The organism is Blautia argi (assembly GCF_003287895.1).
In the GTDB taxonomy this organism is placed as follows: domain Bacteria; phylum Bacillota; class Clostridia; order Lachnospirales; family Lachnospiraceae; genus Blautia; species Blautia argi.
The window spans coordinates 97672-153605 of the sequence record NZ_CP030280.1 but is presented as its reverse complement, the minus strand read 5'-3'; the positions used below and the strand labels follow the sequence as shown (position 1 = coordinate 153605).

General features: G+C 39.7%; 63 protein-coding genes and 11 pseudogenes (2 of these 74 only partly in view). 21 read left to right on the top strand and 53 right to left on the bottom strand.

Going from position 1 to position 55934, the window contains the following annotated elements; translation table 11 throughout:
* The 6 genes and pseudogenes from DQQ01_RS00880 to DQQ01_RS00860 all read right to left on the bottom strand — a co-directional run.
* Nucleotides 1-250, bottom strand: partial view of a CpsD/CapB family tyrosine-protein kinase gene (locus DQQ01_RS00880; protein WP_199797975.1) — the beginning only. Its footprint begins 440 nt before the window's first position; only the first 250 of its 690 coding nucleotides appear in the window; the start codon lies at nt 248-250; the stop codon falls past the left edge of the window.
* A gap of 2 nt (nt 251-252) precedes the next feature.
* Nucleotides 253-405: a hypothetical protein gene (locus DQQ01_RS16190; RefSeq protein ID WP_242980467.1), complete on the bottom strand. Its 153-nt coding sequence runs from the start codon at nt 403-405 to the stop codon at nt 253-255.
* Nucleotides 398-1003, bottom strand: coding sequence for a YveK family protein (locus DQQ01_RS00875; RefSeq protein ID WP_242980466.1), 606 nt, complete (start codon nt 1001-1003; stop codon nt 398-400). Before DQQ01_RS00875 ends, DQQ01_RS16190 begins: the two co-directional genes overlap by 8 nt.
* Nucleotides 993-1268, bottom strand: coding sequence for a CpsB/CapC family capsule biosynthesis tyrosine phosphatase (locus DQQ01_RS16825; protein ID WP_278278161.1), 276 nt, complete (start codon nt 1266-1268; stop codon nt 993-995). The genes DQQ01_RS00875 and DQQ01_RS16825 overlap by 11 nt, the downstream gene beginning before the upstream one ends.
* The gene (locus tag DQQ01_RS16820) at nt 1258-1740 is read right to left on the bottom strand and encodes a CpsB/CapC family capsule biosynthesis tyrosine phosphatase (protein WP_278278160.1); all 483 of its coding nucleotides are present in this window, start codon (nt 1738-1740) and stop codon (nt 1258-1260) included. Before DQQ01_RS16820 ends, DQQ01_RS16825 begins: the two co-directional genes overlap by 11 nt.
* A gap of 268 nt (nt 1741-2008) precedes the next feature.
* Nucleotides 2009-2395: pseudogene (locus tag DQQ01_RS00860) on the bottom strand (alpha/beta hydrolase); the annotation flags it as partial.
* A 50-nt stretch (nt 2396-2445) separates the two neighbouring features.
* On the opposite strand from DQQ01_RS00860, the gene DQQ01_RS00855 reads away from it, so the two are divergent.
* On the top strand, nt 2446-2898 hold the full coding sequence (locus tag DQQ01_RS00855) for a MerR family transcriptional regulator (protein WP_111917794.1): 453 nt from the start codon (nt 2446-2448) through the stop codon (nt 2896-2898).
* A gap of 342 nt (nt 2899-3240) precedes the next feature.
* Here the strand turns inward: DQQ01_RS00855 and DQQ01_RS00845 are convergent, their stop codons facing one another.
* The 4 genes and pseudogenes from DQQ01_RS00845 to DQQ01_RS00830 all read right to left on the bottom strand — a co-directional run bounded on the left by DQQ01_RS00845 (nt 3241) and on the right by DQQ01_RS00830 (nt 5603).
* Nucleotides 3241-4362: a phosphopentomutase gene (locus tag DQQ01_RS00845; protein ID WP_111917792.1), complete on the bottom strand. Its 1122-nt coding sequence runs from the start codon at nt 4360-4362 to the stop codon at nt 3241-3243.
* Between the two features lie 37 nt (nt 4363-4399).
* A complete protein-coding gene (gene deoD / locus DQQ01_RS00840) occupies nt 4400-5047 on the bottom strand; it encodes a purine-nucleoside phosphorylase (RefSeq protein WP_111917791.1) in 648 nt (215 codons plus the stop codon).
* Between the two features lie 29 nt (nt 5048-5076).
* Nucleotides 5077-5391 (bottom strand): annotated as a pseudogene (locus DQQ01_RS17015) (tyrosine-type recombinase/integrase); the annotation flags it as partial.
* On the bottom strand, nt 5349-5603 hold the full coding sequence (locus DQQ01_RS00830; protein ID WP_162624209.1) for a hypothetical protein: 255 nt from the start codon (nt 5601-5603) through the stop codon (nt 5349-5351). The gene DQQ01_RS00830 and the pseudogene DQQ01_RS17015, both read right to left, overlap by 43 nt.
* Before the next feature lie 96 nt (nt 5604-5699).
* On the opposite strand from DQQ01_RS00830, the gene DQQ01_RS00825 reads away from it, so the two are divergent.
* The 5 genes from DQQ01_RS00825 to DQQ01_RS00805 all read left to right on the top strand — a co-directional run bounded on the left by DQQ01_RS00825 (nt 5700) and on the right by DQQ01_RS00805 (nt 9376).
* Nucleotides 5700-6182, top strand: coding sequence for a hypothetical protein (locus DQQ01_RS00825; RefSeq protein ID WP_111917789.1), 483 nt, complete (start codon nt 5700-5702; stop codon nt 6180-6182).
* A gap of 291 nt (nt 6183-6473) precedes the next feature.
* A complete protein-coding gene (locus tag DQQ01_RS00820; RefSeq protein WP_111917788.1) occupies nt 6474-7820 on the top strand; it encodes an RNA-binding domain-containing protein in 1347 nt (448 codons plus the stop codon).
* A gap of 65 nt (nt 7821-7885) precedes the next feature.
* Complete coding sequence (locus DQQ01_RS00815; protein ID WP_111917787.1) at nt 7886-8203, top strand: hypothetical protein; 318 nt, start codon at nt 7886-7888, stop codon at nt 8201-8203.
* Nucleotides 8199-8966 carry an FAD-dependent thymidylate synthase gene (locus tag DQQ01_RS00810; RefSeq protein WP_278278184.1) on the top strand — a complete coding sequence of 256 codons (768 nt, stop codon included), beginning with the start codon at nt 8199-8201 and terminating at the stop codon, nt 8964-8966. Before DQQ01_RS00815 ends, DQQ01_RS00810 begins: the two co-directional genes overlap by 5 nt.
* Nucleotides 8963-9376 (top strand): dUTP diphosphatase, encoded by a 414-nt coding sequence (locus DQQ01_RS00805; protein ID WP_005361111.1) that lies wholly within the window; start codon nt 8963-8965, stop codon nt 9374-9376. The genes DQQ01_RS00810 and DQQ01_RS00805 overlap by 4 nt, the downstream gene beginning before the upstream one ends.
* Before the next feature lie 119 nt (nt 9377-9495).
* Here the strand turns inward: DQQ01_RS00805 and DQQ01_RS00800 are convergent, their stop codons facing one another.
* A complete protein-coding gene (locus DQQ01_RS00800; RefSeq protein WP_111917786.1) occupies nt 9496-9810 on the bottom strand; it encodes a helix-turn-helix domain-containing protein in 315 nt (104 codons plus the stop codon).
* 149 nt (nt 9811-9959) lie between these two features.
* On the opposite strand from DQQ01_RS00800, the gene DQQ01_RS00795 reads away from it, so the two are divergent.
* The 7 genes and pseudogenes from DQQ01_RS00795 (at nt 9960) to DQQ01_RS00765 (ending at nt 14129) form a co-directional block, all read left to right on the top strand.
* Nucleotides 9960-10469, top strand: a complete 510-nt coding sequence (locus tag DQQ01_RS00795) for an SLOG family protein (protein ID WP_111917785.1) — start codon at nt 9960-9962, stop codon at nt 10467-10469.
* Between the two features lie 65 nt (nt 10470-10534).
* A complete protein-coding gene (locus tag DQQ01_RS16175; protein ID WP_242980463.1) occupies nt 10535-10690 on the top strand; it encodes a DUF3789 domain-containing protein in 156 nt (51 codons plus the stop codon).
* Nucleotides 10687-11706 carry a DUF5688 family protein gene (locus DQQ01_RS00785; protein ID WP_111917784.1) on the top strand — a complete coding sequence of 340 codons (1020 nt, stop codon included), beginning with the start codon at nt 10687-10689 and terminating at the stop codon, nt 11704-11706. Before DQQ01_RS16175 ends, DQQ01_RS00785 begins: the two co-directional genes overlap by 4 nt.
* Nucleotides 11707-11726: 20 nt before the next feature.
* A pseudogene (locus tag DQQ01_RS00780) lies at nt 11727-12023 on the top strand (toprim domain-containing protein); the annotation flags it as partial.
* A 297-nt stretch (nt 12024-12320) separates the two neighbouring features.
* Nucleotides 12321-12542: a hypothetical protein gene (locus DQQ01_RS00775; RefSeq protein ID WP_330407580.1), complete on the top strand. Its 222-nt coding sequence runs from the start codon at nt 12321-12323 to the stop codon at nt 12540-12542.
* On the top strand, nt 12514-12720 hold the full coding sequence (locus tag DQQ01_RS00770; protein ID WP_108980170.1) for a helix-turn-helix domain-containing protein: 207 nt from the start codon (nt 12514-12516) through the stop codon (nt 12718-12720). The genes DQQ01_RS00775 and DQQ01_RS00770 overlap by 29 nt, the downstream gene beginning before the upstream one ends.
* A 20-nt stretch (nt 12721-12740) precedes the next feature.
* Nucleotides 12741-14129 (top strand): site-specific integrase, encoded by a 1389-nt coding sequence (locus DQQ01_RS00765; RefSeq protein ID WP_199797974.1) that lies wholly within the window; start codon nt 12741-12743, stop codon nt 14127-14129.
* Nucleotides 14130-14700: 571 nt separating this feature from the next.
* On the opposite strand, the gene DQQ01_RS00760 is transcribed toward DQQ01_RS00765, so the two are convergent.
* The 9 genes and pseudogenes from DQQ01_RS00760 to DQQ01_RS00715 form a co-directional block, all read right to left on the bottom strand.
* The gene (locus tag DQQ01_RS00760; protein WP_111917783.1) at nt 14701-15675 is read right to left on the bottom strand and encodes a translation initiation factor 2; all 975 of its coding nucleotides are present in this window, start codon (nt 15673-15675) and stop codon (nt 14701-14703) included.
* Nucleotides 15676-15690: 15 nt separating this feature from the next.
* Nucleotides 15691-16129 (bottom strand): annotated as a pseudogene (locus DQQ01_RS00755) (DUF4869 domain-containing protein).
* A 143-nt stretch (nt 16130-16272) separates the two neighbouring features.
* On the bottom strand, nt 16273-16815 hold the full coding sequence (locus DQQ01_RS00750) for a type III toxin-antitoxin system ToxN/AbiQ family toxin (RefSeq protein WP_111920784.1): 543 nt from the start codon (nt 16813-16815) through the stop codon (nt 16273-16275).
* A 418-nt stretch (nt 16816-17233) separates the two neighbouring features.
* Nucleotides 17234-17674: pseudogene (locus DQQ01_RS16170) on the bottom strand (DUF4869 domain-containing protein).
* Nucleotides 17675-17863: 189 nt separating this feature from the next.
* A complete protein-coding gene (locus DQQ01_RS00735; protein WP_330407578.1) occupies nt 17864-18538 on the bottom strand; it encodes a hypothetical protein in 675 nt (224 codons plus the stop codon).
* Nucleotides 18531-19925 carry an AAA family ATPase gene (locus tag DQQ01_RS00730; protein WP_111917779.1) on the bottom strand — a complete coding sequence of 465 codons (1395 nt, stop codon included), beginning with the start codon at nt 19923-19925 and terminating at the stop codon, nt 18531-18533. Before DQQ01_RS00730 ends, DQQ01_RS00735 begins: the two co-directional genes overlap by 8 nt.
* Nucleotides 19926-20129: 204 nt before the next feature.
* Complete coding sequence (locus DQQ01_RS00725; RefSeq protein WP_242980462.1) at nt 20130-21143, bottom strand: tyrosine-type recombinase/integrase; 1014 nt, start codon at nt 21141-21143, stop codon at nt 20130-20132.
* Nucleotides 21144-21241: 98 nt separating this feature from the next.
* Entirely contained in the window at nt 21242-21514 is a 273-nt protein-coding gene (locus DQQ01_RS00720) for a hypothetical protein (RefSeq protein WP_072447333.1), read from the bottom strand.
* 30 nt (nt 21515-21544) lie between these two features.
* Entirely contained in the window at nt 21545-21955 is a 411-nt protein-coding gene (locus DQQ01_RS00715) for a peptide deformylase (protein WP_009247020.1), read from the bottom strand.
* 374 nt (nt 21956-22329) lie between these two features.
* On the opposite strand from DQQ01_RS00715, the gene DQQ01_RS00710 reads away from it, so the two are divergent.
* The 6 genes from DQQ01_RS00710 (at nt 22330) to DQQ01_RS00685 (ending at nt 26123) form a co-directional block, all read left to right on the top strand.
* The gene (locus DQQ01_RS00710) at nt 22330-22719 is read left to right on the top strand and encodes a plasmid mobilization protein (protein ID WP_111917778.1); all 390 of its coding nucleotides are present in this window, start codon (nt 22330-22332) and stop codon (nt 22717-22719) included.
* Complete coding sequence (locus tag DQQ01_RS00705; protein ID WP_111917777.1) at nt 22691-24238, top strand: relaxase/mobilization nuclease domain-containing protein; 1548 nt, start codon at nt 22691-22693, stop codon at nt 24236-24238. The genes DQQ01_RS00710 and DQQ01_RS00705 overlap by 29 nt, the downstream gene beginning before the upstream one ends.
* 27 nt (nt 24239-24265) lie before the next feature.
* A complete protein-coding gene (locus tag DQQ01_RS00700; RefSeq protein WP_111917776.1) occupies nt 24266-24592 on the top strand; it encodes a hypothetical protein in 327 nt (108 codons plus the stop codon).
* A complete protein-coding gene (locus DQQ01_RS00695; protein ID WP_111917775.1) occupies nt 24579-25358 on the top strand; it encodes an FAD-dependent thymidylate synthase in 780 nt (259 codons plus the stop codon). The genes DQQ01_RS00700 and DQQ01_RS00695 overlap by 14 nt, the downstream gene beginning before the upstream one ends.
* On the top strand, nt 25348-25761 hold the full coding sequence (locus tag DQQ01_RS00690; protein WP_111917774.1) for a dUTP diphosphatase: 414 nt from the start codon (nt 25348-25350) through the stop codon (nt 25759-25761). Before DQQ01_RS00695 ends, DQQ01_RS00690 begins: the two co-directional genes overlap by 11 nt.
* An 86-nt stretch (nt 25762-25847) precedes the next feature.
* Nucleotides 25848-26123, top strand: a complete 276-nt coding sequence (locus DQQ01_RS00685; protein WP_111917773.1) for a helix-turn-helix domain-containing protein — start codon at nt 25848-25850, stop codon at nt 26121-26123.
* A gap of 81 nt (nt 26124-26204) precedes the next feature.
* On the opposite strand, the gene DQQ01_RS00680 is transcribed toward DQQ01_RS00685, so the two are convergent.
* From DQQ01_RS00680 to DQQ01_RS00550, 27 genes and pseudogenes are all read right to left on the bottom strand, one after another.
* Nucleotides 26205-26906 (bottom strand): response regulator, encoded by a 702-nt coding sequence (locus DQQ01_RS00680; RefSeq protein WP_111917772.1) that lies wholly within the window; start codon nt 26904-26906, stop codon nt 26205-26207.
* The gene (locus DQQ01_RS00675; protein WP_111917771.1) at nt 26899-29583 is read right to left on the bottom strand and encodes an ATP-binding protein; all 2685 of its coding nucleotides are present in this window, start codon (nt 29581-29583) and stop codon (nt 26899-26901) included. Before DQQ01_RS00675 ends, DQQ01_RS00680 begins: the two co-directional genes overlap by 8 nt.
* A gap of 68 nt (nt 29584-29651) precedes the next feature.
* On the bottom strand, nt 29652-30020 hold the full coding sequence (locus DQQ01_RS00670) for a hypothetical protein (protein WP_242980461.1): 369 nt from the start codon (nt 30018-30020) through the stop codon (nt 29652-29654).
* 78 nt (nt 30021-30098) lie between these two features.
* Nucleotides 30099-30746 carry a potassium channel family protein gene (locus DQQ01_RS00665; protein ID WP_111917769.1) on the bottom strand — a complete coding sequence of 216 codons (648 nt, stop codon included), beginning with the start codon at nt 30744-30746 and terminating at the stop codon, nt 30099-30101.
* 13 nt (nt 30747-30759) lie between these two features.
* A pseudogene (locus DQQ01_RS00660) lies at nt 30760-32092 on the bottom strand (TrkH family potassium uptake protein).
* Nucleotides 32093-32217: 125 nt separating this feature from the next.
* Nucleotides 32218-32715, bottom strand: a complete 498-nt coding sequence (locus tag DQQ01_RS18325) for a GAF domain-containing protein (protein WP_408607854.1) — start codon at nt 32713-32715, stop codon at nt 32218-32220.
* Nucleotides 32618-34228: a DUF4118 domain-containing protein gene (locus DQQ01_RS00655; RefSeq protein ID WP_242980459.1), complete on the bottom strand. Its 1611-nt coding sequence runs from the start codon at nt 34226-34228 to the stop codon at nt 32618-32620. The genes DQQ01_RS18325 and DQQ01_RS00655 overlap by 98 nt, the downstream gene beginning before the upstream one ends.
* Nucleotides 34229-34235: 7 nt before the next feature.
* Nucleotides 34236-34883, bottom strand: coding sequence for a potassium-transporting ATPase subunit KdpC (gene kdpC, locus DQQ01_RS00650; protein WP_059066825.1), 648 nt, complete (start codon nt 34881-34883; stop codon nt 34236-34238).
* A gap of 13 nt (nt 34884-34896) precedes the next feature.
* Complete coding sequence (gene kdpB / locus DQQ01_RS00645) at nt 34897-36951, bottom strand: potassium-transporting ATPase subunit KdpB (RefSeq protein ID WP_111917768.1); 2055 nt, start codon at nt 36949-36951, stop codon at nt 34897-34899.
* Nucleotides 36952-36975: 24 nt separating this feature from the next.
* Complete coding sequence (locus DQQ01_RS00640; protein ID WP_111917767.1) at nt 36976-38724, bottom strand: potassium-transporting ATPase subunit KdpA; 1749 nt, start codon at nt 38722-38724, stop codon at nt 36976-36978.
* Nucleotides 38725-38756: 32 nt separating this feature from the next.
* The gene (gene kdpF / locus DQQ01_RS18320) at nt 38757-38816 is read right to left on the bottom strand and encodes a K(+)-transporting ATPase subunit F (RefSeq protein WP_408607853.1); all 60 of its coding nucleotides are present in this window, start codon (nt 38814-38816) and stop codon (nt 38757-38759) included.
* 670 nt (nt 38817-39486) lie between these two features.
* Nucleotides 39487-39858 (bottom strand): hypothetical protein, encoded by a 372-nt coding sequence (locus DQQ01_RS16160; RefSeq protein ID WP_242980458.1) that lies wholly within the window; start codon nt 39856-39858, stop codon nt 39487-39489.
* A 95-nt stretch (nt 39859-39953) separates the two neighbouring features.
* Nucleotides 39954-40631 (bottom strand): anti-sigma factor domain-containing protein, encoded by a 678-nt coding sequence (locus tag DQQ01_RS16155; protein ID WP_242980457.1) that lies wholly within the window; start codon nt 40629-40631, stop codon nt 39954-39956.
* Nucleotides 40621-41286, bottom strand: coding sequence for a sigma factor (locus DQQ01_RS00615; protein WP_111917766.1), 666 nt, complete (start codon nt 41284-41286; stop codon nt 40621-40623). Before DQQ01_RS00615 ends, DQQ01_RS16155 begins: the two co-directional genes overlap by 11 nt.
* Before the next feature lie 63 nt (nt 41287-41349).
* Nucleotides 41350-42015, bottom strand: a complete 666-nt coding sequence (locus tag DQQ01_RS00610) for a DUF4956 domain-containing protein (protein WP_111917765.1) — start codon at nt 42013-42015, stop codon at nt 41350-41352.
* A 32-nt stretch (nt 42016-42047) separates the two neighbouring features.
* A complete protein-coding gene (locus tag DQQ01_RS00605) occupies nt 42048-42899 on the bottom strand; it encodes a ComEC/Rec2 family competence protein (protein ID WP_162624208.1) in 852 nt (283 codons plus the stop codon).
* Between the two features lie 14 nt (nt 42900-42913).
* On the bottom strand, nt 42914-43579 hold the full coding sequence (locus tag DQQ01_RS00600) for a DUF4956 domain-containing protein (protein WP_242980456.1): 666 nt from the start codon (nt 43577-43579) through the stop codon (nt 42914-42916).
* A gap of 15 nt (nt 43580-43594) precedes the next feature.
* Nucleotides 43595-44316: pseudogene (locus tag DQQ01_RS17005) on the bottom strand (polyphosphate polymerase domain-containing protein).
* A 339-nt stretch (nt 44317-44655) separates the two neighbouring features.
* The gene (locus DQQ01_RS00585; protein ID WP_111917763.1) at nt 44656-45864 is read right to left on the bottom strand and encodes a hypothetical protein; all 1209 of its coding nucleotides are present in this window, start codon (nt 45862-45864) and stop codon (nt 44656-44658) included.
* 180 nt (nt 45865-46044) lie between these two features.
* Nucleotides 46045-46377, bottom strand: a complete 333-nt coding sequence (locus DQQ01_RS16140; protein ID WP_242980453.1) for a streptococcal pilin isopeptide linkage domain-containing protein — start codon at nt 46375-46377, stop codon at nt 46045-46047.
* On the bottom strand, nt 46334-46684 hold the full coding sequence (locus DQQ01_RS16135) for a hypothetical protein (RefSeq protein ID WP_242980452.1): 351 nt from the start codon (nt 46682-46684) through the stop codon (nt 46334-46336). The genes DQQ01_RS16140 and DQQ01_RS16135 overlap by 44 nt, the downstream gene beginning before the upstream one ends.
* Nucleotides 46671-47441: a class B sortase gene (srtB, locus tag DQQ01_RS00575; RefSeq protein ID WP_176833800.1), complete on the bottom strand. Its 771-nt coding sequence runs from the start codon at nt 47439-47441 to the stop codon at nt 46671-46673. Before srtB ends, DQQ01_RS16135 begins: the two co-directional genes overlap by 14 nt.
* Nucleotides 47441-48502 (bottom strand): DUF7601 domain-containing protein, encoded by a 1062-nt coding sequence (locus tag DQQ01_RS00570; RefSeq protein WP_111917761.1) that lies wholly within the window; start codon nt 48500-48502, stop codon nt 47441-47443. The genes srtB and DQQ01_RS00570 overlap by 1 nt, the downstream gene beginning before the upstream one ends.
* Before the next feature lie 22 nt (nt 48503-48524).
* The gene (locus DQQ01_RS15790; protein WP_162624200.1) at nt 48525-48662 is read right to left on the bottom strand and encodes a S26 family signal peptidase; all 138 of its coding nucleotides are present in this window, start codon (nt 48660-48662) and stop codon (nt 48525-48527) included.
* Nucleotides 48663-48758: 96 nt separating this feature from the next.
* Nucleotides 48759-49518, bottom strand: a pseudogene (locus DQQ01_RS00560) (VirB6/TrbL-like conjugal transfer protein, CD1112 family); the annotation flags it as partial.
* Nucleotides 49519-49522: 4 nt separating this feature from the next.
* Nucleotides 49523-49747 (bottom strand): annotated as a pseudogene (locus DQQ01_RS00555) (DeoR family transcriptional regulator); the annotation flags it as partial.
* Nucleotides 49748-49936 (bottom strand): hypothetical protein, encoded by a 189-nt coding sequence (locus tag DQQ01_RS00550; RefSeq protein WP_083283837.1) that lies wholly within the window; start codon nt 49934-49936, stop codon nt 49748-49750.
* A 534-nt stretch (nt 49937-50470) separates the two neighbouring features.
* Here DQQ01_RS00550 and DQQ01_RS00545 point away from each other — a divergent pair.
* Nucleotides 50471-51283 carry a helix-turn-helix domain-containing protein gene (locus tag DQQ01_RS00545; RefSeq protein ID WP_070470257.1) on the top strand — a complete coding sequence of 271 codons (813 nt, stop codon included), beginning with the start codon at nt 50471-50473 and terminating at the stop codon, nt 51281-51283.
* Nucleotides 51284-51327: 44 nt separating this feature from the next.
* Here DQQ01_RS00545 and DQQ01_RS00540 read toward each other — a convergent pair whose 3' ends face one another.
* Nucleotides 51328-52149 carry an RING finger protein gene (locus DQQ01_RS00540; protein WP_070470260.1) on the bottom strand — a complete coding sequence of 274 codons (822 nt, stop codon included), beginning with the start codon at nt 52147-52149 and terminating at the stop codon, nt 51328-51330.
* A gap of 127 nt (nt 52150-52276) precedes the next feature.
* Between DQQ01_RS00540 and DQQ01_RS00535 the strand changes: the two genes are divergently transcribed.
* Nucleotides 52277-52603 (top strand): helix-turn-helix domain-containing protein, encoded by a 327-nt coding sequence (locus DQQ01_RS00535; protein ID WP_070470262.1) that lies wholly within the window; start codon nt 52277-52279, stop codon nt 52601-52603.
* Between the two features lie 126 nt (nt 52604-52729).
* Here DQQ01_RS00535 and DQQ01_RS00530 read toward each other — a convergent pair whose 3' ends face one another.
* The 5 genes and pseudogenes from DQQ01_RS00530 to DQQ01_RS00515 all read right to left on the bottom strand — a co-directional run.
* Nucleotides 52730-53206 (bottom strand): Hsp20/alpha crystallin family protein, encoded by a 477-nt coding sequence (locus DQQ01_RS00530; protein WP_070470264.1) that lies wholly within the window; start codon nt 53204-53206, stop codon nt 52730-52732.
* A gap of 195 nt (nt 53207-53401) precedes the next feature.
* On the bottom strand, nt 53402-54247 hold the full coding sequence (locus tag DQQ01_RS00525; protein ID WP_111917759.1) for a magnesium transporter CorA family protein: 846 nt from the start codon (nt 54245-54247) through the stop codon (nt 53402-53404).
* A 55-nt stretch (nt 54248-54302) separates the two neighbouring features.
* Nucleotides 54303-54560 (bottom strand): helix-turn-helix domain-containing protein, encoded by a 258-nt coding sequence (locus DQQ01_RS00520; protein WP_070470271.1) that lies wholly within the window; start codon nt 54558-54560, stop codon nt 54303-54305.
* Between the two features lie 141 nt (nt 54561-54701).
* A pseudogene (locus DQQ01_RS18480) lies at nt 54702-54800 on the bottom strand (Maff2 family mobile element protein); the annotation flags it as partial.
* A 21-nt stretch (nt 54801-54821) separates the two neighbouring features.
* A pseudogene (locus DQQ01_RS00515) lies at nt 54822-55934 on the bottom strand (recombinase family protein) (it continues 499 nt past the right edge of the window).

Below are 55934 nucleotides of genomic sequence, written 5' to 3'. Positions count from 1 at the left end.
CATATCTCTTTACATAGATAGAACGACGGATATCCGCATCTAACAGCAATACCCTTTTTCCTGCTTTTCCCATTTCTCTGGAAATACTGAAAGTCAAATCACTTTTTCCTTCATTGGGATAACAGCTTGTAAAAATAATCTGTTTTACCTTTTTACTGGAAAACTGTATATTGGTACGCAGGGTTTTCATTGATTCCTCATAGAAGTAATCCGATTTTCTAGGGTCTTTCATGATTATTTTCTGTTCCATGATTAATTCTCCTCCCCGCTTATTGTTTTCTTCTTTTTCCATTTTCCTTTTCCCGGTTTTCCGCCTATGTAATCTTTTCTGTCCGGAATAGATGCCAGGGTAGGAATATCCAGATATCTGGAGATATCGTCCTCTGTCTTAATAGAATCATTCATAACTGCAAAAAAGACATACCAGACCTGCCGCAAGAGCCAGACCTGCCAAAAGTCCCATCATTGCATTTTTCTTTACATTTGGTCCTGTCTTATAGGAAGGAATCTCTCCCTCTTCAATAATCTTCGGAGGAATAACCTCCATTTTTTCTCCGATGTACGCAGAGGAAACTGCTGCCAGTTCATCTGCAATCTTTTTGGCAGTTTCCGGGTTTCCATTAACAACAGAAAGCTCCAAAATTCTTGTATTCGCAGGATTATTTACGGAAATCTGCCCTCTGAGCCCTCCCGGACTCATTTTCAAATCCAGATTTTCAATGACCTGTTCCAAAACAGGCGTACTGGTAATTAAAATCTGATAGTCGCTGGTAAGCTGTGCTCCCAACTGCAAATCTGCCATAGAGGTCAGTGTAGTTTCTTTTGAAATCGTCAGCATTGTGGCCTTTGAAGTATAGGTAGGACTTACAAAAACCATGGTATAAGCACAGCTTAAACAACCCCCCAAAAGACCGACTGCCAGAATAAGAAGGATTCGCCTTTTTAAGGCAAAAAATATTTCCCGTAAATCAATTTCTATTTCTTCGTTTTGATTATTCTCCATCTTTTCTCCTTTTCTCCATATTTCTATATGCCAGGATTTTCTCAGCATTTCCATATGTAATTGCTTTTATGTAAGATAAATCCAGATGTTTTTTCAGCCATGCCTCTGCTCCGGTAACATCTGGTCTTCGTTCTTTTACATTATGCATATCTGTTCCTAAATATTGTATATTTCCCTCCTTTAACATATACCTGCACCACCGTGGGGTTTCATGATACCATTTGCCGCCAATACTTCGATAATTCATCTGAAGTTCAGCGCCCATGTCTATCAATTCTTCCGGTCTTCCCTTTTTTGCGAAGAACCGAATAACGCTCCACATGAGCAAGAATCGGAGAATATTTTGCATAAACCAGGTTTCGGATACTGCTGAAAATAAAAGAATACGGAGCTGCCGGGTGAAATTCCACTAACACATAAGGACTGTCCGCCAGTGTCAGCAATTTCCCCTTGTCCAATAAGTCGATAACCTCTTCTGAATAAAAGATTTCCTGTCCCGGATAGATTCTGATTTGTTCACCCAATGACTGTTGTAACTTTTCCTCTAACTGTCTGCACTGCTGTCGAATCAACACTGCATTGGTATTTCTGAAATTCACAGAATAGTGCGGGGTAGCAATAACCCCTGTCATACCCTGCTTCACAGCCATTTTCAGCATCTGAAGGCTTTCCTTCTCACTGGAGGCGCCGTCGTCCACCCCGGATAATATATGACTGTGAATATCTATGATTCTCATTTTTTCTCCTTTGTTTCCCCACATTTCTTTCTTTTTGAATCTTAAACGTATTTAATATACCATAACACTTTCCCTTTTTCAATAAAAAATACCCCTGTAATTTTAATACATTTGTATTTTTCTGTTACAGCATTGAAGACCGTTATATGCTTTTTCAAAAGCACTATCTTCATCCTCAGCAGCTGTTGCAATCATGCAGATATCCCGGAAAGCATAATCCGTAGAATATAGTGGATTCAACCGATCAAGTAACGTTTTCATTTGTCCGGCCAATCTTTTCTGCATCTACGTTATCCTGTACAGAAAGAAAGTCAACAGATGCCATAAAGTCTTCTGTATTAATATCAGGTGATGCCATATATCTTGGCAAACCACCACTCTCCCCGGTAAAAGAGGGGTCAAATGCGATTGTAAGATATCCTCTTTCTGCCATTATCTGAGCATACAACCCGGAACACTGCTCCTTTACCGCACCGAATGGTCCACTTACTGCAATTGCCGGAAATGGACCTTCTGCATTCTTCGGAATATACATATCTGCTACAAGAGTAATTCCATATCGATTCATAAATGTAATCTTCCTGTGGTCCACCTTTTCGCTCTTTGGAAAAGTATTGTCCCACGTTGTAACAAGCTTAAGCTCTTCTGTCTTCATAATATCAAATACCTCCGTAATTAAAAATTCTTTTGAAAGAAGGTATTTTTATGTACACAATTGGACAAGTATCTGAAATGTTTCATCTCCCGATTTCAACATTAAGATATTACGACAAAGAAGGCTTTTTTCCAAATCTTGAACGCAAAGGCAATATTCGATATTTTAGTAACAACGAACTGGAAGCAATACGTGTGATTGAATGCCTGAAAAAATCAGGTCTTGAAATCAGAGAAATCAAACAATTCTTTGTATGGGTTACAGAAGGTCCTTCTAGTTATACAAAACGAAAAGAATTATTTGAACATCGGAAAGCTGCCGTCAAGGACGAAATAAAACAACTTGAAAAAACTCTTGCTATGCTGGAATTTAAATGCTGGTATTATGACACCACCATTGCTGACGGCAGCGAAGATAAGATTCAGGCCATGACCCCCCAAAATCTTCCAAAGGACATTCAAAAACTTTATAACAAAGCCCACAAATCAGCACCACCCGTCTAACGGGTAGTGCTGATTTGTGTCTATAAGCCTCTGTTACCGGCTACCCCTTAAAGGGGGTTCTTATATTCTTTTACACTTAGTTTGTCTACTATGATATCGTGTTTTTTCCTTTCAGATATCCTATAAACTGAGAAACACTATATTTTGGCGGTATGTTTGCCAGTCGGATAAGAATGAATAATGATTGCATATACTGCAAAAACAGAACAACCGATTGAATTAATGATCCTAAGTTTGATCACAGAAGACATTAGCATTGATATGATGACTAAAATAGAACCAATATACCCGACGATTTCTATAATTGCATAATTTTCCATAGTTTTCCCTCACTTTCTAAATTTATTGTAAACTTTCAAGAACGGAATGACCGATTGTTCCTTCCGGCATCTTGAGATCAAAATTATCTGCGATCGTTGCTCCGAGAGTACCGAAAGACAACGCGTCTTTCAGTTTTCCGGAACCTTTCATAGACGGAGAGTATACGAGAAAAGGAACGTTTTCTCTTGTATGATCTGTTCCCGTATGTGTCGGATCATTTCCATGATCAGCTGTTATCATCAATAAATCATCGTCTTTTATAACTTCAAGCAGCTTCCCGAGGTTTTGGTCAAATTTTTCCAGCTCCCGCGCATATCCTATTGCATCGCGGCGATGCCCCCATAATGCGTCAAAATCTACTAAATTTACATAGCACAATCCTTTAAAATCTCTTTTTGCTATTTCAAGTGTTTGTTCCATGCCATGAACAGAACTTTTTGATTTATGAGATTCCGTCAGTCCCTCTCCGTCAAAAATATCATAAATTTTTCCGACTGAAATTACATCCAGCCCTGCTTCTTTCAACACATCGAGGACTGTTTTTCCGTATGGTTTTAATGCATAATCATGCCGGTTGCTTGTTCGTTTGAATTCTCCTTTTTTCTTCCCGATATATGGACGTGCGATGACACGACCGACTTTCCACTCATCTTTCATTGTGAGTTTTCTGGCAATCTCGCAGCAACGATACAATTCGTCTAGTCCAAAAGTATCTTCGTTACCGCAAATTTGTAAAACGGAATCGGCAGAAGTATAGACAATCATATGTCCTGTGTTGATTTCTTCTTCGGCAAGTTCCTCTAAAAGTTCCTTTGGAAATCCATGTTCCGTGAAGGTTTTAAATGGTGTTGTAATGTGGAGTCCCATCATTTCCCAATGTCCGGTCATAGTATCTTTCCCGACGCTGGCTTCCTGCATTGCCATATAGTAAGCAAGCGGCTGATCAGCCGGTTTCACATGCTTTAGCGGATGCAGATTCGCAATTCCTAATTTTTGGAGATTTGGAATCCTGAGATTTTCAACATTTTCTGAAATGTGTCCTAAAGTGTCCGTGCCCGCATCTCCGTATGAATCTGCATCCTTTGCTGCCCCGATTCCGAGGGAATCTATAACGATTGTAAATATCCTTCTATATTTTTTCATAGTAGTATTTCTCCATTAAAAATTTTGGTTAAATGACTCAGAGTAAACTGAGGGCAAGTTCAATCATGTTGCTGAAACCAAGCTGCCGTTCTTCTGCATTTAAATATTCTTTCTTATATAGATGATCGGAAATTGTCAAAAGACAAAGCGCTTTTTTACCGGCTCGCGCTGCGTTCATATAAAGACCGGCGGTTTCCATATCAACAGCAAGAATTCCCATTTTGCGCCATGGAGCATTAATATTTTCCATATCGTTATAAAACATATCCGATGAGAGTACGTTTCCTGTCTGAACAGTAAGGTTGCGGGTTCTTGCGGAGCAGACGGCTTTTTCCAAAAGTGTAAAATCAGCAATAGGGGCAAACGAACCTTGTAAACCGAATTGATAGCCATAGTTGGAATCTGTACATGCGCCCATGGCGATTACAAGGTCATTTAACGCAATATCATCCTGGATCGCTCCGGCAGAACCAATCCGAATAATCTGGTCAACATTATAAAAATGATAAAGTTCATAGCTGTAAATTCCCATAGAGGGAATCCCCATACCTGCTCCCATGACGGAAACTTCTTTTCCGTTATAAAGACCGGTGTAAGCCAGCATATTGCGTACTTTGTTGACACAGACTGCGTGGGTTAAGTAAGTTTCCGCAATAAACTTAGCTCTTAAAGGATCGCCGGGCATTAATACTGTCTTTGCAATTTCATCTTTACATCTACTGTCTGAGTTGCTGTTTCATCTCGCATCTTTGGATCCAGATTTTTCTTCTCATAGAACGCTTCCTCGAATAATTCTGCGTTTCGTCTTCGATCCTCATCAATAATATGAGAATATACATCTGTTACCATATCAACCTGCGAATGTCCGGAATCCCCTTGAACCGCTTTGATGTTTCCTCCATTCAGTTTTAATTTATAGGTTACACTGCTATGTCTTAAACTGTGGAAGACAACCGGCGGAAGATTATGCTCTTCGATCAGTTTATTTAATTGCCCCCGGATTGCTCCGGTACCAATAGGATTTCCAAAGGTTCATCTATAAGTTTAATCATAATCTTATCCAACTCTGTAATAGAAATTCTTCCTTCCCGATATTGAAGCATCCCATTCTGATCCATAGCCACAAGATATTTGTATGCCGTGCTACGCACAACATCCATTTCATTAGCAACCTGAGTGATGGTCTTCATCTGTAAGATTTCTACCTGTACGCCGGGCGGCACAGGACGCTTCCTTGTCATGGGAAAACTCGTGAAAGTAGATAACGAAATATAGATTTTAGACGGTGCGGGGGCAAAAGCTCCCGCACCTGCTGTTTACAAGGAGGATTTTATTTTATGGTAAATACCATGATTTCCATTCCCGGCTATGTCCATCTTTACCGCTCGCTTTTGCGGTTTTACGACATACCGGAAAATGAAGTCCGGGAAATGCTCTATCTTCTGAATACGGCAAACCTGGACTGCTATGAGTATTATCACCCGGACCGCAGTGTGATCCAGAGCGGACCGGTCGCTTTTTGCGGATGGCTGGAAACGAAAGATTGCCGCCCTTACCGCACAGAGGTACAGCTTTACAAATCGCTGCTGTTTTTGAAGCGCAGCATTGACCGTGACCTGATCGTATCAGCCCAAAGGGAGGCTCTGCAAACCCTGCGCTGTATTATCTCCAATCTGGAATACCGCTTTTATAAAGCCTATGGCATGGAGATCGAGGACAAACGCACGGTCTATGGGGAATGTACCTACCGTCTGGTTCCCAGGGAGGACGAACCCAGCGTGTGCCTGATGCACGACTGGATCTACCTGCCGAGTGCTTAAAATGCAATGAATAATATATATAATTCGTTGCAAAAGCCATCTCTGGATCATTCCATCGTGTCATTTATCGGGTCAATCGTATCATGCTTTGGTTAGAAAAATAAGAGTTTCTAACACAATCCTTTCAAAATTTATGAACTTGTAGGAACTATCACGTAATTATTTCTTGAGTTTGCGGGTACAATGAGAATATCGTGTCATAATCGAATCATAATCGTGTCAGCTTTATTGACACGATTGACACGATTTGATATGATAGACTTACAAATTTGAAATAAAGGAGATGGCACTATGCTTTTTCGGGAAAGCGAAACCGTAGAACTAAAAGAAGTTGTGGTAGACGACATAAAAAAAGAAATCATTGCTTTTGCAAACTGTGATGGCGGAAAACTGTATATAGGGGTCAGAGACGATGGCACGGTTATCGGATTGGATAATGCGGATAGTGTTTCCCTTCAAATCAGCAATATGGTAAGGGATGCGATAAAACCGGATATAACCATGTTCCTGCATTATGAAACCATCGTGGAAAATGGGAAAAATGTTGTTGTTGTAGATATTCAGCGTGGAACGGATCGCCCCTATTACCTTGCCAAAAAAGGAATGCGGCCGGAAGGTGTGTATGTTCGGCAGGGATATTCTTCTGTTCCGGCAACTGATACGGCAATCCGGCGCATGATAAAGGAAACAGACGGAGATCGTTTTGAAGCGATGCGCTGCTTAAACCAGGACCTTACATTTGAGGCAACAAAAAAAGAATTTGAACTTCGGAAAACTGACTTTGAACCACAGCAGATGCGTACTTTAAAATTGATCGATCAGGATGGGCTATACAGTAACCTGGCGCTGCTTCTGTCAGACCAATGCGTCCATACCATTAAAGTTGCGGTCTTTCAGGGAACGGACCAGACCATTTTCAAGGATCGTCGGGAGTTTACCGGATCGCTGATGCAGCAGATGAACGAAGTATATGATTTTATTGACTTTCGCAATCAGACCCGTGCAACCATAGAAAAACTATACCGGGTTGATGTCAGGGATTACCCGGAAGTCGCTGTCAGAGAAGCATTGCTGAATCTGCTGGTTCACCGTGACTATTCTTTTAGTGCCAGTGCTTTTATCAGTATTTATGAGGATCGGATTGAGTTTGTATCTATCGGAGGGCTGATGCCAGGCATAGACCTGGAGGATGTTATGGTTGGCATTTCTGTGTGCAGAAATCAGGACCTTGCGAATGTATTTTACCGATTGCACTTAATTGAGGCGTATGGAACCGGAATGGGCAAAATTATGAAGGCATACGAAAGTATGCAGGTAAAGCCTGTGATTGAAACCACGAAAAATGCCTTTAAGATCATATTGCCTAATATCAACGCAAAATACGAAACAGAAAATGCAACTGTAAAAACGAAATCCGGCACACCGGTTACGGCTCATACTGAAAAAGTGCTAAGTGACGAAGAAGAAAAAATATTGGAATATGCCAGAAAACATGGTGCAATTACAAAAAATGATGTGATAGGATTGCTTGAAGTAAGCGCTTCTACTGCCGCCAGAGTGATCCGAAAAATGGTAAAAACTAACTTGTTAGAACAGAAAGGGAAAGCACGAAACACCCATTATACCATTGCAGAATAAATGATTAAGCCAGACAGCCGATTGGAGAAATCCAGCCGGCTGTTTTCAGTTAGGAGGGATGCCATATTACGCAAAATGAAGTCAATGCCGTTTTTGACGAACAGGTACGGCTCTGTGCTGATACCTTGAAACGAAAAACCAAAGAATACACCGGGGATGACCCGGACCGGCTGGGTGCATTTAAGGCAGCGGCAGCTTTACAGCATACAACGCCCCAGCGTGCCCTTGCCGGTATGCTGGCAAAGCATATTGTTTCTCTGTACGATATGTGCTTTGACGAGGAAGCGATTTACCCGATGGACTCATGGGACGAAAAGATCACAGACAGTCTGAACTATCTGTTCTTACTGAAAGCGATTGTAAAGGAGGGACATACCAATTAAACGAATCGAAGTAAAAATTTTGAACTGCCAGGCGGTGGCGGAAGCAGAAAAAAACATGGTCTTTGCGGCAAGACTTACCCAGCAGGGACATAAGATTGCCTCAATGGACGACCTGATGGAGCTCTACGAAAAATCATTCAGCGTTCAGACAGTAGCAGCTATGGGGGCGCTTCCCCATCCTACCATCCAGAAATTTGCGGTGATCACGGTAGCCATTGTCGGCGCCAGCAGGCGTTTTCTGGCGCAGATTACCCGCCACCAGAACGAAGTAAAATTTATGAGTGCATCGCTGCAGTACAGCAACTATACGGGACAGGCGGATTTCGCTGTCCCGTATTCTATTATGACGGCTCCGGCAGTGGTACGGGAATTGTACTTAAAAAGTTGTAATGAAAGCATGAAATGTTATGAAGCCCTGTGCACTGCCGGAAGCGGGCACGATGCGGCCGGCTATGCCACGCCCCAGGGATTACGGAATGTACTGCTCATCAGCGCCACCCCTTATCAGTGGAAACATATTATCGGCCAGCGGGTATGCCGAAGAAATACAGATGAAACAAGGATCGTGCTGTTAAAGGTCTGGAAAGAACTTTATGACCTAAGCCCTGCCTTGTTTGCCCCGTCACTGACCGGGCCTTTCTGTCAGTTGGATCGATGTCTGGAAGGGAAAATAACCTGCGGGCGAAAACTGGCGGCAGATATGACGCCGGAGGATATTTTAGAAAAAGACTATCCCGCTCTTTGGGAAGGAGGCTGCCGATGAAAATAAAACTAATCGATTTTGGCGTGCCGGAGCACCAGCGTCCTTACCGTCCTCATGGCAATGATGCCGGAGCAGATGTTTATCTGCCCTATGACTGCACCTTACAGCCCGGAGAAATCGCCAAAATTCCTCTTGGCTTTGGACTGGAAATACCGGATGGGTATGCGGGATATATCTTTCCCCGTACCAGCATGGCGGTAAAAGGCCTGGTCTGTGAACTGCCGCCTGTGGATTCCGGCTACCGAGGAGAGATCCATGCGATCATCAGCAATGTAAGCAATCAGGCGCAGTCTCTTTTTAAGGGAGCCCGTATCGGGCAGCTTGTGATTACGCCGATCGTCATTGCGGATTTTGTAACAGATCTGGGAACAGAGCGAGGAACCGGAAGCTTTGGCAGTACCGGCGAATAGAAAAAGGCTGTTTGGAGAACAGTTTTTGAATACTTATCGGTATAGGGAGCGGACATTTCGAGAACATTATAAAATATAATAAAGAAAGTCACGAAAAAAGCGGCCATTACCGTGACCGCTTACTTTCTGCTATTGAGTTCTTTCATAATACCGAGGATATATTGCATGGATTGAGGATCAAGCTGTCTTGCCTCTGCAATGAATTCCTTTAAGGTTTCCGGGTAAGTATTTCCTTCATCAAAGAATTCCTGCGGAGTCACACCCAGATATTCGCAGATGTAGAAAAAAGACTGCATAGCGGGAAGTGACTTTTTATTCTCACTATTATTGATGTAGTTGTTTGCCTGACCTAACGATAAAGACATATCGCGTGCGGAAACTCCTTTCTGTGTCCGCAGCTTCGCTAATCGTTCCGGGACAAAATCTTCATACATCGCCTTCACCTCCCATTCTGTAATAGATTGTACCTTACACCCATTTATTATCCGCAAAGAGAAAAAGGGTATTATCGTTGACTTGCTAAATAAAATCTATTACTATGTGAAAAGTGAAGAATTTTACCTATCAGATGGAGGGATGACCGATGAAAGGAAAGACCTGCTGTGTTACCGGACACAGGGATTTACCGCAGAATGAGATCAACAAAATAAAAGCCGCTTTGGAACATGAGATTGATGCTGCCGTTACAGATGGATTTACCTGTTTTATGAGTGGCTTTGCAGATGGCGTGGATCAGTATTTTGCAGAGCTGGTATTGGAAAGAAAGCAGACTAATCCGGTGCTGGAACTGATCGCAGTGATCCCTTACCGCAAACGTCTGGACAGCCTGAATAAGAAAACGAGAACCCGTGAACTGCTGGAAGCTTGTGCGGATGTTGTTGTTATACAGGAAAAATATCTCCCAAGCGTCTACTCCCACAGAAACCGCTATATGGTAGAGCACTCCGACCGAGTGATCGCTGTATATGATGGGCGGGAAACCGGCGGTACGGCAAAGACGATCCGCTTCAGCCACTGGATGAAGAAGGAACTGCGGGAAATCCCGGTTGGAGAGATCGTCCTGCCGGATTACTTGAAACCAAAAACAAAATAGATACCTGTTGATGCGCTCACTTTGAAGTGGGCGTTTTTCTTTACCCATTTTTAGGAGGAATGCTTATGTGGAACCTGATTTCACATTTCCTTACTTTTGCCGGAGGAATGGCTTCCGGCGTTATGCTGATGTGTATTATGCAGGTCGGAAAAGAGAATACAGAACATTCCGAAACCAAACACAACGCAGATCTGACGGACAAAAAGGAGGACAACGATTGAATCAGAATTTTGTAGAATATGTAAAAAGCCATATTAAGGAATACCTGCCTATGGAATACCAGAACGCAGTAATTTCCATCAATGAAGTAACAAAAAGCAACGACCGGATGCTGACCGGACTGACGATCCTTTTACCCGGAGAACGGGCTGCACCAACAATCTATTTGGAAGCACTCGCCGAGCAGGTAGAACGCGGGATGCCTTTAGATACTGCCATGAAACAGATCGCACAGATCCAATTGGAAAATTACAACCGGGTTCCGCTGGACATCTCTATGCTGGAAAACTATGAGGCGGTCCGGCCTATGCTGGCGGTACAGATGTGCGATCCAGAAACAAATCAGGAATATCTGAAAGGAAAGCCTTATACTTCCTGCGGGGAGCTGGCGGCTTATTACAGGATTCAGGTTGCGGCAGATGAGGAAGGAACTGCTTCTGTTGCTGTTACCGAAAGCATGATGCAGATGTGGGGGATCACAAAAGAACAGCTCCATAAAGATCCCATGCAGACCGCAAATGCCAGAAGTCCTGTCTGCCTTTATGACATGGAAGAAGTCATGGCAGAAAGTATCTTCTCTGTAAAACCTGAAAACCTCTTTAACCAGGAGGAACCGCTGGATATAGGGTTTGTACCCATTTATATCCTGACAAATCAGGAAAAATTAAACGGTGCGTCTGTGTCAGTACAGGAAGGCGTTCTGGAAAAAGTCGCTGAATTGCTTGGCATCAATTTTTATGTCCTTCCGTCATCGATCCATGAGCTGCTGATTTTGCCGGATAATGGTTCCATGCAGCTTTCCGAATTGGAAGCTATGGTACGGGAGGTCAATGCTACCCAGGTAGCCCCGGAGGACCGCCTTTCGGATAAGGTCCAGTATTATGACCGTGAGACAAAGCTGCTGCAACGTGGACAGGAAAAAAGCGTTTTAGGACGGCTCTCGGATAAAAAAGCACAGCTTCAGCAGGCAGATCAAACAATACCGAAGCAACCCAACCGCAGTGAAGTAAGTTTGTAAGAAATGGAGGTTACAAAAATATGAAACTTGTGATTGCAGAAAAGCCCTCTGTTGCTATGTCACTGGCAGCAGTATTAGGCGCAACAAAAAGAAAAGATGGTTATCTCGAAGGTTCCGGCTATCTGGTGAGCTGGTGCGTGGGACATCTTTTGGAACTGGCACAGCCGGAGGCTTACAAAGAAAAGTACACCAAATGGCGGTATGAGGATTTTCCGATCCTACCGGAAAACTGGAAATATGAAGTTCCAAAGGATAAGAAAACGCAGCTTGCTCTTTTGTGCCGGCTGATGAAGGACAAACGGGTTGATTCCGTGGTATATATTCTAAGAGCAGAATATGTAGAAAATTGCGAATATAAAGAGTAAAAAGCGAATGTCTGCGGACTGATACAGGAAACATAACCGATATAATTTTCTCCCAAGGAGGTATCAAGCAGCCGATTCAGGTTCCTCCTTGATGGGAGGAAATGCCTATGCGTCTATGCAACACAGATTCGCAGATAAACTGCTTTACATTCAGTCACCTATACGTCGTAGTCCAGTTCGTATGGATTGCGGCGTTTTTGGTTTCGATTTTTGCCATTAACTCAAACATCGAAATTGGAGGAAATTACTATGAAGAAAATCAATCTTCGGGATTATTACCCGTATTATACACAGGACATGATCGTTGAGGTGCCGGATGAAGTTGCTTTGTTGCTTCGGGAATATATGTTGTTGGAAGAAGCCTACCGGATTCGTACATACCGCTATAAAGCATTTTACTCTCCCGGTACATTGTCTTTGTCGGTTGCAGAAAGGAGGCAAAATGAGTCAGACAATGAACAGTGCACCTAAAAATGTTCCTGAACAACGAACTTACAAAGTAGAAGATATTGCCGTTATGTTAAACATTGGTCGTACATCTGCTTACAGTCTTGTAAAAGAGGGACATTTCAAAATTGTACGGGTTGGTAATGCCATACGAATTTCCAAAAAATCATTTGACGAATGGTTAGACGCACAGGCGTTCTAACTTAGAAAGGAAGATCGAATATGGCATCTATTATCAAACGTAAAAAATCTTATTCCGTTGTTTATAACTATATTGATGAAAATGGAGAAACAAAACAGAAATGGGAAACCTGGCATACCCATAAAGAAGCGCTGAAACGGAAAGCGGAGGTTGAAAACCAACAGAACAATGGTACATTCCTTCCTCCGAATAATCAGAAAGTTTCAGATTTTCTGTATGATTTTGTTTCCACGTATGGGGAGAAAAAATGGGGCGTGTCTATGTATGACAGTCAAACAGCCCTGATTGCCAACTATATCAATCCGATTATCGGCGATATGGAGGTTCAGGCAATTACTCCCCGTGTGGTAGACAAATACATTCAGACTCTTCAAAAGACCCCTCCTGTTTGTAAGAGGAACCGAAAACCGAAAACAGAGTTTGTTTCCAATCAGAACATTGAGAAGATCATCAAACTTCTCCGGTGTGCTTTTAAGCAAGCTGTTCGTTGGGAATTGATTGGAAAAAATCCTTTCGACAATGTGGTCCTTCCAAAAACCGAATATAAAAAGCGCGACATTTGGGATGCTGAAACGATTCGTCTTGCTCTGGATCAGTGTACCGACAATAAACTGTATATTGCCATGAACCTTGCTTTTGCGTGTTCTTTGCGCATGGGGGAGATTCTTGGACTAACCTGGAAAAATGTTCATATTGAGGATGAAAACATAGCAACTGATAATGCTTATATCTACATAGAAGCAGAACTGGCACGAGCGTCCAAACAGGCGATTGAGACGTTAGGAGAAAAAGACATTTACCATATCTTTACTCCGTTAATGCCGAATACCAGCACCCGGATAATCCTGAAAAAACCAAAGACAGATTCCAGCATCCGTAAGGTCTGGCTGCCTAAGACAGTTGCCTATATTCTTCGGGAATGGAAAAAATCACAGGAAGAATTAAAAAGTTTTCTTGGTGATGAATATCAGGACTTCGATTTAGTGGTAGCACTGCCAAATGGCAGACCTTGTGAGAATCGGATTATTGAGAAAGAGTTTTCACTGTTGAAACAGAAAGCAGGGCTCCCAAACGTTGTATTCCACTCTTTGAGGCATTCCAGTACGACTTACAAGCTGAAACTCAACCACGGCGATTTGAAGGCCACCCAGGGCGATACAGGACATGCGGAAATTGATATGATTACAAAGGTATATGCACATATCCTTGATGAAGATCGAAAGGTAAATGCTCAAAAATTCGAGAACGCTTTTTATGCTGTCAACAGAGATTTAAGAAATGTGCAACCTCCGCAGGAACAGTCCCAGGCAGCAACATTAGATCTGGCAGCCCTGATTGACCAGCTTCAAAAATCTCCCGAACTGGCACAAACTCTGGCAGCGCTGATTGCAGGAGAAAAAACGGTCTGAAATCTCCAATTAGCAAGGAAGCTATTTTTATTAGCAAGGACATCGTTTCTGTTCGTTTCCAATTAGCAAAATATAAGTTCCAACTCATAAACATACATTAACCTCCAATAAAAGGAAGATGGTTTTGTCTAAAGAGTACAACTAAACAAAAAAAGCTGTAAACCCTTGAAAACAAAGGCTTACAGCGTTGTTTCTGGCGTCCCAGAGAGGATTTGAACCTCCGACCCCACGCTTAGGAGTGCAAATAGGTGGTGTCAATTCCGGACAAGAACTATCATTATAAATCCTTTAAAGTCAAGTCTTTTTTCTACTTCCGAGTCAAATCAAGTCAATCTCTGTACCCCACATATATGCCTTAGATAAGACCTGTTTATTAGCAGAATATTTGCATCAGCTAATACTTGGGGAATACCTTCGTGTCACCACCATTATGAAAAATATGGCTACCATCATTCAAGCATTCGAGAATGATAAACAATATGAAATTGAATTGATTTCTATACATATAATACCGTACTTTAGACTGCTTGTCTACGGTGTTTTGACTACTAACTTATAACTGTAGTCTTTTTTATTTTTTCCATGTCAGACTAATTTTTTCTATTTTCTCAAGGATTGTCTCCTTAATCACATCCTGTAGATATGCCGGATTTAATCTCTTTTTCATATATGCAAGATATGTATCTTTCGTTTCATCAATCAAAACTGCTGTAAAGAATCTTTCCCAACTGAAAAAAGCTTCACTATCTACATAATCATATGGAGCATCCAATATTTCAAGTACATGATTATTTTTCAAAATTCCGGCAGATAAAATCAGCCACTCAAAAGACTCCGGTAAATACAATGCCACATTTTCGTATCCTTCTATCAACCTCAATACCCGGTCAATTTCTGATCCAAAAGCAGCACCATCCGCAATGACAAGTATTTTTTCATTCTTATGCTCTCTCAAGTAATGGAATACATTGGATTTTCCATTCATAGTTTCACATCGTAAATGATTTTCCCGACACACATAATCGAAAAACTGGTATCCCGAATTACTGTCTTCGGTAATTATCAATTCCGGCTTTATGTCTTTCTCACGGGTAAGTGTACCATATATTCGATAAAATTCATGGTAACTCTGCTTCAATGTTCCATACTTCCCGGATGTCCGGATCCCATAAATTTCTTCCACACTATATGGTAAAGCTGGCAAGGATTCTCTCGTTACAATCACATAATAATTATCTGTTTTCTGAATTTCTCTGGCAAACTCCTCAGTCTTGATAAAATCATTTCCCTCATCAATAAATACAATACTGTCCGTAATCTCCGCCAGTTGTCCTTTCCACAAAGCACCTTCCAGCACATAACATTTCTTATCGCATGTCAAATCTACCGGACTGCCTGTTGGATTGTTCACATATTCCTGAATCATATCTACAAGAGTAGTTTTCCCCGTAGCGCTGTCCCCGCGAATGATCGTCAAATTTCTCCGAATTTCAAAATCATATTTTAAGCGTTTTGTTGATACAATAACTCTATGTTTCCCTCTCATCGTACCACCCCTCCATTAGACAAATTCTCCTGCAATCGGTACCAGTTCTTTCATAGAATGAACAATTTCATTAGTATTCAAAATACGAATCTCAAAAGGTTCCTTACCGAAATCCATCAGATGCCTCAGATTTACAATCCTGTCTTCCGATTCTGCAATTTTAAGCAGCCATTTCGCACAGTTATCTCCACAGGTTGATACGTTGAAAATTTTATCCTTATTAAACTTAAAAAGGATTAACGTTTTTACTCCTCCGGATAAACCGGTTGGCGGAATCTTGCCTAAAACCGGACTATCTATTACTCCACTATCCAAAACTGTTGACTTATCTACATCCTGAATCATTTCTTTCACAAAAGGATCTACGATCCAACTGTCTTCATAATCATATTTGAAATAAGCCGATGTATTATATACAGCTTCTTTCCATATCACCATAATAAATATTCAGCATAAAAATCCCTTCCTTTTTTACGTATATTGTGATTTTCATTAAGACTTTTCAGGTATTTTCCTGATCTAAACATACTCTCCTGCACTATCAACATGTTCCAACTTCAACTTTGCTCCCATGATACAATAATATTTCGCTCATAATCAACCTCCATACGAACTACTTTTCCAATTATCACATTCTTTTTCTAATGCTACAAAATCAAGGCAACTCTGTACCACCCTATTTTCATCACCCGATTTTCTTTTACTATAAAGTACTTTCGCATTCTTTATTATCTTCTTCTCATTTTTACGAATATAAATGATCTCTTCGTTGATAAGATCCTTGTATGCCTTATCTGGTTCATTTCCCACATCGTAGAGTTCAAGTGCTTCGTCTGGAACTGGTATCATCGTTCCAATCTGTAATGTACCCTTCAATTCCTTTTTCTCCCCAGTACCTGCTACTATTCTCATAACAATAAGAGAATCTTTTCGAATAGTTTTCTTTCCACCCACCATGATATAATCATGCTTGTCCTTCGGAGAAGATAGCGGTATGTAATATTTATGTGTTTCTATCTCAATAACAGCCCCCAAATACTTTCTTGTATGTATACGTGTATCTTCCTTATTTGAATATACTCTTGGAAATTTCTTCCTAATATAGTTAATGTATTCATCTGAAATGCTATATAATCGCATAATTAATTTGTCCTTTCTAAAAAAAAGAAGCATCCGTGGATGCCTCTTGTTGTTAAACTCTCCACTTAAACGGCAGGAGCTCTCCGGTTGTTAAACCTTCCACTTAAACGGCAGGAACTCTCCGGTTGTTAAACCCTCCACTTAAACGGCAGGAGCTCTCCGAAATGATTACATCATTCTAATCTAGTATATGCAATATCGTAAGAATATTGCATATATCTCTAATTACATTCTATCAGATATCAATCTTTTTTCAAGTACTCTTGAAAAAATTTTTATGACCGCCGATTTCTTTCCTCACTAAGATATCTGTCACTAAACCCATTCCATAATAATCCCTGTGGTATATTAAACATATTGGCATCCAAAAATATAAGTGTATTTAGTGTATTTAGTGTTTTTCAGGCATTTACTTGATTTAAACATACTCTCCAGCAATATCAACATATTCCAACATATTATGAATAATATCACCTGTATTGAGAATTTCTATTTCAAAATCCTCATCTCCAAAATGCATAATATGTCTCAAATTTATTGTTAAATCTTTTGTCTTTGCTATAGATAGAATCCATTTTGCACAATCATCTCCACATACAGACGCATTAAACACTTTTCCAGATTAGTCAAATGCCATCAGCATCAATGTCTTTACAGAACCTGACAGTTCTTTTATGGAAATCGGTCCTAATACCGGGCTTTGTATCAGATGAGAACTTATCACATCTGACTTATCTACAGCTTTAATCATTCTGATTGATAATTCGTTTGTAATCCATTCATCCTCATATCGATTATCGAAATAAGTCGGAGGATGATAAATCGCTTTCTCCATATTCCCTAAATATATTTTTAACATAATAATTTTCTCCGTTAGACAAATTCTCCGGCAATCGGTACCAGTTCTTTCATAAGGGTTATCATCCATTCCTTTATTCTTTCGTCCATATTACACCCCATTCTGGATGAAACTTTCAATAGTTGGATAAAAACTGCTGTTTCAAATATATAAACCTAAATTAACTCGTTGTGCTAGATTAGTAATTTATCACTTAAAAATCAAATGCATATTCGTGAATCTTTCTAATGAATGTTTTTCCTTTTCAATAAATTGCCAGGTCTGTTTAAAAGTACCCGGAGCAATTAAATCATCTTGAGAAATAAATTCAACAAAATCCTCTACTTTTCCTTCATACTTTTCTGCAAAATCATCAGCCATATCTGCCTTTTCATCATCTGTAAAATCTTTCAATTCATTAAAAAGAACATGCTCCAAATTACAGGAATTAAAATAGATTCTATAACTGACACCATTGATTTTCCCGGAAGAATATAATTTTGATAATATTTCTGCTTTTTGAGTATGCTTTCGGATTAAATAATCCGGATATTTCGTCTCTATACGATTCAGATAATATCTGACTCCCTCAACATCTTTTTCCACAATCGCATCATCACAAAAGGCTCCATCCATATCAACAATGTGTATGATTTTTAAAAAGTCCTCTCTTTTATACCCGTATTTTTGTTTTACTGATTCAATTAAGTTGTTAATCTTGGAAAGTATATTATCAGTTGATGTATAATCCTTTGTCGTGATATCTCCATGAACTACCACAAACTGAATTTCTGCACTTGAAAAATATTCTTTTAAAATGGAACCCAATGCAGCTTCATCACTCGGTCCTTCTACAATAACTGCAATTACTTTTTTCTCATTCACCGCGAACACCCCGCCCTGCTTTTCTAAATGCTCTGGCAATTTTCAAACTATCGGTTTCTTCATAAATTTGTTCTGATTGACCGCCCAATGTAATGCTTCTGATATACATATTGCGAAGGTTGTTGCTTTCCCTTACGTTCTTCATATGGATATAACGATTATTTGGATTCGTAGTAGAGAACATAATGCTTTCCTTATCAATCATTTCAAGTGCCCGAAGATTATGTGAAGTGAAGATCAATTGTCCTTTTGCACTCTTTTTGAAAATATCAAGCAGCTCTCCCAACATATATTCAAAAATTCCAGAATCAAGCTCGTCAATCACAAGGCAAATCGAAGGATTTCCAAATGCCTGTATAAGTGCATTCAGAATGGAAATGATTTTAATAATTCCTTCCGACTCCATTCTAATCGGAATCTCTTGCATGCTCTCTCTCTTTGACATTAGTTCCAGCTTCCATCCTTCTTCTCCATTATCCAATGACTGTTTCCCGTAATTTTTAATCGTTACCTGCAATCCCGGAATGATTGTGTATAACACAATATTAATCTGTTCAACAATTGTCTCTAACAGATTTTTCCTTTCCTCGTCCACCAAGATCGGTTCTGTCAAAGATACCGTAAAATCCCCTTTTGCCCCCATGTTATCATTTTCAATCCGAAATGCCATCGGCAAGACAAAATTAGCGGAAATCACTCCTGAATGGGTATTCCGAATCACAAATAAATCTTTCAAAGCAAATTCAAACAAAGAAGAAATAATAACCGAAAATTGTTGAAATCCATTTTTATATTCTCTGCAGAATATTTCCCGACTGCTTTCACCAAAAATATAAGAGCAATTACTTTTTTCTGCCATTTTACGCGCTACAATCAAATCTGTTTTTATTTCTTTATTTTCTTCCAGTATTTCATCCAGTCTTTTTTGTGGTTTAAAAATGACATTCGCTTGATCTCTTTGGTAATCCATAAATACAGTCTTATTTGTTCTGATTCCATTTTCATTCTTTGCAGCGCTCAATGTTTCCCGACTGATAATAACTTCTTTTTCTTCTCTGCTAAGACTTAATCTGTATCCTATTTCAAACACAATACCGTCCATAAAAATATTGAAATCTGCAAAAATTTCAGCAATATCGGAATCCATGTCCATGTAATCTTCTAATGACTGATCCAGATCGACCCCTATCATTACTTTTTGTAAAAAATACAAGGCATCCACAATTGCTGTTTTTCCTGAACCATTTTGTCCGTAAATCCCAAGTATTTCTGCTTTATCTGCTGATAAAATTTTGTTTACAGTATTCGGCATATATATAGTGCCTTTTTTTACATTTTTAATATTTGTCAACTGCAACGATGACAAACGAACAATCGGCCTTCTCATCTTTATTCTTCTCCTTACAACCATCATTCCACACTATATGTTATGCTATAACGATACCACAAAGCATCAGTTTCTTCAATATTTTTCTCTGTTTCCGAATTTTTTATTCGTTTCTTTGAATTCTATTTTGTGTTTTTGACTTGTTGAAAATTCTGCACATCGAATTTTCCCACTAAAATTTCACTATTTTTTCACTATTTTTCATTACTTCATTGCCTTCGCCAGTGATGCCAGCAATGCTTTCATTTCCGGATTTGCCAATACTTTTGCAAGAAGCTCTGCATCTACATCTTCTGGTACATCTACTGTCTGAGTTGCTGTTTCATCTCGCATCTTTGGATCCAGATTTTTCTTTTCATAGAAGGCTTCCTCAAATAATTCTGCGTTTCGTCTTCGATCCTCATCAATAATATGGGAATACACATCTGTTACCATATCCACTTGTGAATGCCCGGAATCCCCTTGAACCGCTTTGATATCTCCGCCATTCAGTTTTAATTTATATGTCACGCTGCTATGTCTCAAACTATGAAAGACAACCGGCGGAAGATTATATTCTTCGATCAGTTTATTTAATTGTCCCCGGATTGCTCCGGTACCAATGGGATTTCCAAATGTCGTTGCCATCACCAGATTATAATCTATATATTCCTCGCCTAAGACTTCTTTTACTTCGTCCTGCTCCGCTTTCCATTCAACCAACATATTTGCAACACTCTTTGGAAGAAATACCTTACGGATACTGCTCTCTGTCTTTGGTGTTTTCAAAATCTGAACAGTTTTGTTGGTTTTATGCTGCGAAGGAAAAACCAGCAACACATCTTTCCCTTCCAGATTTTTCAGAGTTTCCTTTGTTACCCGTTGTGTTTCCTTATTGATATAAACATAAGCTCGATTCTCTTCGATTGCTTCCGGAGAAATATCTACACAGTCCCAGGTCAAACCAAGCAATTCCCCTAATCGTAGGGAACAGGAAAATGACAGATTAATTGCCAGCTTCAACCGTTCATCTTCACAGACATCCATTGCATACATTAAAGTTTCTGCTGTCCAGATTTCCCGTTTCTGCGATTTATGTTTCGGCACCGTTGCATAGGTACAAGGATTTTTTTCTATCATCTCCCATTTGATTGCCTTTAATAATGCATAGACCGTCGGGCGGCTTACATCTAAAATCTCCTGAATCTCTTTTACGGTATAACATCTTTTTTCTGACATATAAAAAACCCTCTTTCTTCTTTCATATAGGAAGGAAAAGATCCTTCTATATAACGAAAGGAAAAAGAGGATTTTTACAGGGTGACTAATAAAAAAATTTATAATCCATTTCTATAAATCTCATTTATAACAGCCTGCGCCTGCTCCATTTCTTTTTTCTTTATGATTTCTTCCCGGTCACTTAGGATTGCAATCATTTCATCTATCACATCTTCCAGTCTAGGCTCTGTGTAACGATACAAGTATCCCAACATCCTGGTCGCTGTATAATCTGTATTCAGATTCTTATAGGCTATTTCTGCACAAAGTTCTTTCGGATATCCTTTGGTAAGTAAAACCTTATATAATTCATCTGTTCTTTCCGTTCCCATAAAGTATCACTCCTGTAAATTTCTCTCGGCTTAAATCAGTATGCCCTCCAAATGATCCAGCTCATGCTGACAAATCTGTGCGGTCCAACCGTCAAGTTTCAATTTCTGTTTCTTCCAATTCATATCCAGATATTCAACTTCTATCATCTGATATCTCGTTGTCTTACGCACTCCTGTAAGAGATAAGCATCCTTCTTCAGTTTCATAAGGTGATTCTTTTCTTACCAATACAGGATTAAACATTACCACATCTACGAATCCCATATTTACAATAATGACACTTTTTTTCACACCGATCATATTCGCTGCCATTCCAACACATCCCTCACGGTTCGCAGCTAACGTATCCATTAAATCTTTTCCAACTTGAAGATCGGCTTTTGTTGCCGGTTCAGATTTTTGTCCCAGAAAAAATATATCTTTCATAATTGGTTTTACCATTTTCTTCATACCTCTATTCTCAAAATCGTTTTTTTTGCTTTGTTCTGAATTGTAGTATAGCAGTTTTTTTACTTTTTTTCTATCTCACCCTGTATTTTCTGCCCTGAGCCTTTCGTTATATGAGAGGGTTAATCTTTCAAGAGCAAGATCCACCCGTGTTTAACGTTATGGCATTTCTGCCTCCGTTAACCTTACGGGATTTCATCTTGATGGAGATTTCGTTTCCCCATACCCTCGAAGATTTAGGCACCTTTTGCGTCTACTGGCTTCCACCAAAAGGTGTACGCATCACTAATTTCTATATCGGAAGGGACAGCCGATATCTTAATTAGTGGCATCACTGCATGATGGGAAGACTGCATGGAAGAAGGAACATGAAAAGAAGAAAGCAAACGGAATTATCACATCCTAATTTTATTGCTGTCCGGCTGTCTGATACGGAGCTAGCAATATTAGATCAGGCCTGTGCTTCTTTAGGCACAACCCGTTCTGAATATTTACGGAGGCTTCTAACTGAAAAGAAGATTTATAACAATGTAGAAATTGTTGCAGATATCAAATTGCTTCGGGAGTTGGTCGGGCAATACGGCAAAATCGGTTCCAATCTGAACCAGATCGCCAAGTATTTTAATACCGGTGGAACTCATTCCCAGGCTATGGAAAATGAAATCCATCAATGTATCTCCGACCTCTTCTTCTTACGAAAAAAAGTATTAGAAATGGCAGGTGATTTTCATGGCGATACTAAAGCACATCAAAAGTAGAAATGCCAACTATTCAAATGCCATTGATTATCTGCTTTTCCAACATGATGAGAGCACTGGAAAAAAGATAAAAGATGAAATGGGGCGAAGCCTTTTAAGAGATGAATTCTACATGGATGGTCTCAACTGTGATCCAATGTCTTTTGACAAGGAGTGTAGTCTAACAAATACAAAATTTCATAAAAACAAAAAATCATCTGAAATCAAAAGTCACCATTATATCATCAGTTTTGATCCGGATGATAGATCAGAATGTGGACTAACCGGGGAAAAGGCACAGGAATTATGTTTAAACCTTGCAAAAAAAATATTTCCCGGATACCAGGCTCTTATCGTGACACATACCGATGGTCACAATGGTTCTGGCAATATCCATACGCACATTGTGATCAACAGCGTCCGTAAGGAAGCTGTCAGAAGGCAGAGTTACATGGATAAGCCCCATGAAGAAATTGCCGGATATAAGCACCGATCCACAAATAAATTCCTGAATTATTTCAAAAAGGAAATTATGGATATGTGCATCCAGGAGGAACTTCATCAGGTTGATCTTCTCTCTCCGGCTGAAACAAAAATCACACAGGCTGAATATATGGCGCAAAAATCCGGGCAGAAAAAATTAGAAGAGACAAACAAAAAAATCATTGCAGATGGATTGAAACCAAATGCCACAATGTTTCAGACACAGAAGCAGGAACTCCGAAATGCCATCGAAGAATGCAGTTCGCATTCTAAAAGCTTTCAGGAATTTCAATCTCTTCTTTTTGAAAAATATCAGATTTCCGTCATTGAGGAAAGAGGAAGATATCGTTATCTCCATCCGGATCGGGACAAACGGATTACAGAGAAGGCTTTGGGAACTCAATACGGCAAAGAACATTTAGAACAGCTCTTCTTACGAAAAGGTCCGATAACCATTCTTTATGTCAGATCGCATTTACGGTTGGTAGTAGATCTTCAGAAAAATGTGAAAGCAATGCAAAGTCCCGGATATGCTCATCGGGTAAAAATATCCAATCTTCAGGAAATGGCAAATACCATTATCTATGTGCAAGAACATGGGTACAATACCCAAACCGAATTAAAAAATGCCTTTTCCGAATCTCAAAAACAGTTAGATCAGGCAACAGATCAGCTTATGGAAATGAATGCAGATTTGAAAAGCATCAACCGGCAGATCCATTACACCGGACAATATTTTGCACAGAAAGCAATCTATACCGAATTTTTAAAAGCGAAAAACAAAGGCAGATTCCGAAAGGAACACACCGCTGAAATTCAAGCATATGAAGAAGCCCGTGACTGGCTGAAATCTTTTTATCCAGATGGAAAGATGCTTCCTATCAAAACATTGAAGGAACAAAAAGCCAGCTTGCAGGAACAGATCGATCAGCAAAAATCATCCATCCGATCTCTAAAGGATCTGACACAAGATTTAAGAACCGTAGACAAAAATGTGGAAGCAATTCTCCACAACCAGGTTCCCAAAAAACAAAAGACACGGGAACCCGAATTATAAATCATTTTACGAAGGAGGAATTACAATATGACACAAAATGAATTTAATGTTGTCCTTGAACAACAATATCGAAAATGTGCCGATGTACTGGTACACAAGAAAAAAGAATACACCGGAGACCGCATTGATCGCCTGAGTGCATTTAAAATTGCTGCCTCATTACAGGGATGCACACCTAAGGCTGCTCTGGCCGGAATGATGTCGAAGCATGTCGTATCTCTCTATGATATGTGTTACTCTTCGCTGCTCCAATTTGACTTAGAACAATGGGATGAGAAGATTACCGACTGCATCAACTATCTCATTCTGCTGAAAGCATTGATAAAGGAGGAACAAGCCTATGGATCACATTGAGACAAAGATTTTAAATAGTTATACCATTCAGGAAGCGGCTCAAAACATGGTATTCGCAGCAAGGCTTACCCAACAGGGGCATTCCATTCAAAACATGGATGATCTTATGGCGCTTTATCAGAAATCTTTCACGGATAAAACTGTAGACCGGATTGCCAGTCTTCCCCACCCAACCGTACAGAAATTTACGGTGATTACGGTTGCAATTGTAGGTGCAAGCAGACGTTTTCTTGCACAGATCACCCGTCATCAAAATGAAGTAAAATTCATGAGTGCATCTCTGCAATATAGCAACTATTCAGAAAAAGCTGCATTTGCAATCCCATATGAAATCCTTTTTTCAGAGCAGAGATACATTGATCTCTATCTGAAAAGCTGCCTATCGGATCTCCGATGTTATCAGGAGTTGTGTTCCGTTGGATTTCATCATGATTCTGCCAGATATGCCCTCCCCCATGCTTTGAGAAATATTCTGATTATCTGCGCTACACCTTATGAGTGGAAGCATATGATCGGTCAGCGGATCTGCAGAAGAAATACCGATGAAACAAGAATTGTAATGTTGGACATCTGGCAGAAACTATACGAATTTGATCCGGTGTTATTTTCACCTAAGCTGACCGGTCCTTTCTGCCAGAGGGGATGTTGTGAAGAAGGTTCTATGTCCTGTGGAATTTCCATCCCAAAAGAGTGGACTCCATTGGAAATAATGAGAGCAGATTATCCTCTGCTCGTAGAAGGGAGGAAAGCTGTTTATGAAGATTAAATTGATCGACTTTGGGTTAGAAAAAGATCATTATCCCTTCCGACCTCATGAAAACGATGCCGGGGCTGATGTATATATGCCTTATGACTGCACATTAAAGCCGGGAGAGATTGCAAGAATCCCCTTAGGATTTGGTCTCATGATTCCGGATGGATATGCCGGTTATGTTTTTCCAAGAAGCAGCATGGCCGCAAAAGGTTTGGTCTGTGAACTTCCGCCTATTGATTCCGGATATCGTGGAGAAATTCATGCCATCATCAGCAATGTTAGTTCAGAATCCCAAATACTCCGCAAAGATACCCGCGTAGGGCAACTGGTTATCACTCCTGTTCTAATCGCTGACTTTGTTCTGGATCTCGGAGAAGCAAGAAATACCGGTGCTTTCGGAAGCAGCGGAGAATAAGCCTCCCTATAAAACCAGAGGTGCCGAATAATTTATGATTCGACACCTCGCACACTCAAAATAACTTACAGAAAGGAATTACTACGATGATTACATTTGGAAGAAAATTAAAACATTTGAGACAGAAAAATCATCTTACACAAAAAGAACTAGGTATTGCACTTGGCTTTCCGGAAGATTCTGCGGATGTCAGAATTGCACAATATGAAGCAGATGCAAGAAAACCTCGTGATGAAATTCTGGCTAATATGGCAAAAGAACTTGGCGTACCACTGGATATTCTCATGGTTCCAATACTATCAGAACCCAGAGAATATGAATCAGCTTCTTTCTGGATGCATGAACTAGCTCCAGAATTCTAACTTTTTTATTACAAAAGGCAGGAAATCATTCCTGTCCGCCATACCAAATTTAACATTTATCATTTCACCACAGTAATATTTTTATTCCACTCTTATCATTCGGTATCCCACACCAATATGCGTTTGAATATACTGTGGTGAATCCTTTGTCGGTTCTAATTTTTTTCGTAATGTTGCCATAAACACACGCAGAGAAGCAATATCCGTATCCCAATTTCTTCCCCAAATGTTCTCCATAATAAAAGTATAAGTCAGAACCTTCCCCACATTTTTAGAAAGTAAACACAGCAACTTATATTCAATCGGTGTCAAATGCAATTCTTTATCATCAAGAAATGCACATCCAGCAGAATAATCGATCCTTAATTTACCATTCACAAACTCAGAATTTGCTACCATCATTTCCGCAGTCATTAAAGATATTCTGCGCTGCGTTACTCGAATACGCGCAAGCAATTCTTCAACAGAAAACGGCTTTGTCAAATAGTCATCAGCACCAGCATCCAGTGCCTCTATTTTATCATTATCCTCACTTCTCGCACTGATAACAATGATAGGCATATTAGACCATGAACGAATATTTTTTATCACTTCGATCCCATCCATATCCGGCAATCCCAAATCCAAAAGAACAATATCCGGTCTATGAGATGTTGCTTCCATAAGAGCCATTTTCCCATTCATTGCAACTACATGACGATAATCATTCGTCTTCAAAGTTGTTGTAATAAGATTACGGATTGATGTGTCATCTTCCACAACTAAAATCAATGGTTTATTCATATAATTTTACCTCCCCGATTGGTAATGTAAATGTAAATATTGTACCTTTAGGCTGATTATCAGATACTGAAATCATTCCCCCATGTGCTGTTACGATTGATTTACAGAGAGACAATCCAAGTCCAAGACTTCTTCTGCTATCTGCGACTTTATTTGCACCACTATAAAACATATCAAATATTTTGGTTTTTTGCTCATCTGGAATACCAGGTCCATTATCTGAAATAGAAACTACTACCCACTTACCTTGTTTTTTAGTATGTATATGGATCATAGAACCGCTTGGTGTGTATTTTATCGCATTATCCACAAGATTAATAATTACTTGCACCACTAATTTCACATCTATCTTAGCAAGAATCAATTCTTCTGAACTATCAACTTTTATACTATATTCTTTTCCTTTTCTATTAATATGTTTCAATGCTTCTGCGATTACTTCATCCATCAATTCTATTGTCTGATTTAAATTGACCTTTCCTCCTTCTATCCTGGTAACTGCCAATAAATTTTCCACAAGATTAATCAGCCACATAGAGTCATCATAAATATCCGCAAATGTTTGTCTACGCATCTCATCATCCATTTTCGCATAGTTTGCCATCAGATTTCCGGCACTTCCAGAAATCGATGTAAGGGGCGTTCGTAAATCATGAGATATTGCTCGTAATAAATTTGCTCTTAACTGCTCATTTTTAGCCAACACCGCTGCTTCTTCTTTTTCTCTTGCATTTTTTATATTTTCCAGAGCTAATGCACATTCCGCAAGAATTGACAAAAGAACACTGTTCTCAAAAGCATCAAGTGGATACCCACCCATAGCAATTCCTACTACTCCATAAACATGGTGATTTACTCTGATTGCTAAATATAAGCATTTTGCATTAGACAAAGTATCTGTAGTAGCTCCTGCATGCTTATTATTCTCCATAGCCCAGATTGCTACTGCTTTTTCATCTTCCGTTATTAAATCGTTCTTTTTACTTCCATCCACTCGAAACACAGTAGGTTCTTTAAGGGTATTTCCATCCGACAAATATACGACTAAATCTTTCTTCAGCAATTTCATAAGCTGTTCTGCCATTGCGTGAACAACCGCTTCTTCATCATTTTCTTTTTGTAACAATTGATTTGTCTCAAACAGGATTTTTGTTCTATATGCTGCAAGTGCTGCCTGTTTTGCGCTTCTCTTTAGTCTTGCTGCAAGTGTTCCCGCCAAAAGGCTCACTATGAACATGATCAAAAATGTCACAATATAATTCGAATCATCAAACATAAATGTCAAACGAGGCGTTGTAAAGTAAAAATTAAAGACTAAAACGCATACAGCCGAAGCCAAAAATCCACATAACCGATTTGTAGTGATAACTGAAATCACTAGAACCCCCAAAATATACACCGCTACAATATTAGTCTCGGTAACACCTAATGTAGCAAATCCCAGCCCTATTATGGTTGATATTATTAACACAGCAATACTTTTTATGATGTCACTTATCGGCATCATATCAAGCTTAATCCTTCTTTTTTTCTCCTGGTAACTATCACCTGTGCTTGTATCCGGAATCACATGGATTTCCAAATTCGGAGCACTTTTTATCAATTTTTCCGTTAGTGTCGGTTTATCAAAAAATCTTTTTTTACCAACAGTACTACGCCCTATCACAATTTGAGAAACACCCGAAAGTCTTGCAAATTCAATAATCTGAGCAGGCACTTCATCCCCATGGCTTGTTTCAACAGATGCACCTAACTGCTGTGCCAATCGGATATTTTTCTGTAACTGGACTTTATCCTGCTCTGCCATAAAGTTCGTATCTGGCGTTTCAACAAAAAGTGCGGTAAACGTCCCATGAAACGCCTGTGCCATTCTCGCTGCTGTTCGAATGATCTTCGCATTGGACGGTGAAGCGGAAAGACACACCAAGATATGTTCATCCGTATGGTAATCACTTTTGCTTTGTAGCCTTGCATTTTCTGTAAGCAAATTCACTCGATCTGCGCATCTTTGCAATGCGATTTCACGTAATGCAGTTAATTTCTCCAAAGTAAAAAACTCATTATTATTCCGATTATCTGAAGAAACCGTCTTTCCTGACATTCGCTCTAATAATTCTATTGGTTCTATATCAACCAGTTCTACCTGATCTGCTTTATCAAATACGGAATCAGGAATACGCTCTTTTACCAATACTCCTGTGATTGCAGCCACTACATCATTTAAACTTTCAATATGCTGAATGTTTACTGTTGTATAAACATTGATGCCCGCATTTAATAATTCTTGAACATCTTGATAACGCTTAAAATGACGACTGTTTCCAATGTTCGTATGAGCATATTCATCAAGCAAAATTAAACCAGGCTTTCTCTTTAATGCAGCATCAATATCAAATTCGAAACCAATTTTATCTCCAAAAGATACCTGCTTAGGTTTTATTTTCTCCAATCCTTCAAGCAGAGCTTCTGTCTGCGAAGAATTATGTGCTTCAATATAACCTGCAACCACATCCACACCGTGTTCTTTAGCCTGATGTGCAGCTTGAAGCATCGCATAAGTTTTTCCAGTCCCTTCTGCGTACCCTAGAAAAATTTTTACTTTTCCCTGATTTTTTCTATGTATATCATCGTGAAACTCTTGCAGAAGTCTATCCGGCCCTTGTTCTTTTACAGCCATCTATCATACTCCTCTCTATAAGCTGCTTCTTCTTTATCCATGATATACTTTTTCTCTATATTTTTTATTTAGATATAATGTGAGATTTCATCTGAATATTTCAAGAATTCAGTAATCAGCTGACTCTTATTGTCTTGCTTCCAGAAGGCTGTCAATTTGCTCTGCTTTTCTCCAACCAACTCAACAGTTAAACTACTCCCTGACATCATGGTAGAAGTGCAAGGTAATTCTATTTCTTTTAAGCAGCAACCATCCATCTTCACAACACTATTTTCCGATAAAAGCAACAAATCTAATTTATGCGCCAAAAACGCTTCTGAACAACAGTCAATCACATAAGGATTTGATGTTCCTATTCTCAAATAATGTTCCGATGATTCCAACAATTTCACCTGCTCTTTTCTACTACTTTCTAAAAATCGATCAATTCTTTTCATTAAAAAGAATCCTAACACACCAAATATTATGATTACTACTGCCAATAGGAAGTCCGTCATAAGTTCACCTCATTTTAATTATATGTGAAAACATTTTTGTAAGTCCTTATTATTTCCAAACACAAGCATTGTTTCTCCAGCTTCCAACACTGTATCCGGAGAAATTGTAAGTCTCACTTTCCCCCCTTCTTTAATGCCAATTACATTAACCTTATGTTTCTTTCGAATATCAAGCGTTCCAATAGATTTCCCCACCCAATCATCTGGAACTTGAATTTCAAACATTGTATGGTCTGAATCCAATTCTATATAATCTAAAACATGATCTGTACTATATCGAATGGCTACCCACTTAGCCAATTGTTTTTCCGGATAGATTACTTCATCTGCGCCATTGCGTAATAAAAATTTTTCCTGTACATCTGTCGTTGCTCTAGAAACAACTAGCTTTGCACCCATTTCTTTCAATAATGATGTTGTTTCTAAGGAACTTTGAAAGTCATGTCCGATTGCTACAATACATACATCATAATTCCGAACTCCCAATGATTCTAAAAATTCCCCATTAGTACTGTCTCCAATCTGAGCGTTTGTTACAAATGGTAACACAGCTTCTGCACGCTCATCCGAACTATCTACCGCCATTACCTGATGTCCTAACTGATCCAGATGTATTGCTATATGCCTTCCAAATCTTCCTAATCCAATTAAAAGAATTGATTTCATTGTTTTTCTCCTTTTATCCTACTGTAATTTTTTCCCGTGGCAATTTTGAAACATGATGATGCGTACCTGACAAGGCTGCAAAAATCAAGGTCAATCCACCTACTCGCCCTATAAACATTAGTGAAATTAATATAATTCTTGACAGCATGCCCAATCCTGGTGTAATTCCAAGAGAAAGTCCTACTGTCCCCACTGCAGAAGCCGCTTCAAATAAACATGTCAGAATCGGAAGATCTTCTGTAATACTAATAATCAATCCTCCAACCCCGCTCAATGTAATATACATCAAAAAAACAGTTGCTGCATTTTTAAGTACATCTCCATTTATCCTACGTCCAAAGAAATTGGCATCCTCTCTTCGCCGGAAAGTTGCAATTGCAATTGCAAATAATACGGCAATTGTTGTTGTTTTCATACCTCCTGCTGTTGAGCCCGGACTACCACCAATTAGCATTAAAATAATCGTTATAAATTGCCCTGCTTCACTCATTGATGTTAAATCAACAGTATTAAATCCAGCGGTTCGTGGAGTGACTGATTGAAACAACGATGAAAAAATTCGTTCTTTCAGTCCAAGATCTGAAAACTCAAAAAAGTAAAAATACAATGCCGGAATTAAAATTAAAATTGCTGTGGTACTGATGATCACTTTACTTTGCATCCGATATTTATGTATGTGGAAACGATTTGCACGAATATCATCCCACGTTAAAAACCCAATTCCACCTATTATAATCAACAACATAATCGGAAAATTTATCAGTGGTTCGTCCGCATAGAATGTCAAAGAGGAAAAAGGTGATTTCACTCCCATTAAATCAAAACCTGCATTACAAAAAGCTGAAACTGAATGGAACAATGCCGTCCATAATCCTTTAATTCCAAAATCTCTGCAAAATACAGGTGACATGGCAACTGCACCAAGCAACTCAATCATTAACGTTGCCTTTATTACAAAAATAGTTAATCTTACGATTCCGCCTACTTTGGGCGCTGCAATTGCTTCCTGCATGGTACTTCTCTGCATTAGAGATATTTTTCTACCTGCGATCATAGCAAAAGATGCGGCTACTGTTATGACTCCCATACCGCCAATCTCAATCAATAACATAATCCACAAATTGACCAAAAAGTGACCAATATGTAGCCGTATCAAACACAATCAGCCCCGTTACACAAACTGCCGATGTTGACGTAAATAATGCATCTGCAAAAGATGTAAATTCTCCTGTTCTAGATGAAATAGGCAACATTAAAAGCAATGTCCCCAAAAGTATCACACTAGAAAATCCTATAATAATAATTTGAAACGATGTCAGCTTCTTTTTCGATAACACCACTCCCATAATACAGAAACTCCTTTATTATCTTTATTTAATCTTAATAATATAATACTGCACATAAAGAAAGGGAAAAATATCTCTCACAGATATTAAGATTGCATAAAGATTGGTTCGTAAGACACCAAATATCATTTACAAAAAGCATCCTGTAGTTTTACCCCAGTTTCATTCAACATAGCAATTAAGAGTCCATATTCAAAATCTTTCACCGGACGTCTCTCTTCCAGTATAATTCCCATCACGCCCTTTACCTCTTCTGTAGATTGAATAGGCAAATACATGGCATCCGCATCCGGTAAGGTGTGTGTACAGGTACCTGCCCTGTGCCGGTTAGAAACAGTCCACTGTGCTACTGCCTTTTCTTTCACATTTATGATTTTTTTCAAGTTCGAGAACTCCATATTTTTTTTAGGAAATAGTAATGGTTCTTCTAAATTTCCTTTTTCATCTACCGGATAGATAATCACAGAAAGATTTAAAAGTTTTACAACCTGCGTTGCTACCTGCTTCCAGACTTCTTCTTTCGATTTACAACGTCTGAGTTTTCTGCTGTTCTCCAGCAAAATTTCCGTTCGATATGCCTTCTTTGCACTCTCCCTGGTCTGTGATTTTAACTGTCTGGTCATAGAAGCCATAAAAAAAGCCCACTGCAAACAGCATAACAAACGTTACCGGAGAACCTCTATCATATGCTTTCAGGCTAAAATACGGTTCTGTAAAAAAGAAATTAAAAGACAATACACTAAGTAAGGCAGAATACAGAGCATATATTTTTTTATCAGCCACATAAGAAGAAAGCAATACACCAACAATATAAGCCATGATCAAATTAGACTCTGAAAGCCGCAGCCACTGAAACACATATGCTACTAAGGTGCTAAGTGCCATGATTGCAGTGATTTTTCCCAATTCCTTCGCAACATTCCAACTGGATTCTTCTCTTTTTTTTCTATTCTTTTTCCCTTCTCTAAAATACCCTGTATTTTCCATATCCGGGATAATATACACATCAATATTGGGAGCACGATAGGTCAACTGCTCTAGAACTTCCAGACGGTCTCTCCTGAAAATCCATTGTTTTCTACTGCGCCCCATAACAATCTTTGATATATTCCCCACAATGGCATATTCAACAACCTGATCCACAATATCATTTCCATAAACGGTCACAATATCTGCTCCCAATGCCCTTGCTAAATCCATGTGGTCTTTTACCGTAGATTTTGTTTTTTCATCGGCTTCCTGCATTTGAGAAGTTTCTACATAAATCCCGGTAAATTGAGCATGGAATGCATAAGCAAGACGTGCAGCTGTCCGAATTACTTTTGTATTAGACGGTGAAGATGAAATACAGACTAAGACATGTTCTCCTGTATGATAGTCCATCTCCCCCATCGCATAGCGTTCTTCTTCCGCGATATGATTGACTCGGTCAGCAGTTCTTCGCAGTGTAATTTCTCGCAAGGCAACCAGCTTCTCCCTCCGAAAGAAATTCCCAAGGGCACGTTCCGCCTGTGACGGTGCATAGATTTTCCCTTCTTTCATACGTTCGATCAATTCTTCCGGTTCAATATCAATAACCTCTACTTGATCCGCATGATCAAACACTTTGTCCGGCACCCTTTCACGCACATTGACGTGTGTAATACTGCCTACAATATCATTCAAGCTCTCTAAATGCTGAACATTCATCGTTGTATATACGTCAATACCAGCACGTAAAAGCTCTTTTACGTCCTGGTATCTTTTTTCATTCCGACATCCTTTAACATTGGTATGAGCCAGTTCATCTACTAAGATCAATCTTGGATTTCGTTTCAATGCTGCATCCAAATTAAATTCCCGAAGTTTTACCCCTTTATACACAACCTCCATCGGTGCTATCGTTTCCAAGCCTTCCACAAGAGCCTGCGTATCAGGCCTGTCATGTGGTTCTATGTATCCAGCCACTACATCAATCTTATGCTTCTTGGCTTCATGTGCTGCCGTCAGCATCGCATACGTTTTCCCAGATCCTGCCGCATATCCCAAAAAGATCTTCAGCTTTCCCTTTGTCTTTTTCAGTTTTTCCTCTTCTTCCAGCTGAAGTCTCAGAAGAAGCTGCTGCGAATCCGGTCTTTCATATTCTTTCGTTTCCATAAACATCCTACTCTAATATTCCCATGGCATTGGCAACTGCTAAATTACATTTTAACACATTAACTCGTTCCTCGCCAAAAATTCCAAGTACCTTATGTTCTGTGTTCTCTTCTACAATCTCTGTCACTTCTTCTTCTGATAATCCTGAATTCTCTGCTACATACGGAATCTGGATTTCAGCTGCTTTCGGTGAAATGTGGGGATCTAATCCTGAACCGGAAGCAGTAAGCAGATCAGACGGCACATCTTCTGCTTTCACTCCCGGGTGTTTCTCTAAAAACTCATCCAAATCTTTTTGGATTCTCTTTTCCAGCTCCGGATTGGAGTTCCCATAATTATAGCTGCCAGAAGAAACGCCACTGTATTCACCATTTTTCAATTCTTCCTCTGTATAATTATTGTATCCTACTGCAGATGGTCTTCCCTGGAAATAATAATCTTCTGTAAATTCCTGTCCTACCAAAGCAGAACCCACCGCTTCTTTACTGTCCGTCGTAGGATTTCCCTCTTTATCAATCAGGTTTCCATTTGCCTTTTCTTTCATTGCCAGCTGGCTGGCTCCTGTAAGAGCCAGCGGGTAAGCAAAGGAACAAAGTAACATCATTACAGCACAAAATATCAATGCTTTTCCTGCCATTTTACCAAATTTTTTCATCTTTCTATTCCTCCTACATTCCTATAAGAGCCAACAATGGAGCAACAAGTAAATCAATCAATTTAATTCCTACAAACGGAACAATAATACCACCTAAACCAAAAATCCCCATATTTCTCAATAGCATTTTTTCTGCTTTCATTGGTTTATATTTTACACCTTTCATGGCAACCGGAATTAATCCCGGGATAATGATTGCGTTAAAAATCAAAGCTGAAAGAATCGCACTCGCCGGGGTTGCCAAATGCATAATATTTAAGATCTGCATCTGAGGCAGCACCATCGTAAACATTGCTGGGATAATCGCAAAATACTTTGCGATATCATTTGCAATACTAAATGTTGTTAACGAACCTCTGGTAATCAAAAGCTGTTTTCCAATTTCAACAACTTCCAAAATCTTGGTCGGATCAGAGTCTAGATCTACCATGTTAGCTGCTTCTTTCGCTGCCTGTGTACCAGAGTTCATTGCAAGACCTACATCTGCCTGAGCCAGCGCTGGAGCATCGTTGGTACCATCACCTGTCATGGCTACTAATTTTCCTTCTGCCTGTTCTTTTTTGATAGCTGTGATCTTATCCTCCGGTCTACACTCTGCAATAAAACCATCTACTCCAGCTTCTTTTGCTATGGTAGCCGCTGTCAGCGGATTATCGCCTGTGCACATGATTGTTTTAATTCCAATTTCTCGAAGTCGTTCAAATCGTTCTGATAATCCCGGCTTTACAGTATCTTTTAAATAAATCACGCCCAAGATTTTTTCATTTACACAAACAACTAACGGTGTTCCGCCTAAATTGGAAATATTTGTAACAATCTCCTGTAAATCTTCCGGAATGTTTCCCCCCTTCTCTTTTACAAAAATTTTCATTGCTTCAAAAGCGCCTTTTCTTACAACCGTTCCATCCTGCAGATTCACACCACTCATCTTGGACTGAGCTGTAAATTCCACAAACTGCATTTGGTCTGCAATTCGTTCATCTAATACGCATCCCATCTGTTTACCTAAATCTACCGTTGATTTTCCTTCTGGTGTTGTATCCATAATGGAACACATCACACTATAATCAATCAAATCCTCTTTTTCGACACCTTTCACTGGATAAAACTCAGCTGCCAAACGGTTTCCATATGTAATTGTTCCTGTCTTATCCAAAATCATGGTATCAACATCACCACAGGCTTCTACCGCTTTACCGGACATAGCAATGACATTAAATCTGGTAACACGGTCCATACCTGCAATACCAATCGCCGACAAAAGACCACCGATAGTTGTCGGAATCAGACACACCATCAGTGCAATCGCCCATGAAATAGGAATCTTCACACCAAGGTACGATGCAAACGGATATAAGGTTACAACTACAATCAAAAATATCAAAGTCAGTACAATCAACAATGTATTCAGAGCAATCTCATTTGGAGTTTTCTGTCTGGAAGCTCCTTCAACCATGGAGATCATTTTATCCAAAAATGATTTTCCTGGTTCTGCTACAATTTTAATTTTCAACCAGTCCGATACGACAGTCGTACCACCTGTTACAGAAGAAAAATCACCGCCTGCCTCTCTGGTTACTGGTGCAGATTCACCAGTAATAGCGGATTCATCTACCGAAGCAATTCCTTCTATAACTTCTCCATCATTCGGGATCAGTTCTCCTGCTTTTACCAGAACCAGATCACCTTTTTTCAATTCAGAAGCATTGATAATCTGTTCCGTTCCATCCGGCAACAACTTTCTTGCTTTCGTATCCTGCTTTGTTTTCTTCAGAGATGCAGCCTGAGCTTTTCCTCGTCCTTCCGCAACAGATTCTGCAAAGTTCGCAAATAAAACCGTTACAAATAAAATAATTGTTACGATTCCATTATAGATTCGATACTGCTCACTGCCTCCAAATAATGTCGGTACAAAAGTCAATAACAGTGTGATGAAACATCCAATTTCTACGACAAACATGACCGGATTTTTTATCATATAACGAGGATCCAGTTTTTGAAAAGATCCTATAATGGATGATTTTAAAATATCCTTGGTAATAAATTTTGTCTTCTTATTTTTAGCCATTTCTTTCTCTCCTTTCACTGTACCTTACATCCAGATTGACAGATGTTCTGCAATCGGTCCCAATGCTAATGCTGGGAAGAAGGTTAATGCAGCGAAAATATATACAATAAACACAAGAATAATCATAAAAGTTATATTATCGGTACGCAGCGTACCCACAGTTTCATTGACTTTTTTCTTAGCCAACATAGATCCAGCAATCGCAAGCTGTGCAATAATCGCAATATATCTTCCAAAGAACATTGCCAGACCAGCAGTAATATTCCAAAATGCTGTATTATCAGCCAAGCCTTCAAATCCCGAACCGTTATTCGCTGCGGAAGATGCGAATTCATACAATACCTGAGTAAGTCCATGATAGCCAGGGTTTGTAATACCCTCAAGCCCTGCCGGAACCGCTACTGCCAATGCAGAAAATCCAAGGATTAGAAGTGGATGAATTAAAATACAGATTGCAACCAGCTTCATTTCTTTTCCTTCAATTTTTTTATTCAGGTATTCCGGTGTTCGTCCTACCATCAGACCACAAATGAATACTGCCAGAATGACATACATGACCATATTCATAAGGCCAACCCCTTTACCACCAAAAACGCAGTTAAGCATCATATGTAATAATGGAACTAATCCGCCTAGCGGAGTCAACGTATCATGCATGTTATTAACCGTACCTGTTGTAAAAGAAGTTGTTACCGTCGTAAACAAAGCTGATTGTGGAACCCCAAAACGTACTTCTTTTCCTTCCATACTTCCCTGGCTCTGGTCTATGCCCATCTCCTGAATCACTGGATTACCTGCCATTTCTGATTGATAGCAAATGGTGAGTCCAATCAGGAAAATGATTGCCATTGCACCAAAGATAACTGCCCCCTGACGTCCCAAGATTACTTTCTTTTGGGCTGTTCCCGGCAATACCTGTACATTCATGGCAGCTTTCTCTGCTTTTTTCTCTTTTCTTTTATCATGAAGCATATGTCCAAAAGTAACCACACAGGCACCCGGCAAGATCATCATGGATATCATTTCTATAATATTGCTGATTACCGTAGGGTTTTCAAACGGCGTGGTTGAGTTTGCTCCAAAGAATCCACCGCCATTCGTTCCCAGGTGTTTAATGGATTCCAGAGCTGCTACCGGTCCCACTGCAATATCCTGGAAGTTTCCTTCCAAGGTTTCAATTGTAAAGTTTCCTTGTAACGTCTGTGGTGTTCCCTGGCTTACCAATAATAACCCGACTATAAAAGATACTGGAATTAAAATTCTAGTCGTGATCCTTACCATATCCTCATAAAAATTTCCAATTTTCTTTCCAGCCAGTCCTCGGCAAAAAGCCATACATGCTGCATAACCCGTTGCAGCTGATGTAAACATCATAAAAATAATGACACACATTTGTGCCACATAAGAAAGACCGCTTTCTCCTGAGTAATGCTGCAGGTTTGTATTAGTCATAAAGCTGATAATCGTATTAAAGGAAAGTGTTGGCTCCATATTTGAAATCCCATTTGGATTCAAAAACAGGATACTTTGCAGTCTTAAAATTGCATATCCTACAAATACCATAACTGCATTTACCAAGAGCAAGGTCAATGCGTATTTCTTCCATCCCATATCTTCGCCCTTAATTCCACAAACCTTATAAATACAGCGATCAATCGGATTAAAAACTTTATCCGCAAAAGTCTTTTGTTTTGTTGCAATATGGTACATATATTTTCCCACCGGAATGACCAGTATCACAAAAATCGCAAGTGTCAAAATAATCTGTAACATGTCTTTTCCTCCTAGTTATTCTCACCAGATCCTTACAATTTTTCTGGATTTATCAATGCATATACCAAATAAATCCCAATCCCGGCAATCATAACACCTAAAACAATCATATCCATTTTGCTTTCATCCTCCTATTTTTCTTTTGGTTTGATTTGCCAGTCGCAAAAATCTGCAAACGACTTCACCAAGCCAAAACATCCTAATAAAATTGCTATCATGAATACATCCAACATAATTTCGTTCCTCCTTTACAACTTTTCCATGCATTATCATAGTCCTTTTTTTCTTAATATGGCATAAATCTTTCCAGCCACAGTTTAAGATGCAATAAAGATTAGACCCACCCGAAAATCAAAGACATTGGTAAGGCAAAAATAATTGTAATTGCACAAACAGCACATAACACGATCAAAGGCATTCCTACAAAGATGGAAAAAAAGCCAAGAATCGGATGATGCCATAAAAATTTTTTCTGCACGAACTTCAAAATCATATTCACATTTTTTAATCGCTTTTATAATACTCACATCATTCACCCCATTTCTTTTTACACATCAAGAATACCGCAGAATATATTAAATAGGGGAAAGCATATTTCTATTCAGATTAAAATTCCATAAGAAATAGAAAACCGTTCTAGTTAGAATAATCCATAAAATTCTTTATCGCATGTACATGACAGCATAATAAAAAGAGCTGCTCACTAATTTCTTAGCTCACAGCCCTTGCATTCCTACAAAATCACTTTATTCAATTCCTTCATTAATCTTTCTCTAATTCACCAGTACTTTCTGAAGTTTTCATTTCTTCTACTTCGTTTTCTGTCATATCATCTGCTGATTCCATTTCATACGAATCTGCTTCCTCGCCAGGCTCTGTTTCTTCATCTGATGTTTCCGATTTATACTCCTCCCCTTGATTTTCCGATTCATCTGCTGTGTCTGTTTCATCCGCATCCTTGGATTCTCCAGACTTATCTGTTTCATCTGTTTGATCAGTTTCTCCCTGCTCCTCCTGTTTCTCATTTTGCTGTTCTAAAATATCTTCATTCTCATCATGATCTGTTTCCTCTTCTTTTTCAGGATCATCTGCATCTTCATAATCCGATAATTTTTCTTGAATCGATTTTTTCAATACAGGATTTTCTATAAAGGACGGATTCTTTTCCAGCAATTCCAGAATCTCTTCTTCTGTAACTTCATTTACCACTTTGTTGAAATCTTCTCCGGTTAATATATCTGCCCTGCCAGATATATTCCCAAACTTTTGCCTGCTTTCTTTGCATTTTCAACATCTTCTTTATCCCCTGCAAGGTAAAGTAAATGTTCCGTACCAAATGTTTTTTCCAGACGTCTCTGCAATGCTGCACGTTCTTCTTCAGATTCGTCCTCCAAAAAAGCATATCCCACAATAATGGTTTCTTTATCCGAAAGATCCTGTGAAAAATAGTTCTTAATTGTTTCTACCTTTTCTCCTTTTATCTTTTTCTTTTCTTCTCTTGTAAGAGAATCATTCTTTGAGTCGGCTTCTTTCACTCTGTTTTTTTGATTTAAAACTACTTCAACCGCTTTTTCTCCATCCACAGATACCATCGCATAAGCCTTTTCCGGCTTTGATAATACTGCAAAAGATGTAACAAAAAGCGCAAATGCGGCGGCTACTGCAACCATCTTCTTCCAAAGTGTTTTATGTTGATTTCCGGTCTTCTTCCTTTCTGCAAACGGGATGATGGATGCATGGTTTTCTTCCTTGAAAGAATCCTTTTTCAATATATCTTCTTCTAATATATAGATGCAATCTCCCACCTTCATACCGTCTTTATATACAACACGAAGAATCTGACCATCTTCTGCCATAACAAGCGCATACGTTTCTTTTATTTCCATTACAATTACTTTATGATACATGGTGATGACACCTCTCTCCCTTAATCCAATAGACTAATCCTGGAAATTGTTTCACAAATATAATCAATACGGACAAAATAAATTCCTTACTTCCCTTTACAATTTTCTCTGTAACCCTGGAAAGCCTGGCAACTTTACGGATTGGAAGTTTCTTTTTTAAATACGTTTCTTCTACTGTTTCTTTGTCTTCACTGGCCATTTCCGCTACTGTTACTGCTCTTTTTCTTGTATCACTATGTTTTGGCGCCCGATCTGCAAGAACTTCCAGCGTTAATCCAAACAGCAGCAATTCTTCCCGATACTGAATAATTTCTTCATGAAGGCTGCTGTTTTCTTCCTTTTCTTCTGTAAAATCTATCCCGTCTTCCTGCATTGCTTCCAGAGAGACCTCAGACGATTCCTTTCTTTTTTTCCCTAAATAAGTTTTCAGACGGCTTTCTATCACTAATTTTGCAAATCCCAGAAAGTTTCCTCTATCCTCATCATATTTTTTCACTGCTTCAGTAAAGGCGATCAGTGCTATGCTGAATTCGTCATCATTTTCAATCGAAACATATTTTCCCGTAAAATTGCTTACTGTCCGGATTAAAAAAGCCATATGCTGGTTTATAAGCTGATCCAGATTCTCTAATGCTATCTTTTCACCTGGAACCATAGCTACCCCTTCTTTCTATATCCTCATTCCGAATTCTATTATATCATGGGGAGGCTCTATTTATCACGCATTTTGCGCCAGTAAATTCACACTGTCAATTCCACCCAGTTCAAAAATAGTTTCAATAACTTTATTACTGTTTGTTTCCGGAATCTCTACTTCATATACCAGTTCAAAGGAATCGGCAAGAATATTTTTAGCCTTTACCAGATTACTGTTTGTATGATAACCGACAATCTTCTGGATTTGATCCAAGTCTGTATTACTTCCTCTTACAACCAGTAACAAATGCTGGTTTTCCGTTCCGGTATTTTTTGTCATAAACATTACAACAGCTAAAACCACACTTCCAATGCATCCGATCAAATAGCTTTGTGTTGCAGAAGCAATGCCAATTGCCATAGACCAGAAAATAAATCCGATATCACGTGGATCACGAATATTTGTACGAAATCTTACAATCGATAACGAACCAATCATTCCCAGAGAAAGCGCAATGTTCGTTTGTATCAAATCCATCAGGATGGTAGAAATAATTGCTAATGCCACTAAAGTTGCCGCAAATTTCGGCTGATAGGACTGTTTCGTATTGGATAAACGATAGGTTCCCCACAAAATTGCCGCAAACAGTAAAGCTACCGCCAGACTTATCCATATCATCATTCCACTTGGTTCTATTTGTATTGCATTCATAAAAGAATTTATAGTTTCTTCTAACTGCTGATTCATATTCCTGCTCCTTCCCTTACTCCTTTAACTGTTCAATCTGAATCTGTTCCCCATTCAAAATAAAATCCCACGCAAGTTGGTCTCCCTCTGAATAGAAACTTTCCCACATCAAAGGCATCCAATCGGGCTTCTATCTCCGGATTCACCGAATCTGGATTTTCTTCTTCATTTCCCGTAATGAGCCCGTATGTTGGTCTGATTTTTTCTAAAAATGTAACCGATGTCGCATCATTTTCTCCATGATGTCCCAGTTTTAAAATATCTGTTTTCTGAACTTCCCCACTTTGTAAATAAGCAGCTTCTTCTCCGTATTCCATGTCACCTGTCAAAAGGAAAGAGTTCTTTCCATATTGGAAACGAAAAACAATGGAATTATTATTGGCATTTCTGTAATCACATCTTTCCGGTATCCAGACATTAACTGTCACGCCTTCCAAATCCAATACTTCTCCACCTTCCAGATATTCCAATGGAACCTGATAAGAGTCCGCTAATTCCTGCATATCTACTTTTTCATATGAAGCATCATCCCTTTTGGAAAGATATATTTTTTCTATTGGGTAGTCTTTTATTAGATTTTTCACATTTCCGGCATGATCCTTGTGTCCATGAGATAAAAAAATACCTTTTAACTCTGTTACCTGTTTTTTCTCTAATACTTTTTTAATCTGCTGATAATCTTCTTTCTTCCCCGTATCACACATGTAATAAGTATCTTCTGGAGTTTTTAATAAAAACGCATCTCCTTTTCCTATGGTTATAAACATCAACTCAGCAGTTTTTCCTGTTACGGCAGGTTCTTCCTTTTCCTTTTTCCCACAACCGCTGAAACAGATTCCACATATTAAACAGCTAATTATTAAAAAAAGTTTTATCCGTTTCATATTGTTCCTCCATATCATGCCACTTTTGTCTTTGGCGCTAATACATTCACACCACGGATTCCTTCTATGTTACTGATCCGGCTGACTAACTTCTCCTCTTCGTTCTTTTCAAGCTGTAATTCATATACCAGTTCAAATGTATCCGTAAAAACATTTTTACTCTGTACGGTAACACCTGCCTGATGCAACACATTCTGTACCAGTTCCAGTTGCTTTTTTTCTCCTCTGACAACCATCATCTGATGTTCACATCCTTTATCCAGTTTATGGAATACGACCAGTACAACTCCCATAATCAGCGAACTGGCAATCCCAGCGGTAAACGCTCCTACTGCAGACGCAATACCTATTGCCAATGCCCAGAAAACAAATCCTAAGTCCCTGGGATCTTTGGTATTCGTTCGGATTCTGCAAATAGACAGGGAACCCAGCACCCCTAAAGATAACAGGGGATTATTCTGAATCAGAGCCAGCAAAACAGTTGAAATCACTGACAGCATCATCAATGTAATGTTGAACTTTTTATTATACGTTAAAGTATCGTGGCACACTCTGTAAATCACCAGCATAAAACTTGCAACTACAAGGGTAAACAAAATACTTCCTAATAAATTCTGCATGGTTGTAATATAAGGCGCGGCAACCTGCTCTCCCATAAAAGTTTTCATCCAATTACTCATTTTCCTCATCCTTTCCTATGTATAATATTCTTTTAAAATCTGACGTGAAGTTCCAAATTTGCTCGGAGGTTTTTTGCTCAAATCACATTTGGAAAGCACATCTTGAATCTGTTTAAAAAGGAACCTGTCATATTTAATTTCCAGGATTGTCTGTTCCTTTGGCATCGCAGATTTAAAGTTTAAATGCCTGGCAAACAGATCATAGTTAAATTCACAAAACCGTAAGTTATTATCCATTGTAACGCGGGTATTGAAATTCTCATGCGTATATGCTCTTCTGTCATACTCTATAAGAGAAACCGGCCGGTATAACCGCGTTGTCATCAAGTCATACGCATATTGGGATATGGGGTTATGGTACTTCAACAAAACCTCATAATTTCTATGTAATACCTGTATTGCATCTTCGCGCGAAATCACAATACTTTCTTTTAGTTCTCTCCCAAAACTTTTCCGCTTTAATTCAAATTTTGCCACTTTATCATCTGGGTGATATACTCTGACACGGATTCTTTTCTTCTCATCCGCATGATTTTTTTATCTTCATAATCTTCATTGGTCATGCTGTCAAAATATACACTTCTTACTGTATAACCATTGTAACCGCCATACGCATCCGGCGTTAAAAGCCGATCCAAGGCATCCAATAAATATAATCTGTCTGGAAGTGAAAGCAAATATTTTACTTCTTTTCTGGATACGGACAGCGTCTGTTCTCCTTCACTTTTTCCTCTCATAAAACCGCCTCCCTGGTTCTTTTTCTTTTTACACTACATAATACAAGGGTAGTTTTTTATTTGGGTACTAATTCAAGAAAAAAATCACTCCGCCTGAAAAATCAGATGCGAAGTGACTTTTTTCTATTCTATATATTATCTTATAAAACCAACATACTGTTACTCAGGCAATCCACTGTGCAGCATTTTTGTTCCATTAGTGTTTCTTCCACTTAACACTTTTCATTTAATAATTTGCTGACTCTGTCAACCGGAAATTTGTCATACATATCAATGATTTCAAACAAATTTAGAGGCAGTTCTTTTTCCCCAATCAAAGTTTATAACTATTTTTCAACCCTATACTCTTTTGCCAGTTTTAAATATGCAATTGATATTTCTGGCCTTAAAGTACAGTTCTATTTCTTCTTTTATGCCCTCAATCTCTTCTTGTGGAAAGTTAAAATCATCCAGCCAAATCATCATGCTTTCTTTTTCATCCGGTACCGCTTCAATGATCGCTTTGTAGATATGCGTTTCATCTCTTATTGCCAGAAGATAATTGTACATATGAACATTTTTCATGGCAATGGTATATTTTTTATTACTGTTTTCCTTTGTCACATTTACTGTTGTTTCTTCAATTTTCATTTTCCTATATGTATATCTAAGCTGCCATATCAAAATTCCGATAAGAAGTATATCGTATATGAACCAAAATTTCCCCATAAACAGAGGTGTCAAGAAGCACAGAATAACAACTAGCGGAATAAACCATAATGTTCTTCTAAATTTGCCTTTATAATTCATATTCCAGTAGACAACAGATTTCTCTTTTTTCTGTGATGCAGTATTTATATCTTCTGCATTTTCAATAACTACTGGGCATATTTTATGTAGCAAATTTGATACTTCTGTTTGGCGAAGTTCATCTTCACGCCATTCGTTGCTACCAGGGAATTGGTATTCTTCACCATTAGAATATATAAACTTAACTTGTTCATAATTTCGAATAGAACCTTTATGTAAATAATAGATTTTTTTAATTTCATTTCTTGAAAAAAGGCGTCCATCCATCACTATCCAATTTTCGCTAATAAGAACATGAAAATATTTTTGTAATAAACTACTCTGAAACATTACTTTTTCAAAACATTCTCCTTGCAGAGATTTCTTTAGTTCTTCTTTTGTTTTGATATGGTTTAATACAGGCGCACAGTGATAAGGTAATCTAATATATCGCCACATCTTGCGTGCTGTAAAAATAGTGATGAACCAAAATAAAGCTGTGAGGAATATAAATATACCACGAGGATCATGAATAGTCATAAAGACTCCTCTTACAGCATAAAATAGGCAAACAAGCCAAATTGCTCCCAGTAAAATTTTCTTCAATGGATAGAACCTAAGCCATTCTATCTTTGATAAAAAATTTAATTGTGAAGTCTGTAAATTATCTTTGGCTTTATTGCTTTCATCCGCAATTTGCTCTGTAAGTTTCTTTCTAATATATTTAGGTGAATTAAATATCACAAATAATAATACAACAAAAATAATACCATACATCATTTTCAGCCCCTTTTTATCCGAACAACTTCAATTCTATTTTTTGTATTGTAGCAATTCTCTAATACCATTACAACAAAATTTTTCTCTTTTTTATAACATTTTTCTGTCAGCCTTATATACAAAAAGGGATATTCTGATCTTCTATTCGGGCAGAACATCCCTTTTTTTCATCAAACTTTATTATTTTTTCTGTTTATGTTTTCTAAAATACACAAGCGCTAAGATCAAAAATAGTGATCCTGCTGCAATCCCAACATACGCCATGATATGTGTTGTATCACCCGTTTTTACCAGTTTATTAGGTTTGGACGGATCAGACGGGGCGGAAGCTCCTGGCTTCTTTCCCTGATAGGAATTAAGAAATTCCAGATCTCCACACTTTTTTCCATCTCCCTTTTCTGCCACTACCTGAGGAATCAATTCCCCATTTTCCCCGTTTTTCACATAAACCGTAATGTCATAACAGCTTTTATCGTATTGATATCCTTTCTTCTCTGCAGTTGTCTGATCCAACTGATAGTGGTAAAACACCTGCGTGCAAATATTGTAATGAAAATGTCGTTTCTACCTGCTCTCCGTTTAACGAAAAAGAGTAGATCCCATTTTTCGTATTTTCCGGCATTGGTGCTTCTTGATCTAAAGCACGAAATTCATAATTTCCTGTAAAATCCATTTCCTTAACAGGATTTTCCACCACAAAACTTTGCTTTACTGTCAATGGAACTTCTGTCATGCCAGCCGCCGCAAAAGCCTGTTTTACAGGAAAACACAGAAAACTGAACAATAGAGCGAAAACAAGTATCTGTTTATTTTTTCTCATATTGTAGGTCTCCCTGTTCCTTTTGGATTTCTTCCTGAATTCTTCCAACCAGAAGATGCCTGCCATTGGTGCTGTCGGAAGTACAGGTTGATAAAGTTACAAATCTTTCACTTTTCTGGAAGGAAAGTTCTTCAAAATAACTTGCATTCTGCCGCACATAATCCAAATACAACAAAGTATCTGTTTCTTTCTGCAGCTGCGTATTATACAGAACGCTGTCATAGGCATCGGCATGAAGGAAAGCAAAAAATTCAACCTCATGCCACTTTCCTCCATAATACAATTTCCCATGAGCATGCTTTTTAAAATAAGACGGTTCCTGATAATATTCCACTTCCCCAAACATCGCATCTTTTTCCATATGATGTCCATAAATAATACTGTTCATATCCGAAAAATCTTTTTGATTATTGCAATCTAAAAAGATACTCCCGGAAAGGGAAAATGCTCCCAATGGATCTGTGTTTACATATTTGGAATTATCTTCTCCCTGTACCAGCGGATAATCAATCTGTGTTCCATCCACGGTAATCCATCCGATCACTTCCGGATTTTTCTTTTGAAGCTCCGCAAAGGAAATAAAATCCTTTGAGTTTGGCTTATAGGTTTCGTAAAGAGAAGCGTCTGCCTGCTGATTGATCTGTTTGGAATCCCATAATCCGTAAAGCCCATAAAGCAATAGCGGCATAAAGCAGAGTACAATCAGCCAGTTTACCGTCTTATCTGCAATCCGAATTATTTTCTTTGCGTTTTTCACTATTTTCCGGATGTTCTGCGTCTTTTTATGACTGCCAGAGAAACAAATGCCACGATTGCAACAGCTACCAATAAGATGAACGGAAGATTATTCATAAGGATACCTGTAGGTACAACACCGCCCTGATGTGTATTGGTAAACGTTACTTTATTCTCATATTCTCCAACTAAGTTCTTTTTTTCACCTTCTTTTAAAGTATCCAATGCATCACCTTCCTGTGCTGCAGTTCTATTGTTTACAGTGGTTGTTATATTTTCTATAACAGTAACGCTCGGTGTATATCCATCCGTTGCAGCAAGCTCTTTTACTACATAAGTTGTTCCTACCGGAAGATTACTAAATACTAATTGTTCTCCATCTGCCAGAGTAAATGGTTTTGCAGTTCCAGCTGTACATTCAACAGATTCTGATCCAATATTTCCTGTAAAACTTGTCTGATCGGACATTGGTGACTTTGTAAAGGTAATTTCAAAATTAAACTCTTTTGTTTTGTCTGCATATGTTCCCGTTGTATTTTTCTCAATCGTCAAAGTGGCATTATTCTTTGCATAAGTGTTCGTAAATAAAATTTTATCTGTTTTCCCAGTTGCTCCTTGTGCTGTAATTTTTTCCACTTCTAATCCATTTGTTCCGTTAATCACATATACACGAAGTGTATAGCTAGAAGCATCATACGTTACGTTTGGCATACTTTCTTGTTTCTCTGTTACTGTATAAACATATTCTCCAGCGTGTGGCCAAGTACCTTGAAAAGAAATAGCTGTAGTTCCTTCAAGGACATATTTTTCACCTTTTAATGTTCCAGTCTGTCCCTCTGTAAATGAAACATCAGCAATCGTTGCCGGAAGTGCACCTGGTGTCTGTGATGTTGCTGTGAATTTAAAAGTTGCAGCCGGTGTCGTTAGTCCATCTGCCATTTCAAACTTTTTTGTAATCGGCACCTGACCATTCTGATTTACATTCGGTGTGGTAGATTCCCCTGCTGCAAATGCAGTTGTTCCCATGCTCAGTAACATTGTTCCTGCTAATATCAATGCTCCAATTTTCTTTTTATTGATCATATTCTTATACCTCGTTTCTTTTTTAAAATCCTCTGCGTCTCAACAGAGTAATTACTAATCCTTTGATTTCTTCTTTTTTTACCGTACCATAAATTCTGCTGTCCTTTGCATTGGTACGGTGATCTCCCAATACAAAGTATTCCTCTTCTCCTACTGTCACCGGAAAAGAGATTCCCTCTGTATGCCACTTTATTCTTTACTTTCGTTAAATCTTTCGGCACACTCACATACGCCATGTGTTTCACTTCCTTTCTTTTTAATGTGCATTAAATATAGATTTGCTAAGTGATCCTGTCTTGAACAGACTAAAACATAAGATCACTGTATATGCCATTACACCAAATAATGAAGAACTCAGATTATCTGAAAACTGGATACCTGCCACTAATACTGCATAAATAGCAACACACACCATCATCAGAAACGCCTGGAACGCCAAGGCAAAAAGTCCTCTGAAATAATTTGTTCCGATCTGTCCCCACTCTCTGTTGCTCATCGTTGCGAACGGAATCGGTGCAACTGAGGTATAAAGGTAAATTTCTATCATACGGACATACAAAATAACCGTGATCAGTACAGACATAATCTTCATACAGAAACTTACGATCAAAGTTTCCAATGCCAATATCACAAGTTCCCCGATCTCCATGCTTTCCAATGTAGCCGATAAATCTGTAATCGCAGAGCTGATATCAATGGATGTATCTCCGGAAACCAGCCCTGCCGCTGAGTTTACGACACTTTGTCCTACATCAAAAAACCGCCATTGTGATGGTAAACGTATTGCTTACCAGATATACGGCGATCCACATTTTTACAAAATATTTAAAGAACATCCATGTATCAATATCATGCATATTATTTCGCTCTGTCAGCATGGAGATCAGTTCATAACACAATACAAAGGTTATGATAATACTTGCAATCGGCATGATGACCGAATTCGACAGTCCTTCAATCATATTGAAGATACTACTATTCCAGCCTTGCGGTGTCTGTCCAACCTGGCCCGCAATCTCACTTCACGGTCATGGTGCTGCGGGAGAGCGCCGCCGACAATTCCACAATCGGGAAACAGATAAATAAAATCCCGTTCATGTCCTCTATGCCATTTGCCAGAACATCGTCCAGCATACGGGCGTACATGATTTTTGCGGTGCTGCTGATCGGGAGCCGCAGCATGGCTCTCGGCAGAGGCATACTGGGCGGCAGGGGTGTGTCAATCGTCATAAATTCATATTCCATTCAGTTGGTGTCCTCCTTTTTCTGTTTTGAGCGTTTGGAAAGATAGCGGGGGCAAGCCACAATGACCGCCCGGAAGCTCTGCTTGCAATCATGCTGGCATTTCCGGCAAAGCTCGTTGTAGCTCCTGCGTCCACGCTCGTTTAAGAAGAAAGCAAGCTCTTTCTTCAACTTCTTTGACATTCTCGGCATAGTGCCTCCTTAATGAAAAATCCGCCCATGCTGGCGGTAACAGCCGCCGGTGGACGGATAGCAGATTTTTGTGTTGCATTTCGGGGCGATTTTCAGGGAAATTCAAGCCATAGAGCCGCCCGAAAATCCCCCGTGGTATTACGGGCAGGGTAGGCTATACCTTGCCCGATTGTTGGTTTTTGGTATCGTTTTGGTGTCCATTTTGCCGGTTCTCCCCGGTGTCGTTCCTGCCCCCGATTCTCACGGCGGCGTTTCGCTCCCCTTGGTACGCTCGCTGCGGTCAGGGTTCCTCCATTTCCCTGCCGCAGGTCACGGCGCTACATCTCCGGGGCGCATATCCCACACAAGCCGGTCATTCGGTTGAATTGATTCACCGATGAACTACTTGTATGATAGAACATTTTTGTACCCTGCTCCGTATATCCATAAAGTAGGAAATCCAGCTGAAAATCGAAAATTTCCACGTTCTCGGAAATGGTGTGGTATAATCTTTAGAGAGCGGCGGGGGAGCCGCCGGAAAGGAGCCATTCGCCTATGAAATCACGCCTTAGCATACAGGAACGGCTAAAGGATTTACGCACAGAGAGAAAGCTGAAGCTGGAAGAACTATCAAACCTGACCGGCATTTCAAAGTCTGCCCTTGGCAGCTATGAAGCGGACGATTACAAAGAAATCAATCATGGCAACCTCGTTATTCTGGCGGACTTCTACGGGGTGTCCCTTGATTACCTGCTGTGCCGGACAGAAAACAGGGAGCAGGTAAACACGCCCTTAATGGAGCTGCACCTGAATGATGAAACAGTGGAGCTTTTGAAAAGCGGCAAAATCAATAACCGTCTGCTCTGTGAGATTATCACCCACGGAAAGTTTGAGCGGCTGATGACCGATACGGAAATTTACATAGACGGTCATGCGACCGCCCGCTTCCGGGATATGAACGAAGGGCTGGAAGAACAGCGGCTTGCCCTCATTCAGAAGCACCGCTATGTGGACGGGGATTTATATTCGGAAACGCTTCTTGCCGCCCAATTAGAGGAAGAAGATTTTTTCTGCCATATAACGCATAAAACATGGGATTCCATTCTCCACGATATACGGAAAGCCCATGAACACGACATTGACAGCACGCCGGATTTCTCCCTCGCAAAGAAAATGGCGCAAGATATTCAAAACGCCCTGAAATTCCCCGGCGACCACCTGACAAAAATCTGGAAAGTCATTTTAAATATGCTGGGTATCGACTTTGACAAGCTGCCCCCTGATGAGCAGAAAGTCTTGAAAAAAGTGCTGGCAAAATCGCCGGTCATTAAAAACAATCCTTTGAATTTCCGGCGCAGGAGAAAATAAAAACTGCCGTTGTTGGAATTGCGGTTCCTGCAACGGCAGCGCCTTTATTCGCTGACATATTCTATATCAATCCTGAAATCCCCGCTGTCATAGCTGACAGCCAGCCCATAGCTTCCGATTTGAAGCGTTTCCTCGTCCTTGACCGGATAAAAGGCTTTTTGTTCTGCGTCAAAAAGAACAACTTCCTCCAATAGCTGCCCGTCAATCGTGTTTAGAATCTCCCTGATACAATCGTCACAAAAAACAGACTTCATCTTGTGGGCGCTGACAATCCGCCGCCCCCGGAAAATCTCTGCATAGCCGTCTTGTTCTCCCGGATATGATGTTACATGAATACTCGCTTCGCTGATTTCATCATAACCAAAGGACAGGCGCATACCGCCGTATTCATCATCCGGGCTTTCGTCTGTGTGATACACGTCAAGGGAATAGGTTTCTCCTGTATTGACACAAACAAGAAATGCCTGTGCCGGATAGCTTTCCTGGCAGGTGGGGCAGCTCTCGGACGTGTTCGGAATGTACTGTATCAAATTCTCCATATCCCTGCCGTATTCACTGAATACCAAATCATGGCGGATAGTCTGGGCTATCTCGTCATACTCGTCCTCGGTGGCGGTGGCAAAGTAGGTTGCTATCATATTTAGTGTTTCTTCCACGTCCTGCTCATACTGGCGGTTGTTACGGATATTCCCGATTGCAATTCCAGCCATACATAGAACCGCCGTGAACGCACACATAAGAAATGAGCCGCACCAGATACTTTGCTTATCTGACCGGCTTAGGTGTTGTGTGGAATCTTCCTCGTCCTCATAAACGAACCAAAATTCCCGCCATGTTTCCTTTACTTTTTCCCACATTCTTTTCATCTCATGCCCTCCGTTTAGCTATTAGCTAATATAACATAGTCTAACAGAATCTATGATAAATGACAATCATATTATAGGCTTATGGTGTACAAAATAATAACTGACAGCTAACAAACGGGTGGTGGCAATGGAGAGAAAAGGATTAGGAAAGCGTATCAATGAGGTACGAAAAGACCGGGGCTTTACCGCAGACAAGCTCTCGGAATTATGCAATATCAACGCAACGTATCTTCGCCAGATTGAGGGCGGTGTGAAAATGCCCAGTCTGCCGGTATTCATAGATATTTGTAACTCCCTGCGGATTTCCCCTGATTATCTGCTTCAAGATGAATTGGAAGAAAACGAAATCAGCAAAATCAAGGAGCTGGAAGCACTCTGGAAAGACGTGTCGCCCAGCAAACAGGAGCTTGCCGTTGCTATGATAAAAGCGGTGTTGGAGCATAATGAACAGTAGGACAGCCAGCCGGTTCCGGCTGGCTGAATTGTTTTTTGTTTAAATGATATAGAAAAGCCCAGAACGGGCAACTTCACAGCTTCCCGCTCCGGGCAATATCCTTTTATTCTATGTTAAGAGGTGCCGTTATCCCTCGATGGCAATGTATTTCTTTTTTTCAGCTTCCGGTTCTTTCGCTTCTTCTTTTGGAATGTTAATCTTCAATACCCCGCTTTCATATTTTGCATGGATATCGTCCTCTTTCACATTCTCGCCGATGTAGAAAGAACGGCTCATACTGCCTGCATAACGTTCCTGACGTACAAATTTGCCTGTTTCTTTTTCCTTCTCATCCTTGTCAAGGCCCTTTGCGGCGCTGATTACCAGATAGCCGTCCTTCAGTTCCAGAGTAATCTCATCCTTCTTGAAACCAGGCAGGTCAATATCCACCTCATAATGGTCATCGTGCTCCTGCACATCCGTCTTCATCATTTTTGCTGCATGGTGCCCGTATAACTTCCGCTCTGCTTTACGCATTGCTTTATCATCAAATGACGGGAACCCCCAAAAATCATCAAAAACATCATCAAATAAGTTTTCACCAAAAACACTAGGTAACATCATAAGTCATCGCTCCTTTTTTAATGTTAAAACCGAATTGTCAATCAGAACCAAGAATACTTGGGAAGAAATCGGAACCTCTCATCTGTTCCGTTTCCCTTTCCTTTGTTCTATCTGTGTTATAGCACGCTTGTTAGCATTTGTCAATGGTGAGTGCTAATTTTTTTGTGAACTTTTTGTGTCCTCTTAAAAAGCGAATCATAACCATTTTTTCTTTTTGAATTTCCAAATTAACGCTGCGACTGTCACAATGCTCACCAGAATTACCAATGGATATCCATATTTCCATTTGAGTTCCGGTATATGTGAAAAATTCATCCCGTACCACCCTGCCAGAAGCGAAAGCGGGAGAAATATTACTGTCACCACTGTAAAAATTTTCATCAGATCATTCTGCTCAATCGCCAGCTGGGATTGATATGCTTCCCGGAGCTGGGACACCATTTCCTGCAAATTCTTAACGGCACTCAGGTAACGGTCCGTTCTATTCCTCAAAGTCATCAATCTGCGGACTCCGTCTTCGCTAAATAGTTGGTTGTCATTCACGGTCATTTCATCAAAAATGAAATTAAGCTGCTCATAGTAGCGTTTCAGGCGCAACAGTTCCTGCCTCCATGCAGTAATGTATTTCAAATAGGATGCCTTGTCGCCGGACAGCACCTTGTCTTCATTATTGCTGATTTCTTCCTCAAGATTATTCAAAAAATCCATGTCTCCTTTCAGCAGTAACGAAAAAAAATGGTAGAAAAGCCGCTCATTTGTTGCTCCTTCTTCCCCTGTCATCGTATGCAGAATCATATTTGCTTTTTCTTCTGCCTCAGAGGTTTCACAAAATACCAGCAAATCCTTTCCGTCCAGATATAAGAGCATCTTAAAATCCTCTTTTTTTTCACTCTGAACATCGTACCAGTCAAATGCAAGGATATCGCAGTCCTTAAAACACTCAAAACTGTCCGTAATCTGTTCATCAATATACCGAAGAATCTTTTTATCCATATAAGGAACAGCTTCATCGGTGTTTGTAAATGAAAATACTTTGTACATTTATCCTCCACGTCCTAACTTTGTTATATTTTCAATGTTGGAATATTGCTATTCTTCAGCAAGGAATTTTCGACTTTTTGATTCTATCTTCTGCTTCACCAGAAGAAGATTTTTCTCGTTCCAGTTCAATCACATCTGAAATATCACAATCCAACGCCCCGCAGATACGAAGCAGGGTTTCCATGCTGATATGCAATCCCTTTCCCATATTGGCAATCTGGTTTGTGGTGAGTCCTGCGGCAAGCCGCAAGTCCTCTTTTCTCATGTTCCGCTCTTTCAATGTATTCCAAAGCGGTTGATAGCTTATGTGCATTTATCGTCCTGCCTTTCTCCCAGTGCTGGGGTTCGTGCTTCCCATTATAGCAGTTTTCTTGCTAACTCGCAATATTTCTTGACGGCTCGCCGGTTCCGTCTGGATTGTGCTTTTCCTTTCCGCTTTTATTTACATCTAATTAGCCATAACCTGCTTAATTCCCTGTGATTTTACTGATGTGCGATAAAGAAGTAATAGAAGTGTAAAAAATTTTGCCGTTCCTATCCGGCACTTGCGCATTGTGTCGGATAGGTCGGGCGGTTATTCGGGCAAGTCCACCTTGCCAACAAAAGAAATAATAAATCTCAATGTCCTGTCTGCGGGTCTTGTTCTCGTCATAGCTGCACTCATGCACAACGATTTTCTCTACAAACTCCCGCAGCAGAGTAGGGGTAAGTTCTTCAAAGCTGGTATGCCGCCGGACAACATTCATAAACTTTTCTGCGTTCACGGTGGCTTCCTGTGCTTTGGAAAGCTCCGCTTGAATAGCAGCGGCTCTTTCTTTCAGCTCCCGTTGCTCTGCTTCATAGTCTGCCGACAGCTCTGTGAAACGCTCGTCTGATATGCGCCCGGTCACGCTGTCCTCATACAGCCGCTTGAAGATAGCGGATAACTCGGCTATGCGTTTCTCGGAGGCTTCCAGTTCCTTTTTCTTGGCGGCGTTCCTGCGTTTGCCCCCGTCCTCGTTCTGCTCAATCAAGAGTTTCATAAACCGGGCTTCATGCTTTGCCGCATAGCTGGTCACTTTCCGCAGATTGGAGAGTACACCAGCGGTCAAGAGGTCGGTGCGGATAAAGTGCGCCGTACAGTCATGGGTGCGTTTCTTGTAGTTGCCGCAGATATAACAGTCCTGCTTGCGCTTGTCCGTCTGGTATCGCTGCTGATACATCACGCTGCCGCAGTCCGCACAGAACAGTATGCCGGAGAACAAACCCACTTCATCATAGCGGTTTGGGCGTTTGCGCTGTTTGCGAAGCTCCTGCACCCGTTCCCATGTTTGGGTGTCTATGATAGGCTCGTGGTGGTTCTCGAAAATCACTTGCTTTTCCGGGGGATTTTCTACACTGTGCTTGACTTTGTAAGAAAGTTTTTCTGTCTTGAAATTTACCAGACAGCCTGTGTATTCCCGGTTTTCAAGGATATGCACTACGGTATTGGTCGCCCACTTGCACTCATAGCCGGGGTGGTAGCGGCGGGTGCTGCCCGTCCTGCGGTATTCAAGCGTTCCCGGCGTGGGGATTTGCTGCTCTGTGAGCATACGGGCTATCTTGGTCGGACCATTCCCGGCAAGACAGAGGTTGTATATCTGCTTGACTACGGGTGCAGCTTCCTCGTCAATAATGAAATTTTCATCCTCGTCCATGAGGTAGCCAT

Coding starts and splice junctions, on each gene's coding strand:
- DQQ01_RS00680 (WP_111917772.1), bottom strand. CDS start 26,906: ATGAATAAACCATTGATTTTAGTTGTGGAAGATGACACATCAATCCGT.
- DQQ01_RS00530 (WP_070470264.1), bottom strand. CDS start 53,206: ATGATGTTACCTAGTGTTTTTGGTGAAAACTTATTTGATGATGTTTTT.
- DQQ01_RS00545 (WP_070470257.1), top strand. CDS start 50,471: ATGAAATCACGCCTTAGCATACAGGAACGGCTAAAGGATTTACGCACA.
- DQQ01_RS16155 (WP_242980457.1), bottom strand. CDS start 40,631: ATGTATCATAAAGTAATTGTAATGGAAATAAAAGAAACGTATGCGCTT.
- DQQ01_RS00750 (WP_111920784.1), bottom strand. CDS start 16,815: ATGCGATTATATAGCATTTCAGATGAATACATTAACTATATTAGGAAG.
- DQQ01_RS00715 (WP_009247020.1), bottom strand. CDS start 21,955: ATGGTAAAACCAATTATGAAAGATATATTTTTTCTGGGACAAAAATCT.
- DQQ01_RS00825 (WP_111917789.1), top strand. CDS start 5,700: ATGGTAAATACCATGATTTCCATTCCCGGCTATGTCCATCTTTACCGC.
- DQQ01_RS00655 (WP_242980459.1), bottom strand. CDS start 34,228: ATGGAAACGAAAGAATATGAAAGACCGGATTCGCAGCAGCTTCTTCTG.
- DQQ01_RS00875 (WP_242980466.1), bottom strand. CDS start 1,003: ATGGAGAATAATCAAAACGAAGAAATAGAAATTGATTTACGGGAAATA.
- DQQ01_RS00765 (WP_199797974.1), top strand. CDS start 12,741: ATGGCATCTATTATCAAACGTAAAAAATCTTATTCCGTTGTTTATAAC.
- DQQ01_RS16135 (WP_242980452.1), bottom strand. CDS start 46,684: ATGAGAAAAAATAAACAGATACTTGTTTTCGCTCTATTGTTCAGTTTT.
- DQQ01_RS00615 (WP_111917766.1), bottom strand. CDS start 41,286: ATGGTTCCAGGTGAAAAGATAGCATTAGAGAATCTGGATCAGCTTATA.
- DQQ01_RS00550 (WP_083283837.1), bottom strand. CDS start 49,936: ATGCCGAGAATGTCAAAGAAGTTGAAGAAAGAGCTTGCTTTCTTCTTA.
- DQQ01_RS00705 (WP_111917777.1), top strand. CDS start 22,691: ATGGCGATACTAAAGCACATCAAAAGTAGAAATGCCAACTATTCAAAT.
- deoD (WP_111917791.1), bottom strand. CDS start 5,047: ATGCCCGGCGATCCTTTAAGAGCTAAGTTTATTGCGGAAACTTACTTA.
- DQQ01_RS16820 (WP_278278160.1), bottom strand. CDS start 1,740: ATGAGAATCATAGATATTCACAGTCATATATTATCCGGGGTGGACGAC.
- DQQ01_RS00695 (WP_111917775.1), top strand. CDS start 24,579: ATGGATCACATTGAGACAAAGATTTTAAATAGTTATACCATTCAGGAA.
- DQQ01_RS00570 (WP_111917761.1), bottom strand. CDS start 48,502: ATGATCAATAAAAAGAAAATTGGAGCATTGATATTAGCAGGAACAATG.
- DQQ01_RS00820 (WP_111917788.1), top strand. CDS start 6,474: ATGCTTTTTCGGGAAAGCGAAACCGTAGAACTAAAAGAAGTTGTGGTA.
- DQQ01_RS00805 (WP_005361111.1), top strand. CDS start 8,963: ATGAAAATAAAACTAATCGATTTTGGCGTGCCGGAGCACCAGCGTCCT.
- DQQ01_RS16190 (WP_242980467.1), bottom strand. CDS start 405: ATGAATGATTCTATTAAGACAGAGGACGATATCTCCAGATATCTGGAT.
- DQQ01_RS00610 (WP_111917765.1), bottom strand. CDS start 42,015: ATGAATCAGCAGTTAGAAGAAACTATAAATTCTTTTATGAATGCAATA.
- DQQ01_RS00685 (WP_111917773.1), top strand. CDS start 25,848: ATGATTACATTTGGAAGAAAATTAAAACATTTGAGACAGAAAAATCAT.
- DQQ01_RS16175 (WP_242980463.1), top strand. CDS start 10,535: ATGTGGAACCTGATTTCACATTTCCTTACTTTTGCCGGAGGAATGGCT.
- DQQ01_RS00770 (WP_108980170.1), top strand. CDS start 12,514: ATGAGTCAGACAATGAACAGTGCACCTAAAAATGTTCCTGAACAACGA.
- DQQ01_RS00605 (WP_162624208.1), bottom strand. CDS start 42,899: ATGAAACGGATAAAACTTTTTTTAATAATTAGCTGTTTAATATGTGGA.
- kdpC (WP_059066825.1), bottom strand. CDS start 34,883: ATGAAAAAATTTGGTAAAATGGCAGGAAAAGCATTGATATTTTGTGCT.
- DQQ01_RS18325 (WP_408607854.1), bottom strand. CDS start 32,715: ATGACCAGACAGTTAAAATCACAGACCAGGGAGAGTGCAAAGAAGGCA.
- DQQ01_RS00535 (WP_070470262.1), top strand. CDS start 52,277: ATGGAGAGAAAAGGATTAGGAAAGCGTATCAATGAGGTACGAAAAGAC.
- DQQ01_RS00795 (WP_111917785.1), top strand. CDS start 9,960: ATGAAAGGAAAGACCTGCTGTGTTACCGGACACAGGGATTTACCGCAG.
- DQQ01_RS00775 (WP_330407580.1), top strand. CDS start 12,321: ATGAAGAAAATCAATCTTCGGGATTATTACCCGTATTATACACAGGAC.
- DQQ01_RS00845 (WP_111917792.1), bottom strand. CDS start 4,362: ATGAAAAAATATAGAAGGATATTTACAATCGTTATAGATTCCCTCGGA.
- kdpB (WP_111917768.1), bottom strand. CDS start 36,951: ATGGCTAAAAATAAGAAGACAAAATTTATTACCAAGGATATTTTAAAA.
- DQQ01_RS00730 (WP_111917779.1), bottom strand. CDS start 19,925: ATGAGAAGGCCGATTGTTCGTTTGTCATCGTTGCAGTTGACAAATATT.
- DQQ01_RS00585 (WP_111917763.1), bottom strand. CDS start 45,864: ATGATGTATGGTATTATTTTTGTTGTATTATTATTTGTGATATTTAAT.
- DQQ01_RS16825 (WP_278278161.1), bottom strand. CDS start 1,268: ATGGGCGCTGAACTTCAGATGAATTATCGAAGTATTGGCGGCAAATGG.
- DQQ01_RS00830 (WP_162624209.1), bottom strand. CDS start 5,603: ATGACAAGGAAGCGTCCTGTGCCGCCCGGCGTACAGGTAGAAATCTTA.
- DQQ01_RS00710 (WP_111917778.1), top strand. CDS start 22,330: ATGAAAAGAAGAAAGCAAACGGAATTATCACATCCTAATTTTATTGCT.
- DQQ01_RS00640 (WP_111917767.1), bottom strand. CDS start 38,724: ATGTTACAGATTATTTTGACACTTGCGATTTTTGTGATACTGGTCATT.
- DQQ01_RS00720 (WP_072447333.1), bottom strand. CDS start 21,514: ATGGGAACGGAAAGAACAGATGAATTATATAAGGTTTTACTTACCAAA.
- DQQ01_RS00525 (WP_111917759.1), bottom strand. CDS start 54,247: ATGTACAAAGTATTTTCATTTACAAACACCGATGAAGCTGTTCCTTAT.
- DQQ01_RS00670 (WP_242980461.1), bottom strand. CDS start 30,020: ATGAAAAGAATTGATCGATTTTTAGAAAGTAGTAGAAAAGAGCAGGTG.
- DQQ01_RS00540 (WP_070470260.1), bottom strand. CDS start 52,149: ATGAAAAGAATGTGGGAAAAAGTAAAGGAAACATGGCGGGAATTTTGG.
- DQQ01_RS00725 (WP_242980462.1), bottom strand. CDS start 21,143: ATGTCAGAAAAAAGATGTTATACCGTAAAAGAGATTCAGGAGATTTTA.
- DQQ01_RS00700 (WP_111917776.1), top strand. CDS start 24,266: ATGACACAAAATGAATTTAATGTTGTCCTTGAACAACAATATCGAAAA.
- DQQ01_RS00760 (WP_111917783.1), bottom strand. CDS start 15,675: ATGAGAGGGAAACATAGAGTTATTGTATCAACAAAACGCTTAAAATAT.
- DQQ01_RS00520 (WP_070470271.1), bottom strand. CDS start 54,560: ATGCACATAAGCTATCAACCGCTTTGGAATACATTGAAAGAGCGGAAC.
- DQQ01_RS00665 (WP_111917769.1), bottom strand. CDS start 30,746: ATGAAATCAATTCTTTTAATTGGATTAGGAAGATTTGGAAGGCATATA.
- DQQ01_RS00855 (WP_111917794.1), top strand. CDS start 2,446: ATGTACACAATTGGACAAGTATCTGAAATGTTTCATCTCCCGATTTCA.
- DQQ01_RS00800 (WP_111917786.1), bottom strand. CDS start 9,810: ATGTATGAAGATTTTGTCCCGGAACGATTAGCGAAGCTGCGGACACAG.
- DQQ01_RS00690 (WP_111917774.1), top strand. CDS start 25,348: ATGAAGATTAAATTGATCGACTTTGGGTTAGAAAAAGATCATTATCCC.
- DQQ01_RS00675 (WP_111917771.1), bottom strand. CDS start 29,583: ATGGCTGTAAAAGAACAAGGGCCGGATAGACTTCTGCAAGAGTTTCAC.
- DQQ01_RS00600 (WP_242980456.1), bottom strand. CDS start 43,579: ATGAGTAATTGGATGAAAACTTTTATGGGAGAGCAGGTTGCCGCGCCT.